The organism is Nocardia sp. NPDC050435 (assembly GCF_040655395.1).
In the GTDB taxonomy this organism is placed as follows: domain Bacteria; phylum Actinomycetota; class Actinomycetes; order Mycobacteriales; family Mycobacteriaceae; genus Nocardia.
Genome location: NZ_JBFAJW010000004.1, coordinates 1 through 55,714, shown reverse-complemented (window position 1 = coordinate 55,714; position 55,714 = coordinate 1). Strand labels below are relative to the sequence as shown.

Annotated in this window: 53 protein-coding genes and 1 riboswitch (1 of these 54 cut by a window edge); of the genes, 23 read left to right on the top strand and 30 right to left on the bottom strand. The window is 70.3% G+C overall.

Annotation, left to right across the window (positions count from 1 at the left end):
- From AB0I43_RS12770 to AB0I43_RS12750, 5 genes are all read right to left on the bottom strand, one after another.
- Positions 1 to 1,291 carry the 5' portion of a DUF5933 domain-containing protein gene (locus tag AB0I43_RS12770; protein WP_356979942.1) on the bottom strand. The gene continues 56 nt to the left of window position 1, outside the view, so 1,291 of the gene's 1,347 nt are visible here — the first part of the coding sequence; its start codon is at positions 1,289 to 1,291; its stop codon lies beyond the left edge, outside the window.
- 53 nt (positions 1,292 to 1,344) lie between these two features.
- Positions 1,345 to 2,490, bottom strand: a complete 1,146-nt coding sequence (locus tag AB0I43_RS12765; protein WP_356979940.1) for a glutamate--cysteine ligase — start codon at positions 2,488 to 2,490, stop codon at positions 1,345 to 1,347.
- Between the two features lie 13 nt (positions 2,491 to 2,503).
- Entirely contained in the window at positions 2,504 to 3,190 is a 687-nt protein-coding gene (locus AB0I43_RS12760; protein ID WP_356979939.1) for a superoxide dismutase family protein, read from the bottom strand.
- A 144-nt stretch (positions 3,191 to 3,334) separates the two neighbouring features.
- The gene (locus AB0I43_RS12755) at positions 3,335 to 3,937 is read right to left on the bottom strand and encodes a LytR C-terminal domain-containing protein (protein ID WP_356979937.1); all 603 of its coding nucleotides are present in this window, start codon (positions 3,935 to 3,937) and stop codon (positions 3,335 to 3,337) included.
- 49 nt (positions 3,938 to 3,986) lie between these two features.
- Positions 3,987 to 4,289 (bottom strand): DUF3263 domain-containing protein, encoded by a 303-nt coding sequence (locus tag AB0I43_RS12750; protein ID WP_356979935.1) that lies wholly within the window; start codon positions 4,287 to 4,289, stop codon positions 3,987 to 3,989.
- Positions 4,290 to 4,486: 197 nt separating this feature from the next.
- On the opposite strand from AB0I43_RS12750, the gene AB0I43_RS12745 reads away from it, so the two are divergent.
- The 7 genes from AB0I43_RS12745 (at position 4,487) to thiC (ending at position 11,838) form a co-directional block, all read left to right on the top strand.
- The gene (locus tag AB0I43_RS12745) at positions 4,487 to 5,077 is read left to right on the top strand and encodes a peptide deformylase (RefSeq protein ID WP_356979933.1); all 591 of its coding nucleotides are present in this window, start codon (positions 4,487 to 4,489) and stop codon (positions 5,075 to 5,077) included.
- Between the two features lie 9 nt (positions 5,078 to 5,086).
- Positions 5,087 to 6,049, top strand: coding sequence for a GNAT family N-acetyltransferase (locus AB0I43_RS12740; RefSeq protein WP_356979931.1), 963 nt, complete (start codon positions 5,087 to 5,089; stop codon positions 6,047 to 6,049).
- A gap of 33 nt (positions 6,050 to 6,082) precedes the next feature.
- Positions 6,083 to 6,898 carry an exodeoxyribonuclease III gene (locus AB0I43_RS12735; protein WP_356979929.1) on the top strand — a complete coding sequence of 272 codons (816 nt, stop codon included), beginning with the start codon at positions 6,083 to 6,085 and terminating at the stop codon, positions 6,896 to 6,898.
- A gap of 137 nt (positions 6,899 to 7,035) precedes the next feature.
- Positions 7,036 to 8,232: a homogentisate 1,2-dioxygenase domain-containing protein gene (locus AB0I43_RS12730; protein ID WP_356979927.1), complete on the top strand. Its 1,197-nt coding sequence runs from the start codon at positions 7,036 to 7,038 to the stop codon at positions 8,230 to 8,232.
- Entirely contained in the window at positions 8,229 to 9,413 is a 1,185-nt protein-coding gene (gene fahA / locus AB0I43_RS12725) for a fumarylacetoacetase (protein WP_356979925.1), read from the top strand. The genes AB0I43_RS12730 and fahA overlap by 4 nt, the downstream gene beginning before the upstream one ends.
- Before the next feature lie 59 nt (positions 9,414 to 9,472).
- Positions 9,473 to 9,952: a VOC family protein gene (locus AB0I43_RS12720; protein ID WP_356979924.1), complete on the top strand. Its 480-nt coding sequence runs from the start codon at positions 9,473 to 9,475 to the stop codon at positions 9,950 to 9,952.
- Positions 9,953 to 10,093: 141 nt separating this feature from the next.
- Positions 10,094 to 10,194: riboswitch (TPP riboswitch) on the top strand.
- 6 nt (positions 10,195 to 10,200) lie between these two features.
- The gene (thiC, locus tag AB0I43_RS12715) at positions 10,201 to 11,838 is read left to right on the top strand and encodes a phosphomethylpyrimidine synthase ThiC (protein ID WP_356979923.1); all 1,638 of its coding nucleotides are present in this window, start codon (positions 10,201 to 10,203) and stop codon (positions 11,836 to 11,838) included.
- On the opposite strand, the gene AB0I43_RS12710 is transcribed toward thiC, so the two are convergent.
- The 3 genes from AB0I43_RS12710 to AB0I43_RS12700 are packed head-to-tail and all read right to left on the bottom strand — an operon-like array spanning position 11,817 to position 15,144.
- Positions 11,817 to 13,013 (bottom strand): IMCp domain-containing protein, encoded by a 1,197-nt coding sequence (locus tag AB0I43_RS12710; RefSeq protein ID WP_356979921.1) that lies wholly within the window; start codon positions 13,011 to 13,013, stop codon positions 11,817 to 11,819. The genes thiC and AB0I43_RS12710 overlap by 22 nt on opposite strands.
- Entirely contained in the window at positions 12,985 to 14,547 is a 1,563-nt protein-coding gene (locus AB0I43_RS12705) for an MFS transporter (protein ID WP_356979919.1), read from the bottom strand. The genes AB0I43_RS12710 and AB0I43_RS12705 overlap by 29 nt, the downstream gene beginning before the upstream one ends.
- 39 nt (positions 14,548 to 14,586) lie before the next feature.
- Positions 14,587 to 15,144, bottom strand: a complete 558-nt coding sequence (locus AB0I43_RS12700) for a TetR/AcrR family transcriptional regulator (RefSeq protein ID WP_356979918.1) — start codon at positions 15,142 to 15,144, stop codon at positions 14,587 to 14,589.
- Positions 15,145 to 15,183: 39 nt separating this feature from the next.
- On the opposite strand from AB0I43_RS12700, the gene AB0I43_RS12695 reads away from it, so the two are divergent.
- Positions 15,184 to 16,425 carry a KasA/KasB family beta-ketoacyl-ACP synthase gene (locus AB0I43_RS12695; RefSeq protein WP_356979916.1) on the top strand — a complete coding sequence of 414 codons (1,242 nt, stop codon included), beginning with the start codon at positions 15,184 to 15,186 and terminating at the stop codon, positions 16,423 to 16,425.
- Between the two features lie 2 nt (positions 16,426 to 16,427).
- On the opposite strand, the gene thiD is transcribed toward AB0I43_RS12695, so the two are convergent.
- On the bottom strand, positions 16,428 to 17,273 hold the full coding sequence (gene thiD / locus AB0I43_RS12690; RefSeq protein WP_356979914.1) for a bifunctional hydroxymethylpyrimidine kinase/phosphomethylpyrimidine kinase: 846 nt from the start codon (positions 17,271 to 17,273) through the stop codon (positions 16,428 to 16,430).
- Positions 17,274 to 17,382: 109 nt separating this feature from the next.
- Here thiD and AB0I43_RS12685 point away from each other — a divergent pair, with 109 nt between their 5' ends.
- Positions 17,383 to 18,528: a GTP-binding protein gene (locus tag AB0I43_RS12685; RefSeq protein WP_356979913.1), complete on the top strand. Its 1,146-nt coding sequence runs from the start codon at positions 17,383 to 17,385 to the stop codon at positions 18,526 to 18,528.
- 159 nt (positions 18,529 to 18,687) lie between these two features.
- Here the strand turns inward: AB0I43_RS12685 and AB0I43_RS12680 are convergent, their stop codons facing one another.
- Together AB0I43_RS12680 and AB0I43_RS12675 are read right to left on the bottom strand one after the other, a co-directional pair.
- A complete protein-coding gene (locus AB0I43_RS12680; RefSeq protein WP_356979911.1) occupies positions 18,688 to 19,311 on the bottom strand; it encodes an SDR family oxidoreductase in 624 nt (207 codons plus the stop codon).
- A gap of 107 nt (positions 19,312 to 19,418) precedes the next feature.
- Complete coding sequence (locus tag AB0I43_RS12675; RefSeq protein WP_356979909.1) at positions 19,419 to 20,507, bottom strand: epoxide hydrolase family protein; 1,089 nt, start codon at positions 20,505 to 20,507, stop codon at positions 19,419 to 19,421.
- An 87-nt stretch (positions 20,508 to 20,594) separates the two neighbouring features.
- On the opposite strand from AB0I43_RS12675, the gene AB0I43_RS12670 reads away from it, so the two are divergent.
- Positions 20,595 to 21,275, top strand: a complete 681-nt coding sequence (locus AB0I43_RS12670) for a TetR/AcrR family transcriptional regulator (protein WP_356979907.1) — start codon at positions 20,595 to 20,597, stop codon at positions 21,273 to 21,275.
- Between the two features lie 3 nt (positions 21,276 to 21,278).
- On the opposite strand, the gene AB0I43_RS12665 is transcribed toward AB0I43_RS12670, so the two are convergent.
- The gene (locus AB0I43_RS12665) at positions 21,279 to 22,016 is read right to left on the bottom strand and encodes a TetR/AcrR family transcriptional regulator (protein ID WP_356979905.1); all 738 of its coding nucleotides are present in this window, start codon (positions 22,014 to 22,016) and stop codon (positions 21,279 to 21,281) included.
- 191 nt (positions 22,017 to 22,207) lie between these two features.
- Here AB0I43_RS12665 and AB0I43_RS12660 point away from each other — a divergent pair, with 191 nt between their 5' ends.
- The 4 genes from AB0I43_RS12660 to AB0I43_RS12645 all read left to right on the top strand — a co-directional run bounded on the left by AB0I43_RS12660 (position 22,208) and on the right by AB0I43_RS12645 (position 26,732).
- A complete protein-coding gene (locus AB0I43_RS12660; protein WP_356979903.1) occupies positions 22,208 to 22,858 on the top strand; it encodes a class I SAM-dependent methyltransferase in 651 nt (216 codons plus the stop codon).
- Between the two features lie 69 nt (positions 22,859 to 22,927).
- The gene (locus AB0I43_RS12655; protein ID WP_356979901.1) at positions 22,928 to 24,259 is read left to right on the top strand and encodes a bifunctional glycosyltransferase family 2/GtrA family protein; all 1,332 of its coding nucleotides are present in this window, start codon (positions 22,928 to 22,930) and stop codon (positions 24,257 to 24,259) included.
- Positions 24,256 to 26,256 carry a glycosyltransferase family 39 protein gene (locus tag AB0I43_RS12650; RefSeq protein ID WP_356979899.1) on the top strand — a complete coding sequence of 667 codons (2,001 nt, stop codon included), beginning with the start codon at positions 24,256 to 24,258 and terminating at the stop codon, positions 26,254 to 26,256. The genes AB0I43_RS12655 and AB0I43_RS12650 overlap by 4 nt, the downstream gene beginning before the upstream one ends.
- A 122-nt stretch (positions 26,257 to 26,378) precedes the next feature.
- On the top strand, positions 26,379 to 26,732 hold the full coding sequence (locus AB0I43_RS12645) for a hypothetical protein (RefSeq protein ID WP_356979897.1): 354 nt from the start codon (positions 26,379 to 26,381) through the stop codon (positions 26,730 to 26,732).
- A 3-nt stretch (positions 26,733 to 26,735) separates the two neighbouring features.
- Here the strand turns inward: AB0I43_RS12645 and AB0I43_RS12640 are convergent, their stop codons facing one another.
- From AB0I43_RS12640 to AB0I43_RS12605, 8 genes are all read right to left on the bottom strand, one after another.
- Positions 26,736 to 27,503: an NAD(P)H-binding protein gene (locus tag AB0I43_RS12640; RefSeq protein WP_356979895.1), complete on the bottom strand. Its 768-nt coding sequence runs from the start codon at positions 27,501 to 27,503 to the stop codon at positions 26,736 to 26,738.
- A gap of 88 nt (positions 27,504 to 27,591) precedes the next feature.
- A complete protein-coding gene (locus AB0I43_RS12635) occupies positions 27,592 to 28,206 on the bottom strand; it encodes a TetR/AcrR family transcriptional regulator (protein ID WP_356979894.1) in 615 nt (204 codons plus the stop codon).
- A gap of 4 nt (positions 28,207 to 28,210) precedes the next feature.
- Positions 28,211 to 28,993: an enoyl-CoA hydratase family protein gene (locus AB0I43_RS12630; protein ID WP_356979892.1), complete on the bottom strand. Its 783-nt coding sequence runs from the start codon at positions 28,991 to 28,993 to the stop codon at positions 28,211 to 28,213.
- A 24-nt stretch (positions 28,994 to 29,017) separates the two neighbouring features.
- Entirely contained in the window at positions 29,018 to 30,178 is a 1,161-nt protein-coding gene (locus AB0I43_RS12625) for an acyl-CoA dehydrogenase family protein (protein WP_356979891.1), read from the bottom strand.
- Between the two features lie 2 nt (positions 30,179 to 30,180).
- On the bottom strand, positions 30,181 to 32,172 hold the full coding sequence (locus tag AB0I43_RS12620) for a biotin carboxylase N-terminal domain-containing protein (protein WP_356979888.1): 1,992 nt from the start codon (positions 32,170 to 32,172) through the stop codon (positions 30,181 to 30,183).
- Positions 32,173 to 32,180: 8 nt separating this feature from the next.
- On the bottom strand, positions 32,181 to 33,779 hold the full coding sequence (locus AB0I43_RS12615) for a carboxyl transferase domain-containing protein (RefSeq protein ID WP_356979886.1): 1,599 nt from the start codon (positions 33,777 to 33,779) through the stop codon (positions 32,181 to 32,183).
- Positions 33,776 to 34,924, bottom strand: coding sequence for an acyl-CoA dehydrogenase family protein (locus AB0I43_RS12610; protein WP_356979885.1), 1,149 nt, complete (start codon positions 34,922 to 34,924; stop codon positions 33,776 to 33,778). The genes AB0I43_RS12615 and AB0I43_RS12610 overlap by 4 nt, the downstream gene beginning before the upstream one ends.
- A complete protein-coding gene (locus AB0I43_RS12605; RefSeq protein WP_356979882.1) occupies positions 34,921 to 36,633 on the bottom strand; it encodes an acyclic terpene utilization AtuA family protein in 1,713 nt (570 codons plus the stop codon). Before AB0I43_RS12605 ends, AB0I43_RS12610 begins: the two co-directional genes overlap by 4 nt.
- Before the next feature lie 180 nt (positions 36,634 to 36,813).
- Here AB0I43_RS12605 and AB0I43_RS12600 point away from each other — a divergent pair, with 180 nt between their 5' ends.
- Positions 36,814 to 36,972, top strand: coding sequence for a hypothetical protein (locus tag AB0I43_RS12600; protein ID WP_356979881.1), 159 nt, complete (start codon positions 36,814 to 36,816; stop codon positions 36,970 to 36,972).
- Here AB0I43_RS12600 and AB0I43_RS12595 read toward each other — a convergent pair.
- The 6 genes from AB0I43_RS12595 to thiO form a co-directional block, all read right to left on the bottom strand.
- Positions 36,969 to 37,733: an adenylate/guanylate cyclase domain-containing protein gene (locus AB0I43_RS12595; RefSeq protein WP_356980042.1), complete on the bottom strand. Its 765-nt coding sequence runs from the start codon at positions 37,731 to 37,733 to the stop codon at positions 36,969 to 36,971. The two genes, AB0I43_RS12600 and AB0I43_RS12595, sit on opposite strands and share 4 nt — an antisense overlap.
- Before the next feature lie 494 nt (positions 37,734 to 38,227).
- Complete coding sequence (locus AB0I43_RS12590) at positions 38,228 to 39,004, bottom strand: ABC transporter permease (protein WP_356979880.1); 777 nt, start codon at positions 39,002 to 39,004, stop codon at positions 38,228 to 38,230.
- Complete coding sequence (locus tag AB0I43_RS12585) at positions 39,004 to 39,936, bottom strand: ATP-binding cassette domain-containing protein (protein ID WP_356979879.1); 933 nt, start codon at positions 39,934 to 39,936, stop codon at positions 39,004 to 39,006. The genes AB0I43_RS12590 and AB0I43_RS12585 overlap by 1 nt, the downstream gene beginning before the upstream one ends.
- 94 nt (positions 39,937 to 40,030) lie before the next feature.
- Positions 40,031 to 40,792 carry a thiazole synthase gene (locus tag AB0I43_RS12580; RefSeq protein ID WP_356979877.1) on the bottom strand — a complete coding sequence of 254 codons (762 nt, stop codon included), beginning with the start codon at positions 40,790 to 40,792 and terminating at the stop codon, positions 40,031 to 40,033.
- Positions 40,785 to 41,003 (bottom strand): sulfur carrier protein ThiS, encoded by a 219-nt coding sequence (thiS, locus tag AB0I43_RS12575; RefSeq protein WP_356979875.1) that lies wholly within the window; start codon positions 41,001 to 41,003, stop codon positions 40,785 to 40,787. Before thiS ends, AB0I43_RS12580 begins: the two co-directional genes overlap by 8 nt.
- Positions 41,000 to 42,097 (bottom strand): glycine oxidase ThiO, encoded by a 1,098-nt coding sequence (thiO, locus tag AB0I43_RS12570; protein ID WP_356979873.1) that lies wholly within the window; start codon positions 42,095 to 42,097, stop codon positions 41,000 to 41,002. Before thiO ends, thiS begins: the two co-directional genes overlap by 4 nt.
- A 157-nt stretch (positions 42,098 to 42,254) precedes the next feature.
- On the opposite strand from thiO, the gene thiE reads away from it, so the two are divergent.
- Entirely contained in the window at positions 42,255 to 42,953 is a 699-nt protein-coding gene (thiE, locus tag AB0I43_RS12565; RefSeq protein WP_356979871.1) for a thiamine phosphate synthase, read from the top strand.
- 53 nt (positions 42,954 to 43,006) lie between these two features.
- Here the strand turns inward: thiE and AB0I43_RS12560 are convergent, their stop codons facing one another.
- Positions 43,007 to 43,699 (bottom strand): NUDIX hydrolase, encoded by a 693-nt coding sequence (locus AB0I43_RS12560; protein WP_356979869.1) that lies wholly within the window; start codon positions 43,697 to 43,699, stop codon positions 43,007 to 43,009.
- 138 nt (positions 43,700 to 43,837) lie between these two features.
- Between AB0I43_RS12560 and AB0I43_RS12555 the strand changes: the two genes are divergently transcribed.
- From AB0I43_RS12555 to AB0I43_RS12545, 3 genes are read left to right on the top strand one after another with little or no spacing between them, the layout of a single operon-like run.
- Positions 43,838 to 45,175, top strand: coding sequence for a hypothetical protein (locus AB0I43_RS12555; RefSeq protein ID WP_356979868.1), 1,338 nt, complete (start codon positions 43,838 to 43,840; stop codon positions 45,173 to 45,175).
- Entirely contained in the window at positions 45,172 to 46,140 is a 969-nt protein-coding gene (locus tag AB0I43_RS12550; protein ID WP_356979866.1) for a glutamate ABC transporter substrate-binding protein, read from the top strand. The genes AB0I43_RS12555 and AB0I43_RS12550 overlap by 4 nt, the downstream gene beginning before the upstream one ends.
- Positions 46,141 to 46,144: 4 nt before the next feature.
- A complete protein-coding gene (locus AB0I43_RS12545) occupies positions 46,145 to 48,445 on the top strand; it encodes a tetratricopeptide repeat protein (RefSeq protein WP_356979864.1) in 2,301 nt (766 codons plus the stop codon).
- 219 nt (positions 48,446 to 48,664) lie between these two features.
- On the opposite strand, the gene AB0I43_RS12540 is transcribed toward AB0I43_RS12545, so the two are convergent.
- On the bottom strand, positions 48,665 to 49,879 hold the full coding sequence (locus AB0I43_RS12540; RefSeq protein WP_356979862.1) for an acetate kinase: 1,215 nt from the start codon (positions 49,877 to 49,879) through the stop codon (positions 48,665 to 48,667).
- A 20-nt stretch (positions 49,880 to 49,899) separates the two neighbouring features.
- Positions 49,900 to 51,972, bottom strand: a complete 2,073-nt coding sequence (gene pta, locus AB0I43_RS12535; protein ID WP_356979860.1) for a phosphate acetyltransferase — start codon at positions 51,970 to 51,972, stop codon at positions 49,900 to 49,902.
- A 93-nt stretch (positions 51,973 to 52,065) separates the two neighbouring features.
- On the opposite strand from pta, the gene AB0I43_RS12530 reads away from it, so the two are divergent.
- The 3 genes from AB0I43_RS12530 to AB0I43_RS12520 all read left to right on the top strand — a co-directional run bounded on the left by AB0I43_RS12530 (position 52,066) and on the right by AB0I43_RS12520 (position 53,727).
- Positions 52,066 to 52,572 (top strand): nitroreductase/quinone reductase family protein, encoded by a 507-nt coding sequence (locus AB0I43_RS12530; RefSeq protein ID WP_356979858.1) that lies wholly within the window; start codon positions 52,066 to 52,068, stop codon positions 52,570 to 52,572.
- A 76-nt stretch (positions 52,573 to 52,648) separates the two neighbouring features.
- The gene (locus AB0I43_RS12525; protein ID WP_356979856.1) at positions 52,649 to 53,281 is read left to right on the top strand and encodes a type 1 glutamine amidotransferase family protein; all 633 of its coding nucleotides are present in this window, start codon (positions 52,649 to 52,651) and stop codon (positions 53,279 to 53,281) included.
- On the top strand, positions 53,281 to 53,727 hold the full coding sequence (locus tag AB0I43_RS12520) for a MarR family winged helix-turn-helix transcriptional regulator (RefSeq protein WP_356979854.1): 447 nt from the start codon (positions 53,281 to 53,283) through the stop codon (positions 53,725 to 53,727). The genes AB0I43_RS12525 and AB0I43_RS12520 overlap by 1 nt, the downstream gene beginning before the upstream one ends.
- Here the strand turns inward: AB0I43_RS12520 and AB0I43_RS12515 are convergent.
- The gene (locus tag AB0I43_RS12515; protein WP_356979852.1) at positions 53,724 to 54,521 is read right to left on the bottom strand and encodes an HAD-IIA family hydrolase; all 798 of its coding nucleotides are present in this window, start codon (positions 54,519 to 54,521) and stop codon (positions 53,724 to 53,726) included. The two genes, AB0I43_RS12520 and AB0I43_RS12515, sit on opposite strands and share 4 nt — an antisense overlap.
- An 86-nt stretch (positions 54,522 to 54,607) precedes the next feature.
- On the opposite strand from AB0I43_RS12515, the gene fgd reads away from it, so the two are divergent.
- Positions 54,608 to 55,618: a glucose-6-phosphate dehydrogenase (coenzyme-F420) gene (fgd, locus tag AB0I43_RS12510; protein WP_356979850.1), complete on the top strand. Its 1,011-nt coding sequence runs from the start codon at positions 54,608 to 54,610 to the stop codon at positions 55,616 to 55,618.
- The last annotated feature ends 96 nt before the right edge of the window (positions 55,619 to 55,714 follow it).

Here is a 55,714-nt window from a genome sequence, read left to right as displayed (position 1 = left end):
CGGCGGCTATGCCGGCCAGGGCGGCGAGGACGATGGTGCCGGCGAGGACGGGGTATTGGGCCATGGGGACGGCCAGGAAGCGGTAGGACAGGAGCAGGGTCGCGAAGACGGTGGCGCCGGCGGCGACCAGGCGGACGCGGAACCAGCCCCAGCCGCGTTCGGGCTCGCGCAGGGCGGATTCGACGGTCAGGCAGAGGACGGCGCCGGCGACCAGGTCGACTCCGTAGTGGTAGCCGAAGCCGAGGGTGGCGGCGAGGGTGCCGAAGAGCCAGAACGAACCCATGAAACGGAGCCAGCCGGGTGCGCGGGCGCCGGTGAGATCGCGGCGGGTGTGCAGGAAGACCGACAGCGCCCACGCGGTGTGCATAGAGGGCATGCAGTTGCGCGGGGTGTAATCGTCGAAGGCCAGCTCCGCGGGATTGCGGTCGAGCGGCGGCAGCACGCCGGGCCAGTAGTTGCCCAGCTGCAGACCGTGCCCGTCGGCGCCGAAGGCGAACATCGGGCCGACCACCGGGAACAGCACATAGAACACGGGCCCGATCAAGCCGAGCACCAGGAAGGTGCGCACCAGATAGTGCGAGGGCCAGCGCCCGGAGTCGGTGACCCGGCGCAACTGCCACACCGCGACCACGATCGCCGCGACCGGCAACTCGATGTAGACCCAGTGCAGCACGGCCGAAACGGCCGGGCCGAGCGCGTCCAGCACCCGCCCCATCACCCAGGACGGATCGCCCAGCGCGTGATCGGCCAGGATGACGTACTCGTCGAGCACCCCGGGCCGCGCCATGGTGGTGACGTGCAGCCAGACATCGCCCACCTTGGTGGCGAGGATCAGCAGCGCGCCCAGCGCCGCGGCGTGCAGCGCGTTCCTGCGCTCCGCACCGTCCCACCGCCACCAGGCCAGCACCGCGATCGCGGTGAGCACGATGACCGGGCCGTTGCCCACGCTGAACGGCCCACCGGCCAGCAGCCGCAGCACGGCGCACACCGCGTCGATGGCGACGGCGGCCCCGACCGCGATGATCCGCCGGCGCATGGGCAAGCCCACCAGCGCGAGCACCAGCCCGGCCCACGGCACCGTCATCGACTTGGGGGTGCCCGCGTAGTCCTGCCAGATGCTCTGCAGCGGCCCCTGGAAGCCCTGCCACGACGCGATCACCTGTAAAACGATCAGCAGTACGGGAACGGCGGAAACGCCTGCGGTGACCCAGATCCGGGAGCGCGGCACGGTAGGCCGCTGCGCCACACTTCCGGCACCGGAACCTGGATCCTCGACTAGCACGTCGACCATAGTAAACGGCCGATGAACGTCAGCCCCCTGCGCGACTGAACGGGAGGAGCGCTCTAGGTGTCGAGCTCCTTGACCAGCGAGTCCACCACGGCCACCAGATCGCCCTGCGCCGCGGCCGCGACCTTGCGCTGACGCTGGTAGGAGGCGCCCCGCGCCGGAATCTCGGCGACCGAGGCCAGCTCGTCCGCGCAGCCGAGCTGCTTGGCGGTCGGCTCCAGCCGGTTCAGCAGTTCCGCCAGATCATCGGTGACCAGCCGCTCGTTGCTGTCGGCGTCGACGATGACGATGGCGTCCAGCCCGTAGCGCGCCGCCCGCCACTTGTTCTCCTGCACATGCCACGGCGGCAGCGAGGGTAGCTGTTCGCCGGCCTCGAGCCGCCGGTCCAGATCGACGACGAGGCAGTGGATGAGCGCGGCCATCGCGGCCAGCTCGGTCTTGGTGGAGATGCCGTCGCAGACGCGCACCTCGATGGTGCCCCACTTGGGCGCGGGCCGGATGTCCCAGTGCATGCCGCCGAGCTGCTCGAACACGCCCGTCTTGAGCTGGTCGTGCACGAAGCCCTCGAACTGCGGCCAGTCCTCGAACTGGAACGGCAGGCCCGCGGTGGGCAGCTGCTGGAACATCAGCGTCCGGTTGCTGGCGTAGCCGGTGTCCGAGCCCGCCCACATCGGCGAGGACGCCGACAGCGCGAGCAGATGCGGGTAGGACAGCAGCAGCGAGTTCAGGATCGGGAAGACCTTGTCCCGGTGCGAGACTCCGACGTGCACGTGCACGCCCCAGATCATCATCTGGCGGCCCCACCACTGGGTGCGCTCGATCAGCTCGTCGTAGTGCTCGGAGCGGGTCAGCTGCTGGGCCGACCACTGGGCGAAGGGATGGGTGCCCGCGCAGAACAGGTCGACGCCGAGCGGGTCGGCGGCGCGGCGCACCGTGTCCATGGTGCCGCGCAGATCGTCCACGGCGCCCGCGACGGTGTCGTGCACCCCGGTGACGAGTTCGACGGTGTTGCGCAGCAACTCCTTGGTGATCTGCGGGGTGCCGTCGTGGGCCCGCAGATCACCGACCGCGTCGAAGACCGCCGAGGCGGTGTTGGAGAGATCGCGCGTCACCTTGTCGACGAGGGCGATCTCCCATTCGATCCCGATCGTGGGCCGGGGTGAACCTTTGAACGGTACGTTCGCGCTCTGTGCCCCGGCCATGTCGCCACCTTCGTTACTGGATCACGCCGCAGGCGACGCGGTCGCCCGCATCACCCGTCGCGAGCGTGTTCTGGTCCGGTCCAGCGGCGCCGTTGGCCTGGAGATAACGGTTGGGAATGTTCCCGAAGTTGTCCGCGTCGGCGTGGATCATCAGGGCCTTGCCCTTGATGTCTTCCAGCGTGATCGCGTCGGTGGTGGTGACCAGCTTGGCGGCGCCGTCCGAGCGCACCTCGAGCGAGGTCAGGTCGCCGCTGGCCGGGTGCGAGTTGGCGTTGCCGACCTGCAGGTGGCCGCCTGCGGACAGGAACGCGCCCGCCGGGCCGCCGGTCGGGGCGACCGAGTTCGGCTCGCACTTGCCGACCGAGTGGATGTGCAGACCGTGGAAGCCGGGCTTGAGACCGCGGGCTTCGATGGTGAGCTGCAGGTGGTTCCCGTCCTTGACGATGTTCGCCGTGCCGACCGCGCTGCCGGCGGGATCCTTGAGCTCGACCTTGTAGCCCGAGCTGGCGTGCGCGCTGCCTGTCTCCGCGCCCGGATCACTCGTGGCCGGGGCGTCGGCGCCGGTCCACACCGGCGGGGTGGTTCCCTTCACGTCGCTCGATTCCTGGCTGTTCGTACAGGCAGCGAGGCCGAAGACCGCGACCGCAAGCACCGGGGTCACAGTCCGCCAGGACGGGCGACGAGTTGTGGACGGGGCCATTGGGGGAACTCCTTCGCGAGTACCGAAATTTTACGAGTAAAGCTGGGTGGACACGTTCGTTACCGGTCAAGATGATGCCACGCCCGTCGTGTCTCACCGTGCAGGGGCCGTGTCACCCGCGCTTCGTTTCGTGGTGCCTGGTGTTCAGTTACCCGTCAAAATGACGACCACACCCGCGCCGGAGTCGATTCCCGCCGTTTTCGGCTCGGCGCCGACTCCGAGCTCGTTCGCGATCTGCAGCGCGGCTTCCTTCTCCCCGGCCGTATTCCCGTAGTACACGGTGGTTTTCGCGATCGTGCCGCCGGCGTAATTGCCCGGCGAGACGTTCGTCCAGCCGTTGGCGGTGAGCTCCGCGGCGGTGGTGGCGGCCAGGCCCGCGACCAGGCTGTTGTTCAGAACGCGCACGGGCACAGCACGATTCACCGTGGGAGCCGGAGGCGGCGGCGGTGGCGCCGTCGTGGTGGGCGCCGGCGGTGTGGTCGTGGGCGGCACTGTGGTGGACGTCACCGCAGAGGTCTCCGCGCCGGTGCCGGCCGCGACGGTGGAGGGCGCGGTCGAGCGCGGCGCCGTGGTGGTCGCCGGGGGCACCGCTTTCGGTGTGCTGGACGGCGTTTCGGCCACCGTGCCGGAGTCGGAATTGGACAGCGACATGGCGCCGAGCCCGGCGAACACGATGGCCAGCGCGATCAACACCATCGCCAGCGCGCGCAACGGGGGCCCGCCGGAGGTGGGATTGGGGGAACTCACGTCCACGACCCTAGCCGCAGTTCAGCTTTGACGAACGCAACCCGGGTTGTCATACCTGAAATCCGAGGCGGCGGGCGGCTCTGGCCTTCTGCCGGCTGGCGCGCAATCGGCGCAGCCGCTTCACCAGCATCGGGTCGGCGGCGAGCGCCTCGGGCCGGTCGACGACCGCGTTCAGCACCTGGTAGTAGCGGGTGGGCGAGAGCGAGAACAGCTCGCGGATGGCCTCTTCCTTGGCGCCCGCGTATTTCCACCACTGTCGCTCGAAGGCCAGGATGTCGAGCTCGCGACGACTGAGGCCGCTGCTCTCCCCCTCGGTTACCGTCTCGAGATTCCGAGCCGCTGCGCCGTCCATCCTGCTCCCTCGCCGAGTTACCACCAGACGAAAATGGTGCCGTTACGTCGCGGATCATTCAACCACGCGCGCCCGGGGTACTAGGGCCTCGAACCCGGCGTGTTGGTTACCCCACGGTCAGCGGCGTGTCCGGGACCCCGCGAGCGCCCGGCCTCCGCCCCGGAGGCGCGCCGGCGCACCGGTTAGGCTTGTTTCCCATGGCAGTCCTCCCCATCGTGATCGTCGGTGACCCCGTTCTGCACAACCCGACCGAACCGGTTACCCAGACACCGGAGGAACTGGCGGAGTTGATCGCGGACATGTACGAGACGCTCGACGTCTCCAACGGCGTCGGCCTCGCCGCCAACCAGGTCGGGGTGCCGCTGCGGCTGTTCGTCTACGACTGCCCCGACATCGCCGACGACGGCACCGCCACCCGCCGCAAGGGCGCGGTGATCAACCCGGTGCTGGAGACCTCCGCGATCCCCGAGACCATGCCGGACCCGGAGGACGACGACGAGGGCTGCCTGTCGGTCCCCGGCTTCCAGTTCCCCACCGGCCGCGCCGACTGGGCCCGGGTCACCGGCACCGACGAGCAGGGCAATCCGGTCGACATCGAGGGCAAGGGCTTCTTCGCCCGCATGCTGCAGCACGAGGTCGGGCACCTGGACGGCTTCCTGTACGTGGACGTGCTGGTCGGCCGCAACGCGCGGGCGGCGAAGAAGGCCATCAAGCGGGAAGGCTGGGGCACACCGGGTCTCAGCTGGATCCCGGGGACCGTGCCGGACCCCTTCGGCCACGACGACTGAATTGGATAGATGACAACTGAACCCGCGATCCCGCTCGGCGCCCGGGTGGTCCTGCGCTACCGGCTGCCCGCCGGGTCGACGCCGCCGCTGACCGACGTGATCGGCGAACTGGTGGCGCTGGATCCGGTGACGATCAGAGTCGGCGACGATCAGCACGTGTCGGTGCCGGCCGAGCAGGTCGTCGCCCTCAAGGCCCTGGGGCCCAGACCGATCAGAACCCGGGAGATCCGCGCGCTGGAAACGGCGGCGGCCGACGGCTGGCCCGGCGAGCGGCAGCAGTGGATCGACGGCTGGCTGCTGCGGGCCGGGCGGGGCTACACCCACCGCGCCAATTCGGCCGCGCCGCTGGGCCGTTCCGGGGAGCCCGCGGTGCTGGCGGCGGAGACGCTGCACCGCATCGCCGAGTGGTACGCCGATCAGGGCCTGCCGTTCCAGCTGCTGCTGCCCGATCGCCTGGCGCCGGTCCCGCAGGGCTGGCGCACCTGGAACGAGACCGTCGTGCTGGGCATCGACATCGACAATTTCGTGCTCCCGCAGGGCCCGCCGATGGTGCGCACGGTCTCCGAGCCGGACACCGCCTGGCTGGATCTGCACCGCTACCGGGGCGAGAATCCGGCGCTGCTGGCGGTGCCGCGCCAGCCGGTGCCCGAGGTACTGACCGCGGTGCGTGACGGCAAGGTCGGCTTCGCCGCGCTGGGCGTGCCCGACCCGATCGCCATCGGGCGGGCCGCGGTCACCACCGCGCCGGACCTGCGCCGCTGGGTCGGCGTGAGCTGCCTCGCGGTGCAGTCGGCGCATCGTAGGCACGGGCTGGGCGCGCTGGTGTGCGCCGAACTGATCCGCTGGGGTCATGCCCGGGGCGCCACCCACGCCTACGTGCAGGTGGCGGCCGACAATCCCGCGGCGCTGGCGCTGTATCGCGATCTGGGTTTCCTCGAGCACCACTCCTACCGGTACGCGGCGCCCCGGTAACTCCCCGAATACGATTCCGAAAGAAGGCTTTTCGTGCGCTTGGCGACCTGGAACGTCAATTCCGTCCGCTCCCGGATCGACCGGGTGGCGCAGTTCCTGGATCGCCAGGACATCGACGTGCTGGCGTTGCAGGAGACCAAGTGCCGCGACGACCAGTTCCCGTTCGAGCGCTTCGACGAACTCGGCTACGAGGTGGCCCACCTGGGCGTCAACCAGTGGAACGGCGTGGCGATCGTCTCCCGGGTGGGCCTGGCCGACGTCGAGCCGGCGTTCCCGGGACAGCCGGGTTTCGACAAGGACGCCGGGGAGTCGCTGATCAGCGCGCCGGTGGTGGAGTCGCGGGCGCTCGGGGCCACCTGCGGCGGCGTGCGGGTGTGGAGCCTCTACGTGCCCAACGGCCGCACGCTCACCGATCCGCACTATGCCTACAAGCTGGAATGGCTTGCCGCCCTGCGTAAGTCGGCGACCGACTGGGTGACGGCGGATCCGGCGGCCAAGGTGGCGCTGGTCGGCGACTGGAACATCGCGCCGCGCGACGAGGACGTCTGGTCGATGGACTTCTTCGCGGGCAGAACCCATGTCTCGCAACCGGAACGCGAGGCGTTCCAGGCCTTCCTGGACAGCGGCTACGCCGATGTCATGCGTCCGTTCGCGCCCGGGCCGGGCGTCTACACCTATTGGGATTACACCCAATTGCGCTTCCCGCGCCGTGAGGGAATGCGCATCGATTTCATCCTCGCCTCGGCGGCGCTGGCCGCCACGGCGAAGGAGGCCGGGGTCGACCGCGAGGAGCGCAAGGGCAAGGGCGCCAGCGATCACGCGCCGGTGATCGCGGAGTTCACCGACTGACACAGCGGCTGGAACCGGCCGACAATACGTGGCAGTTGATAGGCAAATATTCGAGTTATAGGCCGGAAATCTGACGGATTGCCAGCCTGGCCGTCGATATGCTGACAGATTTCGGAGCCGCTCACTACCATGCGGGCATGGCGTTCTATCGGCAGGTCGGTTCGGTGCCGCCGAAGCGGCACACCCAGCATCGCGACGAGCAGGGCAACCTCTACTACGAAGAGTTGATGGGCGAGGAGGGCTTCTCCGGGGATTCCTCACTGCTCTATCACCGCGGCCTGCCACCCGCCATCGTCGACGCGACGGTCTGGGAGCTGCCCGATCAGCGCACCACGCCGAATCATCCACTGCGGCACCGTCATCTGCGCCTGCACGAGCTGTTCCCGGGCGACGTCCCGGCGGTGACCGACGTGGTGACCGGGCGCCGGCTGCTCCTCGGCAACGCCGACGTGCGCATCTCCTACGTGGTCGCGAAGCAGCCGTCGCCGCTGTACCGCAACGCCATCGGCGACGAACTCGTCTATGTCGAATCGGGCGCGGCGGTGCTGGAGACGGTCTTCGGCCCGCTGCCCGTCCGCCAGGGCGACCAGGTGCTGATCCCGCGCGCCACCACGCACCGCTGGCTGCCGTCCGGTCCGGAACCGTTGCGCGCGTACACGATCGAGGCGAGCAGCCACATCACCCCGCCGAAACGCTACCTCTCGAAATTCGGCCAGCTGCTCGAGCACGCGCCGTACTGCGAGCGCGACCTGCACGGGCCCGCCGAGCCGTTGCTGGAGACCGGCGGCGAGGTCGAGGTGCTGGTCAAGCATCGCCCCGGCGGTCAGGTCGCGGGCACCCGCATGGTGTACGCGACGCATCCCTTCGACGTGGTCGGCTGGGACGGCTGCCTGTATCCGCTCACCTTCAACATCGCCGATTTCGAGCCGATCACCGGCCGCATCCACCAGCCGCCGCCGGTGCACCAGGCCTTCGAGGCGATCAACTTCGTGGTGTGCAATTTCGTGCCGCGCAAGGTGGATTACCACCCGCTGTCCATTCCGGTGCCGTACTACCACTCCAACGTCGACTCCGACGAGATCATGTTCTACTGCGGCGGAAACTACGAGGCGCGCAAGGGTTCCGGCATCGGCCAGGGCTCGGTCTCGGTGCATCCCGGCGGCTACGCGCACGGCCCGCAGCCCGGGTCCTACGAGCGCAGCATCGGGCTGGAGGCGTTCGACGAGCTGGCCGTCATGGTCGACACCTTCCGGCCGCTGGAACTCGGGGAGGGCGCCCTGGCCTGTGAAGATCCGGACTATGCGTGGACCTGGTCGGGGCGGGGGCCGCGATGACGCGGATCGAGGTGGCGCCGGATTCGCTGTTCGGCCCGGACAATCTGCCCTACGGCGTGTTCGCGCCGGCGCGCGGACCCTATCGGGTCGGCGTCCGGCTGGGTGCGTCGGTCATCGATCTGGCTGCGGCACTGGACGATCCGATCTTCGCCGCACCGAGCCTGAATCCCTTTCTGGCGCAGGGGCCACAGCGCTGGCAGGAGGTGCGCGAGCGGGTGTGCGGCCTGGCCGCCGCCGAGATACCGGACGCGGCAGTGCATGCGCTGGCCGAGGTCACCCTGAAGCTGCCGATCGAGGTGGCCGACTACGTCGACTTCTACGCCAGCCTGGACCACGCGACCAACCTCGGCCGCCTCTTCCGGCCGGATTCCGAACCGCTGCTGCCGAATTGGCGGCACCTGCCGGTCGGATACCACGGTCGCGCGGGCACCGTGGTGGTGTCCGGCACCGATATCGTGCGGCCCTGTGGCCAGCGCCGGAGCGATTCGGGCACACCGGATTTCGGCCCGTCCGCGCGGCTGGACATCGAGGCGGAGCTGGGGTTCGTCGTCGGTGTGGGTTCCGAGCTGGGCCGCCCGATCGACATCGCCGACTTCGACGCACACGTCTTCGGCGTCGCCCTGGTCAACGACTGGTCGGCCCGCGACATCCAGGCCTGGGAGTATCAGCCGCTGGGCCCGTTCCTCGGCAAGTCCTTCGCCACCTCGCTGTCGGCCTGGATCACCCCGATGGCCGCCCTGGCCCCGGCCCGGATCCCGCTGCCCGCCCAGACCCCGGACCCGCTCCCCTACCTGCGCGCCGCCGACCCGTGGGGCCTGGACATCGCGCTGACCGTGCACTGGGACGGCGCGGCGGTCGCCTACCCGCCGTACTCCCGGATGTACTGGTCCCCCGCGCAGATGCTCGCGCACCTCACCGCCAACGGCGCGGCCACCCGCACCGGCGATCTCTACGCCTCGGGCACCATCTCCGGCCCGGCACCGGATGAGCGCGGCTCGTTCATCGAACTGTCCTGGGGCGGCACCGAACCCGTGCGGGTCAACGGCCAGAAACGCACCTTCCTGGAGGACGGGGACGAGATCGTCCTCACCGCCTCGGCACCCGGCCCGGACCGGCGCCGCCTCGGACTGGGCGAAGTCCGCGGCCGGATCCGGCCCGCCCACGGCGCGCCCGGGCGATGAATTCGGGGCGCCCGGGTAGTCAAGACAGAGATCCGTGCACCCGATCAGGAGGATTCGTCATGCAGAAGATCGTCACCAACCTCTGGTACGACACGCAGGCCGAGGAAGCGGCCGAGTTCTACTGTTCGCTGATTCCCGACTCCAAGATCACCGACGTGCAGCGCTACGGCGAGGCCGGGCCGCGCGAGGCGGGACTGGTCATGACCGTCGACTTCGAACTGGCCGGCCAGCGCTTCACCGCCATCAACGGCGGCGGCGACTACAGCTACACCCACGCCATGTCGCTGCTGATCAACTGCGACAGCCAGGCCGAGGTGGACCGGCTCTGGGAGGCGCTGCTGGCCGACGGCGGCCAGGAGATCGAATGCGGCTGGCTCAACGACAAGTACGGCGTGCCGTGGCAGGTCTGGCCCGCCGAGGCCAACGCGCTGCTGGTCGGCGACCAGGCCGCCGTCGACCGCGCCACCAAGGCCATGCTCGGCATGCGCAAGATCGACGTGCAGGCCATGCGCGACGCCTACGAGAACACGGGAAGCTGACGCCGCGCGCGGGGTGGCGGATCCTCCGAGCACCCCTCGGAGATCCGCTGGCGCGGTTGTGCGGATCGCACGGAATCCGGCATTCGGTGCGTGCCGGACGGTAGCGGACGGGTATGGTCGGGCCGGAAAACTGCACACCGAACGGGGGCTCGCACCAGCGGGCTGAGAGGACGGCTAGCCCTATTCCGGGCGCTCAGGGCCGTCGACCGTATGAACCTGACCGGGTAATGCCGGCGTAGGGAGACATCATGGGCACCACCACGTCCGAAACCATCGACACCGTCACCACGGGGCCGATCGAAGGCAGCGTCAAGCACTACCTCGAGGTGGACGAGCTGCGAATTCCGGTGCGGCGCATCAACCTCACCAACGGCGAGCACTTCGACGTGTACGACACCTCGGGCCCGTACACCGACGACACCGCCGCCATCGATCTGGAGGCGGGCCTGGCGAAGCTGCGCGACACCTGGACCAAGCCCGAGGTCGAGGGACCCCCCACCCAGCTGGCCTGGGCGCGCCAGGGCATCGTCACCCCGGAGATGCGCTTCATCGCGGCGCGCGAGGGCGTCCCGGCCGAACTGGTGCGGGAGGAGGTCGCCGCCGGCCGCGCGGTGATCCCGGCCAACCACCGCCACCCGGAACTGGAGCCGACGATTATCGGCAAGAAGTTCCTGGTCAAGATCAACGCCAATATCGGCAACTCCGCCGTCTCCTCCTCGATCGCCGAGGAGGTGGAGAAGATGGTGTGGGCGACCCGCTGGGGCGCGGACACCATCATGGACCTGTCCACCGGCAAGAACATCCACGAGACCCGCGAGTGGATTCTGCGCAACTCCCCCGTCCCGGTCGGCACCGTGCCGATCTATCAGGCGCTGGAGAAGGTGAACGGCGATCCGACCAAGCTGACCTGGGAGATCTACCGCGACACCGTGATCGAGCAGGCAGAGCAGGGCGTGGACTACATGACCGTGCACGCCGGCGTGCTGCTGCGCTACGTCCCGCTGACCGCCAAGCGCGTCACCGGCATCGTCTCGCGCGGCGGTTCCATCATGGCGGCGTGGTGCCTGGCCCATCACCAGGAATCGTTCCTGTACACGCACTTCGAGGAACTCTGCGAGATCCTGGCCCGCTACGACATCACCTTCTCCCTCGGCGACGGGCTGCGCCCCGGCTCCATCGCCGACGCCAACGACGAGGCGCAGTTCGCCGAGCTGCGCACCCTCGGCGAGCTCACGAAGATCGCGAAATCGCATGGCGTGCAGGTGATGATCGAGGGCCCGGGCCATGTGCCGATGCACAAGATCGTGGAGAACGTACGGCTGGAGGAGGAACTCTGCGAGGAGGCCCCCTTCTACACGCTGGGCCCGCTCGCCACCGATATCGCCCCGGCCTACGACCACATCACCTCCGCCATCGGCGCGGCCATCATCGCCCAGGCGGGCACCGCGATGCTCTGCTACGTCACCCCGAAAGAGCATCTGGGACTGCCGAATCGCGACGACGTGAAGGTCGGCGTGATCACCTACAAGATCGCCGCGCACGCGGCCGACCTGGCCAAGGCGCACCCGCACGCGCAGGACCGGGACAACGAATTGTCCAAGGCCCGTTTCGAATTCCGCTGGCGTGACCAGTTCGCGCTGTCGCTGGATCCGGACACCGCGCGCGAGTACCACGACGAGACCATGCCCGCGGAGCCGGCCAAGACCGCGCACTTCTGCTCGATGTGCGGCCCCAAGTTCTGTTCCATGCGCATCTCCGCCGACGTGCGGGAGTACGCGGAGCGGCAGGGTCTCACCGATGTGGAGGCGATCGAGGCGGGCATGGCGGAGAAGTCCGCGGAGTTCGCCGGGCAGGGCGGCAAGGTCTACCTGCCGGTCGTGTCCTGAGGGTAGGGCGGCCACTTACCGATCATCGGCTCCACCGCCTGTTTGACGACCGGCGTGGCCGTGCGCGGCACCGTTTGCTCGATCGCGGTGCCGCGCGCGGCCGTCCGCCGCCCGGACCGGCGGACCGGCGTGGAGCGCTCCACGACCTCGTCGACAACCCATTCCACATTTCTGGTGGTGGTCCGCACTTTCACGCGCGGGCGCTCCACTATTTTCTCGACCGAGTGCTCGACCGGGCGCGTGATCACTTTCTCCTTGATCCGCGGCTTTTCCACGATCCGATCGACTTCCCATTTCACGGTCTTGTGGACGGTCTTCTGCACCACCTTCGGCTGTTCGACCACCTTGCGCACGGTCTTGGTGACCACCTTGGTCACCGGCTCGACCACCACCTTCTGGTGCACCACCTTGCGCGGCACCTTCACGATCTTGATGACCGGCTTGTCCTCGTAGATCCGGACGACCTTCTCCACCGGCCGCCGCACGACCTTGTAGACGATCTTCTCGACGGGCACCTCGACGATCTTCTCGACGATCTTGATGACCGGCTTCTGCACGATCCGCTGGATCACCTTCTCCACGGGCTGCTCGACCACCCGCTCCCGGATCTGCTGCACGGGCACCTCGACGACCTTGTCGACGATCCGCACCACCGGTTTGTGCGTCCGGCGCTCGACGGTGACGTGCTTTTCCAGCACCTTGTCCTGAATTTCCACCACGGGCCGCTCGACCATGCGCTGCACCCGGACCGGCTTCTTCTCGACCTTGTCGACGATCCGGACGACCGGCTGCTCCACCCGGCGCGGAATCCGCACGCGCCGGCGCACCACCTTGTCGACGATCCGCACGTCCGGCTGCGTGCGCACGCGCTCGACGGTGACGGGCGCCCGGACCTCGTCGCCGACCACGCGCATCGTGGTCCGCGCTCTACCGGTCCGGCGGGTGGGTTTTCCGTTCGCGCTGCTGGCCATCATGCCTCCAATGGAATTCGATCGTCCGTGTCTCCCCTTCGAATTACTCGGCTGGAACCCCTGGTCATTCAACCAGGGATCAAATGGCGTCCGGAAACGAATCGGCAAATTGTCGATAACCGTTGGAGAACTGCAAATCAATTCATTTCGGCACTGCCCGAGAAATGCGAATTTGTCAATGGCTGCCGGTGATGCGAAATCCACGCGGCACCAGCCACACCGCCACCACGGCTACCACGGCCACCAGCGCCGACGAAATATAGGCGGTGGTGGTGAGCGCGACGTCGAAGGCGTGCCCGGTCTCGGCCACCAGTTGGTCGCGGGTGGCCGGATCCACCTCCGAGGCCACCTCGGCCGCGCCGCCGACCGACCCGCGCGCTTGCTCGAGCGCGGCGCCCTGGAGCCCGGCCCCGGGCATGTTCTCGGTGAAGACGCGGGCATGGATACTGCCGAGCAGCGCGACGCCGAGGCCGATACCCAGCTCGTAGTTCGTTTCCGAGACCGCGCCCGCCTGACCCGCGCGTTCCGGCGGCACCGCCGAGACCAGCACCGCCGCGGCCGCGGTGACGGCGAGGCCGTCACCGAGCCCGAAGGTGGCCAACACCAGGGCGATCACCGGATACGTGGTCGGCTCCGGGCTCAGCGCCAGGGCGAGGAAGCCCAGGGCCAGTGCGCCCAGCCCGATCGCTAGCACCGCGCGCACGCCCAGGCGCTGCATCAGCCAGGGCGTGGACAGCGAGGCCGCCAGCAGGGTGACCGCCGAGGGCATGGTGCGCAGCCCGGCCTGCGACGGCGAATAGCCGTGAATGTATTGCAGCCACAACGAGATCAGGAACAGCGCCGCCCCGATGGCGAGCATGGCCAGCAGGGTCGCCAGCGCGGCGGCCAGGAACGGACCGTTGCGGAACAGCCGCACGTCGAGCAGCGGGTCGGCCGAGCGCAACTGCCGCCGGGCGAACCAGGCCAGCAGGAGCAGCGCGAGCACGAACAGACCCCAATCCAGCGCGCCCGCCTCGCCTTTCGCGATGTGCTTGATGCCCCAGGCCAGGCTGACGATGCCCGCGATGGACAGCGCCGCCGCGAGCCAGTCCAGCCGCCCGGACTGCGGCGAGCGGTACTCCGGCAGCAACCAGGCGCCCGCGATCACCGTGAGCACCACCACGGGCACGTTCAGCCAGAACGCCGACGCCCAGCCGAACATCTCCACGACCACGCCGCCGACGATCGGGCCGATGGTGGCGCCCGCGCCCGCGACGGCCGCCCAGATGCCGATGGCGAGGGTGCGCTCCTTGGGATCGGTGAAGATGTTGCGGATCAGCGACAGCGTCGAGGGCATCACCATGGCGCCGCCCAGCGCGAGCAGGACCCGGCCCGTGATCAGCTGGCCCGCGCTCTGCGCGGTGGCCGCGACCACGGAGGCGACGCCGAAGAGGACGAACCCGCTGAGGAACAACAGTTTCCGGCCGACCCGGTCGCCCACCGCGCCGGTGGTGATGAGCAGGCCGCCCAGCACCAGACCGTAGACGTCGATGATCCAGAGTTGCGCGAGCTGGCCGACGTGCAGGTCGTCGATGAGCGAGGGCAGGGCGACATTGAGGATGGTGGCGTCCATGGCGACCAGCAGCAGGCTCGCGCACAGCACCGCCAGCATCAGCCAGCGCGTGGCCCCGAATTTCCGCTCCGGCGCATTCGCCGTCACATCGACCCCTTCCTGGAACGGACGCGTCGATGCCAGCATTTACCCAGATTCAGCAAACATCAAGTTACCCACGCTCGGCTAGCGGATGTTCTGCGCGATCAGGCGCTGCGCGGCCCGGGTGGTGCGTTCGACGTCGCCGGTGATCAGGCGGTCCTGGATGATGCCCCGCAGCCCGGAGATCAGCAGGGTGGCAACGGCTTCCGGATCCTCGACGGAGTCGAGACGGGCCAGCGCGGCGGCCAGCGCGCCGACGAACACGGCGATCGCCTCGTGGGCGTAGCGCGCGTAGGGACCGGCCGGCGCGCAGGCCGCGCCGAGCACCTGGAGCAGCACCCGGACGCTGGTCGAGCCGCCCCCGGACACGTTGGCCTCGAAGAAGGCGGTCAGCCGGGCGCGCAGCGCGGGCGCGCCGGAGACATCGGCGAACACGGCGGCGATGTCGGGGCGCTGCGTGGCCAGCGCCTGCACCAGCAGTTCCTCCTTGGTGCCGAAGTAGTGGATGAGCATGCGTGAGCTGGTGCCGAGCTCGGCGGCGAGCGGCCGCAGCGAGAGTTCGGCGAGACCGTGCGCGGCGATGTAGGCGATGACACCGGCGAGCAGTTCGGCGCGTTTGGCGTGGTCGAGTGGGCGGGCCATGGGTTGACTGTAGCGAGTGCTACAGGTATCCATGTCCTCGTGACTGTAACAATCGCTTCAGAAACTAGGGACGTCGTCGTCACCGGCTACGCCGCGACCACCGCCCTGGCCGGCGACGCCGAGGCCACCTGGTCCGCGCTGCTCGCCGGGCACAGCGGAATCGGCCCGCTGCACGGCGATTTCGTCGACGAGTACGACCTGCCGGTGCGCATCGGCGGCACGCTCACCGCACACCCCGGCGCGGAGCTGACCCGGCTCGAACAGCGCCGGATGTCCTACGTCGAACAGCTGGCGCTCCTGCTCGGCCGCCAGGTCTGGCAGCACGCGGGCGCGCCCGAACCGGACGGCGAGCGGCTCGCGGTGGCCATCGGCACCGGGCTGGGCGGAGCCGACGCGCTCATCACCGCGGTCGACGCGATGCGCGCGGGCGGCTACCGGAAGGTGTCCCCGATGGCGGTGCCGATGGTGATGCCGAACGGTCCCGCCGCCACCGTCGGCCTCGAAATCGGCGCGCGGGGCGGCGTTTTCGCGCCGGTGTCGGCCTGCTCGTCCGGCTCGGAGGCCATCGCACACGCGTGGCGGCTGATCCGCACCGGCGAGGCCGACGTGGTGGTCGCCGGCGGCGTCGAGGGCCACATCGACGCGGTGCCGATCGCGAGTTTCGCCATGATGCGGGCCATGAGCACCCGCAACGACGAACCGCAGCGCGCGTCGCGGCCGTTCGACCGGGACCGCGACGGCTTCGTCTTCGGGGAGGCGGGGGCGCTGCTGGTGCTGGAATCGGAGGCGCACGCCCGCGCCCGCGGCGCCGCGATCCACGGCCGGGTGCTGGGCGCGGGCATCACCTCCGATGCCTACCACATCGTGGCCTCCGAGCCCGGTGGCAGCGGCGCGGCCCGCGCCATGCGCAAGGCGATTCAGTCCGCGGGACTGGAGGTTTCGGATATCGGGCACGTCAACGCGCACGCCACCTCGACGCCGATCGGCGACGCCTCCGAGGCCGCGGCGATCAGCGCGGTCACCCCGCACGCGTCGGTCTACGCGCCGAAATCCGCGCTCGGGCATTCCATCGGCGCGGTCGGCGCGCTGGAATCCATCCTCACCCTGCTCACGCTGCGCGACCGGATCGTCCCGCCCACACTGAATCTCGACCACCGCGACCCGGCGATCGACCTGGACATCGTGGCGGGCACGGCCCGCGCGCAGCGTGTCGACTACGCGGTGAACAATTCCTTCGGCTTCGGCGGGCACAATGTCGCGCTCGCCTTCGGGACGGCGTGAGCTCAGTCCGCGGACAGGCGCCAGAGCGGGGAGACCGGCCCGTGGCCCGCGCCGAGATCGTAGGCGGCGGCCAGGCAGCGGCGGGTCCACTCCTTGGCGAATTCCACCGCGTCGGGCACCTCGTAGCCGTTGGCCAGGGCGCAGGCGATGGCCGCGGCCATGGTGTCGCCGCCGCCGTGGTCGTTGCCGGTCTCGATGCGCGGCGCGCTGAACTCCAGGAACCGATCGCCGTCGAAGAGCAGATCGGTGCTGGTCGGCGCGGAGCGCAGGTGCCCGCCCTTGACGATGGCCCAGCGCGGGCCGAGCGCGTGCAGCGCTTCGGCGGCCCGGCGGGCGCTGGCGTCGTCGACCACCTCGACGCCGGTCAGCAACCGCACCTCGTCCAGGTTCGGGGTGACGACGGTGGCGAGCGGAAACAGCGTGTGCCGCACCGCGTCCAGCGCCGATTCGTGCAGCAGCGGATCACCGTGCATGGAGGCGGCGACCGGATCGACGACCAGCGGAACGGCGGCGTCGCGACCGATGCCCACCTCCCGGCAGACCGCGGCGACCGCCTCGATGATGGCGGTGGAGGCGAGCATGCCCGTCTTGACCGCGCCGACGCCGATGTCGCCGACCACCGAACGCACCTGATCGGCCACGATTTCCGGCGGGATCTCGTGGAAGCCGCTCACACCGACCGAGTTCTGTACGGTCACCGCCGCCACCGCGACGAGCGCGTGCACACCGCACAGCGCCATGGTGCGCGAATCGGCCTGGATTCCGGCGCCACCGCCGGAGTCGGTGCCCGCGATGGTCAGGACTCGAACAGGGGTCTGCCCCGGGTCGGGAAGCGGCAGCAATTTCACATCCCCGACCCTACGACCAGTCGCCGTGCCCGACACCCCCGCGTCCCCGGATTTCCGCCGGTTCCTGCCCGCACGGCGCCGCTTAAATGAAAACCATTATCATTATGGAATGACTGCTGCTTCCGACACCCGCCTGCCGGTCACCGTGCTGTCCGGTTTCCTCGGCGCGGGCAAGACCACGCTGCTCAACCACATCCTCGCCAATCGCGCGGGCCGCCGGGTCGCGGTCATCGTGAACGACATGAGCGAGGTGAACATCGACGCCGCGCTGATCGCCGGGCAGGGCCACCTCGACCGCACGCAGGAGAAGCTGGTCGAACTCACCAATGGCTGCATCTGCTGCACGCTGCGCGAGGACCTGGTGGAAGCCGTGGGCCGGCTGGCCCGGACGGGCCGATTCGATCACCTGGTGATCGAGTCCACCGGCATCTCCGAGCCGATGCCCGTGGCCGCGAGCTTCGACTGGGAATTCGAGGACGGGTTCTCCCTGGGTTCGCTCGCCCGGCTCGACACCATGGTGACCGTCGTCGACGCCAGCACCTTCCTGACCGAGGTGGTGCGCGGCCAGGCGCTGGCCGACCGGGAATTGCAGGCCGGCCCGGGCGACGAGCGCGGCATCGCGGACCTGCTGGTGGACCAGGTGGAATTCGCGGATGTGCTGCTGATCAGCAAGACCGATCTGGTGAGCGCGACCGCGGCGGGCACGGTGGAGGCGACGGTGCGGCGATTGAACCCGCGGGCCCGGGTGCTGCGGACCGTTCGGGGTGCGGTCGATCTGGCCGAGGTATTGGGGACCGGCCGCTACAACCCGGTCGTCGCGGCCGCGGCCGAGGGCTGGGCCGAAGAGCTCGCGGGCGGGCACGTTCCGGAAACCGAGGAATACGGCATCAGCAGTCTCACCTATACCGCCGACCGGCCCTTCCATCCCGAACGCCTGGCCGCGGCGCTCGATCAGCTGCGCGGGATGCTGCGCAGCAAAGGTTTCTGCTGGCTCGCCAGCCGCCCGGAGCTCGCCGCGGTGTGGTCGCAGGCCGGTCCGAATCTGACCTTCGAACCGGCGGCGTGGTGGTCGGGACTGGAGATTCCGGCGGGGCAGGAACTCGTCTTCATCGGGGTGCGGCTGGCGGCCGAGGAGGTGCGGGAACTGCTCGACTCGGCGCTGCTGTCCGACGCCGAATACGCGGGCGGCCAGGCACTCTGGCGCAGTCTGCCGGATCCCTTCCCGGCGTGGGGTGCGTTACACGAGCACGCCTGAGGGTGTAGCTCCGCGCTCGCGGGGTACTCCCCGGTCTGCTGCGCCGATCGTGAGGGGCGGCACAGCCCAGGCCGGAAAACGTCTGCGACCCGCGCCCTTTCGGGTCGCGGGTCGCAGGCGGTCCGTGCGCGCGGGCCGGCCGGATCATGGCCGCCGCACTCAGTTCGAAATGCTCACGGCGCGGCGCACATAGGTGGGGTCGGTCAGCTGCTCCAGGTAGAACGCCGCGATGTCGGCGCGGGCGATCTTCAGCTGCAAGCCCTTCTCGCCCGGGCCGAAGTCGCGGCGGTAGGTACCGGTGGCGGGGCCGTCGGCGAAGGCGGCGGGCCGCACGATGGTCCAGTCGACCGCGCTGGCGCGCACCAGCTCCTCCTGGTGACCGTGGTCGATGTAGGCCTTGCGCAGCACGATGCCGAACAGGATGTACTTCCACAGGAAGTTCAGGTTCGGGCGGCTGTCGCCGACTCCCAGGCTGGACTGCACGATCAGGCGCTTCACCCCGGTCCGGTTCATCGCCTCGATGACCGCCTTGGTGCCGCCGAAGCGGACCTGGCCCTTGCGGTCGTCACCGAGAGCGACGATCACCGCGTCCTGCCCGATGACCGCCCGCTCGACCGAGGCCGCGTCGTACACATCGCCTTCCACGACGCGCAGCAGATCGTGCCGCTGGGTGACGTTGGCCGCGTTGCGGGTGAACGCGGTGACCTCGTGGCCCTGCTGCAGCGCCTGCTCGACGACGACCCGGCCGACGGTTCCGGTGGCTCCGAAGACTGCGATTCGCATGATGTTTCTCCTTGTTTCTCAAAGCTGTTGTGCTGTTGATGAATCCAGTACATCAGCGGAGAACGAGACGAACCATGGTCCGGAGTCTCGCCTACATAAGCGACGGTCTACCGATACTGCGCGAAGAACTCGGTGATCTCCTTCGCCATCAGATCCGGGGCGACATGGTGCAGGTAGTGGGTGAAAACGTCGTGCGTCCGCCACGCGACGATGTTGCGGTGATCCCGGTCGGCGAAGCGCCGGATGCCGTGGAAATCGCCGTTCGACCCGGACAGCCCCAGCGGCACCGTGGTCGGCTCCGCAGGCTGCTCGGCCTGCGCCTTCTCGAAGTAGTGCCGGATCGCCGAGCCCGCGGTGCCGGTGAGCCAGTGGATGGCGATATTGGTGAGCGCGAAATCGTCGTCCACGTCCGGGCCGAGCAGCTGGCCGTTCCAGCCGACCAAGCCCGCCGGAGAATCCAGCAGCGCGTGCGCCAGAGTCTGCGGCTGCTGGGACTGCAGGATATTGAAGCCCATCTTGTTCTTGACGAACCAGTCCAGCGTGGCCAGGGACTGCTGCTCGTCGGCGGTCAGGTCGGCCAGCTCGCTCGGATCACCCGTGGGGAAGGCGTAGACCTGCGAAACCTGAATGGCCACCACGTGATCCGGGGCGACCCGCCCGAGCTCCGGCGAGATCTGCGCGCCGCCGTCGTTGCCGACCGCGCCGTATTTCGAATACCCGAGCCGCGCCATCAGCTCCGCCCAGGCACGGGCGATGCGCTGGTCGTTCCAGCCCGATTCGGTGGTGACACCGGAGAAGCCGTACCCCGGCACCGAGGGGATGACCAGGTCGAAACCCGCGGCCGTCAGCGGCTCGACGACACCGAGGAATTCGACGAAGGTGCCGGGCCAGCCGTGCGTCAGGATCAGTGGAAAGCCGTTGTCCTGCTGCGACTTCACGTGCAGGAAGTGAATGTTCTGGCCGTCGATCTCGGTGGTGAACTGCGGGTAGGCGTTGAGCCGGCGCTCCACCGCGCGCCAGTCGAAGCCGTCGCGCCAGTAGTTCACGAGGTGACGCACCCGATCCACACTCACGCCGTAGGCGTCGCCGGAGCCGGGGATCTGGTCGGCCCAGCGGGTGCGCGCCAGGCGGGCCTGCAGGTCGTCCAGATCGGCCTGGTCGATGGCGATGCGGAAGGGGGTGATGGTGGCGTTCATCCGATTGCTCCTTTTGAAACGGAATGCTTCGTTCTGTTCTCAGCGTAGCAGAACGGATCGTTCCGTTTCAAGTGGTACGCTGAAGTCATGCCGAAAACATCCGACACCCCACCCGCCAAGGGCCTGCCCGGCCGCAAAGCGCAGGCCGCGCGCAACGACGGCCTGATCCTGGAGGCCGCCCGCACCGTCTTCCTCGCCGACGCGACCGCGCCGATCGCCGCCGTCGCCACCGAGGCGGGCGTCGGCATCAGCGCGCTCTACCGCCGCTACCCCAGCAAGGACGCGCTGCTGCGCAAGCTGTGTCACGACGGGCTGCGCCGCTACAACGCCGAAGCCGATGCCGCACTGGAGGATCCGGACGGCTGGCAGGGGCTGGTCGGTTTCCTGGAGCGCGTCGTGGCGGCCGACGTGCACTCGCTGACGGTGCACCTGGCCGGCACCTTCACCCCCGACGAGTCGATGCTGCCCGACGTCACCCACTCCGGCACGGTCACCGAGGAACTCGTGCGGCGCGCGCACGCCTCCGGGCGGCTGCGCCCCGAGGTCAACGCCCTGGATCTCGGCCTGGTGCTGGAAGCTTGCTCGGCCCTGAACATGCCGGACAAAGCCCGCACCGCCGAACTGCGCAAACGCACCCTGGCCATGCTCGTCGCCGGCATCGCCGTCCCGCGCACCGACAACGAATTACCCGGCCCCGCACCGCAACCCGGCGAATTCGCCTGGCGCTGGCAGCCGCGCAACCCGCGCGGGCGCGCGGCCGAGGCGTGACGCCTACTCGGCCGAGAAAGCCTGGTGCAGTGGCAGATCCGCGTTGATGGTGATGCCGTTCAGGCGCGCGTTCGCCTCGGCCAAGGCGTAGATGCTCTCGGCGAGGTAGCCGACGAAGTGCTCGGCGGGCAGCGCCGGTTCCTGCGCCCGGCTCGCGCCGATCCACCAGTCGGTGGCCGAGGCGACGGCGCCGAAGATGGAATAGGTGACCAGTTCGATGCCGGCCACCTCGATCCGGTCCTCGAGCAGGCCCGCGAACAACTCGGCCGCGCGCCGCGCCGACTGCCGGGCGGATTGCAGCGCCCGCTCGGATTCGTCGGCCTGCTGGGTGAAGTGGCTGTGCAGCATGAAGCGGAAGACGTTCGGGTGCTCGGTGACCACCAGCACGTACTCGGCCGCGCCGCGGCGCACCAGCTCCCGGGCCGAATCGTGGGTGAGATCGATGCCCGCGACGATGCGATCCCAGAGCATGTCGCGCACCCGGTCGACGATGGCGTTGTAGAGGTCGGTCTTGTCCTCGAAATGCCGGTACAGCTTGGGTTTCGCCGCGCCGGCCTCCTTGGCGATATCGCCCATGCTGACCTCGGGCCCGAACTTGTTCAACGCCCGGAAGGCCGCGTCGACGAACTCGGCGCGCACCTTCAGCCGATGGGCGCGCCACCGTTCGGTCCGCGCGTCGACGCGCTTGGGCGGGGCCACACCGTTGGTCCGGTCGCTCCGCTGCTGCCCGCCGTGTCTCACGAGACCGACCGTACCAAGCAGCGCCCCGGATCCGGCCGGTGTGGGCGGTTTCTCCGGATCGGCAGCCGGGGCCGAACGAGCAGGTCCGAGGCCGGGATCGTTGCTGAAACGGCAAGAAAAGTGGCGCATTGGTGCCATCTCGGCGCACCATGGCCGAGCACGCCGAAAACGCCGGTAATAGGAGACACCGCATGACCGAGACCACCCCGCCGCAGTCCGCGCAGGACTTCTGGGAAAGCTTCTACCAGGAGCGCGACCAGATCTGGACCGGCAACCCCAACCCCCTGCTGGTGCGCGAGGCCGCCGCCCTCACCCCGGGCACCGCCCTGGATCTCGGATCCGGCGAGGGCGGGGACGCCATCTGGCTGGCACAGCAGGGCTGGACCGTCACCGCCGCCGACATCTCGGCCACCGCGCTGGGCCGGGCCGCGGCGCACGCCGAGAAGGCGGGCGTGGGCGCGCGCATCACCTGGACCGAACACGATCTGATGCGGACCTTCCCCGAGGGCGTCTTCGATCTGGTCTCGGCGCAGTTCCTGCACTCCCCGGTCGAGCAGGACGGGGAACGCGACCAGATCCTGCGCCGGGCCGCCGCGGCCGTCGCGCCGGGCGGCGCGCTGCTGATCGGCAGTCACGCCGGCTGGGCCTCGAACCAGGCCGAGGCGCACAGCCACCACGACGTCCACTTCCCGACCCTGGACGAGATGCTCGCGGCGATCGCGCCCGCGCCTGAGGAGTGGCAGATCGAGACCAAGGACCTGGTCGAACGGGAATGGACCGCCCCCGACGGCAGCACCGGCACCCGCAGCGACAGCGTGCTGCGACTGCGCCGGATCCGGTAGCGCCCGGTCCCAGCAAGCTCACAGCTGAGCCCCAGCCTGCCCGGAGCGGGGTTCGCGACCGTGGTCGGCATGACCACAGTGCCCACCCGCGAACCCGCAGTCGCGGAACCCGCCGCGCTCAGGCCGGTTCTGGACGTCGTGATTCCCGTCTACAACGAAGAGCGCGATCTGGCGGTGTGCGTGCGACGACTGCACGCGCACCTGCGCAACGGATTTCCGTTCCCGGCGCGCATCACCGTCGCCGACAACGCCAGCACCGACGACACACTCCAGGTGGCGCGGCTACTCGAACGAGAACTGGACGATGTGCGCGTCCTGCACCTGGACGCCAAGGGCCGGGGCCGGGCGCTGCGCGCCGCGTGGGCCGGCTCCGACGCGGCGGTGGTCGCCTACATGGACGTGGACCTGTCCACCGATCTGAACGCACTGCTGCCGCTGGTGGCCCCGCTGGTGTCCGGGCACTCCGATCTCGCGATCGGGACCCGCCTCGGTGCGGGCGCGCGGGTGGTGCGCGGGCCCAAGCGCGAAGTCATCTCCCGCTGCTACAACCTGCTGCTGAAAACCACGCTGCGCGCGGGCTTCTCGGACGCCCAGTGCGGCTTCAAGGCGATCCGGGCCGACGTGGCGCGCGAGTTGCTGCCGCTGGTCCGCGACGGCGAATGGTTCTTCGACACCGAACTGCTGGTGCTGGCCGAACGGGCCGGGCTGCGCATCCACGAGGTGCCGGTCGACTGGATCGACGACCCGGACAGCCGGGTCGACCTCCTCGACACCGCGCGCAAGGACCTGCGCGGCATCGGCCGCCTGGTGCGGGCGCTGACCACCGGAGCGCTGCCGCTCGAGGAACTGCGGCACTCGCTCGGGCGCGAGCCGCTGGTACCCGGCGTGCCGCTGGGCATGGTCGGGCAGCTGGTGCGGTTCGCCCTGGTCGGCGTGCTCAGCACCCTGGCCTACCTGCTGCTCTACCTGGCGTTGCAGCCGCTCGTCGGTCCGCAGGCGGCCAATCTGCTCGCGCTGGGCAGCACCGCGATCGGCAACACCGCCGCCAACCGCGCCTTCACCTTCGGCGTGCACGGCTCAGCCGGGGCGCTCACCCACCAGTTCCAGGGGCTGGTGATCTTCGGCATCGGCTTGGTGCTGACCAGCGGATCGCTGTTCGCGCTGCATCATTGGGCCGCGGGCGCGCCGATCGCGCTGGAGCTGACGGTGCTGGTGCTGGCCAATCTGCTGGCCACTGCGGTCCGGTTCGTCGGACTGCGCTGGGTCTTCCGCGATCCCACCGGGGCCCTGCGCAACGAGGCCGCGGAGCGACCGGCCGGGGCCGACCGGCCGTTCCCGACGCCGGGATCGCCGTGGCGCCCGCCCCACGCCGCCGCGACGAACGAGGAGGCGGATCGATGACCGCGACCATTACCCAGTCGGCGAGTCCACCCGCCCAGCGCCGCTATCGCTGGGAATTGCCCGCCCTGGCCGCACTGCTGCTGGGCACGCTGGTCGCCTACCTGTGCAACCTCAGCGCCAACGGCTGGGCCAACTCGTTCTATTCCGCTGCGGTACAAGCAGGTTCGCAATCCTGGACGGCCTTCTTCTTCGGCTCCTCGGACGCCGCGAACTCCATCACCGTCGACAAGCCACCGGCCTCGCTGTGGCTGATGGAGCTGTCGGTCCGGCTGTTCGGGCTCAGCAGCTGGAGCATCCTGGTGCCCCAGGTGCTGCTCGGCGTCGCCTCGGTGGCGCTGCTGTGGGCCACCGTGCGGCGGCCCTTCGGTCCGGTCGCCGGCCTGCTGGCCGGGCTGATCCTCGCGGTGACGCCGGTCGCGGCGCTGATGTTCCGGTTCAACAATCCGGAGGCGCTGCTGGTGTTCCTGATGATCGCGGCGGCCTGGGCACTCACCCGCGCGGTCTCCGACGGGCGCACCCGCTGGCTGGTCCTGACCGGCGTCTGCGTCGGATTCGGCTTCCTGACAAAGCAATTGCAGGTCCTGCTCATCGTGCCGCCGCTGGCGCTGACCTATCTGATCGCCGGGCCGCCGAAACTCGGCCGGCGGATCGGGCAGCTCTGCGCCGCCGGCGCCGCCATGCTCGTGGCCGCCGGCTGGTGGCTGCTGGCGGTCGAGCTGTGGCCCGCCGGCTCCCGGCCGTGGATCGGTGGCTCGCAGCACAATTCGATCCTGGAACTGACGCTCGGCTACAACGGCCTCGGCCGCCTCAACGGCGAGGAGACCGGCAGCGTCGGGGGCGGCGGCGCGGAGTTGCCGCCCGGCGGCAACGGCATGTGGGGCAGCACCGGGATCACCCGGATGTTCGAGGCCGCGCAGGGCGGGCAGATCGCCTGGCTGATCCCCGCCGCGCTGGTCGGCCTGGTCGCCGGGATCCTGTTGCGCGGCAAGGCAGCCCGCACCGACGAGCGGCGCGCGGCGCTGATCCTGTGGGGCGGCTGGCTGGTGCTGACCGGCCTGGTGTTCAGCTATATGGCGGGCATCTTCCACCAGTACTACACGGTGGCGCTGGCGCCCGCGGTGGCGGCGCTGACCGCCGCCGGCGCGGTGCAGCTGTGGCGGGAACGGCAGCGGGCGTGGGTGCGCCTCGCGCTCGCCGCGGGCCTCGGCCTGAGCACCGCCACGGCGTGGATATTGCTTTCCCGCAGTGCGAGTTTCGTGCCGTGGCTGCGCTGGGCTGTGCTGGCCGCCGGCGTTCTGGCCACCGTGGCCCTGCTCTTCCCCGCGCCGCGCAAGCTCGCGGTCGCGGCCGCGCTGACCGCCGCCTTCGTCGGATTGTCCGGACCCGTCGCCTACAGCGCCGACACCCTCGCCACCGCGCACCAGGGCTCGATTCCCACGGCGGGCCCGGAGGTCGGCGGCCGCGGCATGCACCCGCCGGGCGGCGCGATCCTGCGGGGGCCCGGTGCGGCTGCTCCCGACGACGGCGCACCGCTACCCCCGGACGGCCAGGCGCCCGGTAGCGACGGACAGCTCATCGCCCGCGACGGTCAGCCCGACGGCAGGGCCGGACAACCCGGCGGACGCGACGGCGGCCCCGGCGGACTGCTCGGCGGCGCCGCGCCCAGCACCGCGGTGACCACGCTGCTGCAACGTGACGGGGCCGATTACACCTGGGCCGCGGCCACCGTCGGCTCGCAGAGCGCCGCCGGATATCAGCTGGCCACCGAACTCCCGGTGATGCCGATCGGCGGCTTCAACGGCAGCGACCCCTCCCCCACCCTGCGGGAGTTCCAGGATTATGTGGCCCAGCACCGCATCCACTACTTCCTCGGTGGCGACTCCCACGGCCGGGGCAGCGGCACCGCCGCGCAGATCACCGAGTGGGTACGGGAACACTTCACCGCCACGGTGGTCGACGGCGTCACGCTCTACGACCTGACCGAGCCGCTCTCCTAGCACCGCGACGCCCGCAACTTGAAATATTCGAATTCGAAGACCGCACCGCGGTTTTCGGCGAGGATGATGCGCGCGCCCGAATTCCCCGGGCCGCGTATCACTCTCGACTGAGCGGGAACCGCGTGAACACGATCAAGAGATTGGCCTGCACCGCGCTCGGCGTCTTCGTCGCCGTGCTGTTTCTCGCCGGATTCGGCGGTGTCGCGGCGGCCGAGCCGAATTCGGCGCCCGCACCGGTCGCGGCGGCGCCCGCGCCGGCGGCGACACCGGTCGCCGCCTGCATGGCGCCGGGCGACAGCATCGGGCTGCGCACCGGCTTGGGCGCGGTGCTCGGCACCACGCTGGGCGCCATCGCCGGACTGCCGATCTTCTTGTTCGGCGCGATCCCCGGCGCGGTGCTCGGCGGGCTGATCGGGGCGATGGCCGGGTCGACCTGGTACGCCCTGGACGCCGGTCAGGCGCCGCAGGGCTGCTGAATCTCAGCCGGCGGCAAGCCATTCCGCGAACGTCGGGCCGGCGAGCACGGCGTGCGGCCCGGCCAGCAGGGTGCCGTCCTCGTATTGCGCGCGATCGGGGTTGGCCGGGTCGCTGACCTCCTCGACCCGCACCGACCCGCCGCGCTTCGCCGCCACCAGCGCCGCGGCGGCGGCCATCGTCTCCGGGCGCGGACCGGCGATCTCGGGAATCGGGCCGCCCACCGCCTCCGGGATCGGTGCGAGCGCGGTCGCGACCAGCGCCTCCGCGACGGTGCGCGCCGCGACCAGCTGGGTCCGCATCCGCGAGACGTAGGCCACCTCGCCCTGCGTGCCCCAGCCGAGCATCACCTCGACCAGCTCGTGGAACTGCGCGGCGCGCAGGATCTGCACCGGCAGCGGGCCTTCGCGCAGCACCCGCTCGTGCACCAGCTTGGCGGCGTTGTAGCCGCCGGTGGCGTCGTCGATACCGATGATGGAGACCGCCACCAGCCGCTCCACCCCGGTCTTGCGCCCCGCCTCGTGCAGATTGCGCGCGGAAGCGGTGAAGAACTCCGTGGCGACGTCCTTGTCGGCCGACGGGGTGCTGGAGGCGTCGATCACGACCCGCACACCGTCCAGCGCCTCGACCAGGCCCGCCCCGGTCTCCAGGTCAACACCGTCGGCGCGGGAGAACGCGACCACCTCGTGGCCCTGCTCGGTCAGCACGTCGACCACGTGCCGGCCGAGCCGTCCGGTCGCCCCGGCCACCGCGATCTTCGTCGAGTTCGTCATCGTCCCGCTCCTTCAGCTCTGGTTTCGCGGTGTTGTTCCGCGTTCACAGAGAGGACGACGCCGGGACGGCGAGTGTGACATCGCGCGGTCAGCGGGGCGCGTTCAACGCGGTGTGCAGGGTGGCCGACCACTGCTCGACGATCCGCTTGCGGCGGGCCGAGTCGTCGGTCAGCACGTCGGCCAGGCCGAGGCCGCGGGCCAGATCCAGAGTGGCCTGCACCAGGTGGTGGGTGACCGGGTCGGAATCGTCGACGCCGAGCGCCTCCACCGCGCGCCGGTGCGCGATCCGGCCGAACTTGGCTTCCAGCGGCACGATTCGCTCGCGCAGCACCGGATCGGCGGCGGCGTGCGTCCACACCTGCAGCGCCGCCTTGAACAGCGTCGTGGTGTAGGACTCCACCAGTCCGGCCACCACGGCCTCGGTGCGCGCCGGGCCCGCCGCGACCGCGGCCACCGCGATCGCCTCGGACTTCGACTGCGCCATCCGGGTGTCGAACATGTACTCCAGCGCCGCGGTGATCAACTCCTCCCGGGTCGGGAAGTGATGCTGGGCCGCGCCGCGCGACACCCCCGCCCGCTCGGCCACCACCGACACCGTGGCGGCGGCCCAGCCGCGCTCGGCCAGACAGTCGATGGTCGCCTCGAGCAGCCGCTGCCGGGTGGCCCGGCTGCGGTCCTGCTTGGGTTCGTGCGGTGTCGCCATCCGCTTATTGTGCCCAGCTCGGCGGCCGCCGCTGCAGGAAGGCCAGCATGCCCTCCTGCACCTCCGGGGTGCCGAAGAAGCTCGCCGACCGCTTGGCCAGATCCTCGGCCGAGTCGTCGAAGGCGGCCAGGATGCCGCCGTTGACCAGACTCTTGGCCTCGGCCAGACCCTGCGGTGAGCCCTTGCGGAGTTCACCGCAGAGCCGGGCCACCTCGGCCGCCGGGTCCTCGGCGGTCACGGTGACCAAGCCGATCTCCCGCGCCGTCGCGGCGTCGAACTTCTCGCCGGTCAGATAGAACCGGCTGGCCGCGCGCGGATCCAGGCGCGGCAGCAGGGTCAGCGAGATCATGAAGGGCGCCAACCCGATACGCACCTCGGTGAGGGCGAACGAACTGCCCTGCCCGGCGACCACCAGATCGCAGGCGGCGATGATGCCCATGCCGCCCGCCCGGACATTGCCGTCGATCTGGGCGATCACCGGCTTGGGGATCTCCACCAGGCGGCGCAGCACGCCGATCATCACGCGGGTGCGTTCGTCGGCCGCCACCGCCGGGTCCGCGTTGCCGGCCTCGCTCAGATCGGCGCCCGCGCAGAAGGTGTTGCCGGTGTGCGCCAGCACGATCCCGCGCACCGCCGGATCCTCCCAGGCCCGGTCCAGGCCCTGGAGCAGCTCGGCCACCAGGCGCGCGGACAGGGCATTGCGGTTGTGCGGCGAGTCCAGGGTGAGGACCGCGAAACCGTCGCGCAGTTCGTAGCGCACGTAGGGTGCGGACGAGGACTCGCTCATCACGTCTCCTTCGAAATCGGCTGATCAGTAGGACTTCGGCAGGCCCAGCGAGAACTGGGCGACGAAGTTGAGCACCATCTCCCGGCTCACCGGCGCGATCCGGCCGATGCGGGCGGCGGCCAGCATGGCGGCCAGGCCCACGTCCCGGGTCAGGCCCGCGCCGCCGTGGGTCTGGATGGCCTGGTCCAGCGCCTTGATATTCGCCTCGGCGGCCGCGTATTTCGCCATGTTCGCGGCCTCGGCCGCGCCCATCTCGTCGCCCGCGTCGTAGAGCGTGGCGGCCTTCTGCATCATCAGCTTGGCCAGTTCGGTCTCGATCTTGACCTGCGCCAGCGGATGCGAGATGCCCTGGTGCGCACCGATCGGCGTCTTCCAGACCGTGCGCTCCTTGGCGTAGGCGGTCGCCCGGTCGATGGCGTAGCGCGCGCCGCCGACAGCCATCGCCGCGCCCATGATCCGCTCGGGGTTCAGGCCCGCGAACAACTGCATCAGCGCCGCGTCCTCGGATCCGACCAGCGCGGTGGCGGGCAGGCGCACATCGTCGAGGAACAGCGTGAACTGATGGTCCGGCTCGATGATGTCCATCTCCTGGGCCGTCTTCTCGAAGCCCTCGGCATCGGTCGGCACGATGAACAGCGCCGGCTTGAGCTTGCCGGTCTTGTGATCCTCGGTGCGGCCCACGATGAGCACGGCCTCGGCCTGGTCCACGCCGGAGATGTAGATCTTGCGGCCGTTGAGGATCCAGTCGTCGCCGTCGCGGCGCGCGGTGGTGGTGATCTGGTGCGAGTTGGAGCCGGCGTCGGGCTCGGTGATGCCGAAGACCATCTTGCCGGTGCCGTCGGCGAGCTTGGTCAGCCACTCCGACTTCTGCGCGTCGGTGCCGTACTTGGTGATGATGGTGCCGCAGATGGCCGGGGAGACCACCATCAGCAGCAGGCCCGCGCCCTGCGCGGAGAGCTCCTCCTGCACCAGCGCCAGCTCGTACATGCCCGCGCCGCCACCGCCGTACTCCTCCGGCAGATTCACCCCGAGGAAGCCGAGTTTGCCCGCCTCGTCCCACAACTCGTCGAGCGGCTCGCCCTTGCGCGCCTTGGGCAGCACGTAGTCGCGGTAGTTGAACTTGGCGGCCAGGGCGGCCACCGCGGCGCGCAGCGCCTGCTGCTCTTCGGTCTCGATGAAACTCATGGCTACTCCTCGTTTTCCGCGGGATCGACGACCGCGAGCACGGTTCCGACGTCGACCTGCTGGCCGACGCTGACATTGAGGGCGCTCAGCACGCCGTCGGCGGGCGCGGCGATGGTGTGCTCCATCTTCATCGCCTCCAGCCACAGGATCGGCTGACCCTGCACGACCCGGCTGCCCACCTCCGCGCCGAGCCGGATCACGCTGCCCGGCATGGGCGCCAGCAGCGACCCGGTGGCGACCTGGTCGGCCGGATCACTGAACCGCGGCAGCTTGCGCACGGCGACCGGGCCCAGCGGCGAATCGACGCAGATCAGATCGTCGTAGCGGGCGACGGTGAACTGCCGCCGCACCGGCCCGCGGGCACCCGGGACCGCCAGCACCACGCGCTCCGGCGCGGCCTCGAGCACGTCGAGCCCGTCGTGGCCCTCGACCGTGACCGCGTCGCGGCCGAATCGGTAGGCCACCTCGTGGATTCCGCTGGTCCGGCTCTCGTAGGACTTGCGCTGCGACTGCGCGGGCAGGTTGCGCCAGCCGCTGGGCAGGCCGCCCACCACCCGGGCCGCCCTGCGGTTCGCGGCGGCGTCGGCCAGCGCGGCCGCCACGATGGACAGCGCCTCGTCCGCCGCCGACGCCAAAGGTGCCGCGAGCGTGTCCAATCCGTGCGTGGCGAAGAACGCGGTGTCGGTGTCGCCGGCCAGGAACGCCGGATGCCGCAGCACGCGCACCAGCAGATCGCGGTTGGTGACCAGGCCGTGGATCTCGGCGCGCTGGAGAGCGGCGGCCAGCACCCTGGCCGCCTCGTCGCGGGTCTCGCCGTAGGAGATGACCTTGGCCAGCATCGGGTCGTAGTGCACGCCGACCACCGAGCCGTCGACCACGCCGGTGTCCAGGCGCACACCCGGCCGCTCCAGCAGGTCGAATTCGGTGGCCACCAGCGGAATGTGGATGCGGTGCACCGGGCCGCTCTGCGGCTGCCAGTCCTGCGCCGGATCCTCGGCGTAGAGCCGGACCTCGATCGAATGCCCGCGCATGTGCGGCGGTTCGGCCGCCAGGTGCGCGCCCGCGGCGACGTCGAGTTGCAGGCGAACCAGATCCAGGCCGGTAGTCAGCTCGGTGACCGGATGCTCCACCTGCAAGCGGGTGTTCATCTCCAGGAAGAAGAACTCACCGGCCTCGTCGGCGAGGAACTCCACGGTGCCCGCCCCGGCGTAGCCGATCGCGCCCGCCGCCAGTCGCGCCGCTTCGAAGAGCCGCTTGCGCATGCCCGGAATCCGTTGCACCAGCGGCGAAGGAGCCTCCTCGACCACCTTCTGGTGCCGGCGCTGGATCGAGCACTCGCGCTCCCCGACCGCCCAGATGACGCCGTGCTCGTCGGCCATGACCTGCACCTCGATGTGCCGGCCGGTCTCCAGGTAGCGCTCGCAGAAGACGGTCGGATCGCCGAAGGCGGACTCGGCCTCGCGGCGGGCCGCCTCGAGCTGCGGAGTCAGGTCGGCCAGCTCGCGCACCACCCGCATGCCGCGGCCGCCGCCACCGGCGGAGGCCTTGATCAGCACCGGCAGGTGCGCCTCGGTGACCTCGGCCGGATCCAGTTCGGCCAGCACCGGGACACCGGCGGCGTCCATCAGCTTCTTGGCGGCGACCTTGGAGCCCATCTGCTCGATCGCCTCGACCGGCGGCCCGATCCAGACCAGGCCCGCGGCCTGCACGGCCTTCGCGAAATCGGCGTTCTCGGAGAGGAATCCGTAGCCGGGGTGCACGGCGTCCGCGCCCGCGGCCAGCGCCGCCTCGATGATCGACTCGCCGCGCAGGTAGGTCTCCGCGGGGGTATTGCCCGGAAGGCGCACTGCCGCATCGGCTTCGGTGACGTGCGGCGCGGCGGCGTCGGCATCCGAGTACACCGCGACGGTCTCCAGACCCAGGCGGCGGCAGGTGGCGAACACGCGCCGGGCGATCTCGCCGCGGTTGGCGACCAGAACACTGGTGATGGTCATGTGCGGCCTCACATCCGGAAGACGCCGAAGCCCTCGGCGCCCTTGATCGGGGCATTGTGGATGGCGGACAACGCCATTCCCAACACCGTGCGGGTATCGCGCGGATCGATGACGCCGTCGTCGTAGAGCCGCCCGGACATGAACATCGGCAGCGACTCGGCCTCGATCTGCGCCTCCACCATGGCGCGCATCCCGGCGTCGGCTTCCTCGTTGAACGGCATGCCCTTGGCCTCGGCCGCGGCCCGGCCGACGATGGAGATGACGCCGGCCAGCTGCGCGCCGCCCATCACGGCGGATTTCGCACTGGGCCAGGCGAAGACGAAGCGCGGGTCGTAGGCGCGCCCGCACATGCCGTAGTGGCCCGCGCCGTAAGAGGCGCCCATCAGCAGCGAGATGTGCGGCACCTTCGAATTGGAGACCGCGTTGATCATCATCGCGCCGTGCTTGATGATGCCCTTCTGCTCGAACTCCTTGCCGACCATGTAGCCGGTGGTGTTGTGCAGGAACAGCAGCGGCGTGTTCTTCTGATTCGCCAGCTGGATGAACTGGGTCGCCTTCTGCGACTCCTCGGAGAACAGCACGCCGCGCGCGTTTGCCAGGATGCCGACCGGGTAGCCGTGCAGCTCGGCCCAGCCGGTGACCAGGCTGGAGCCGTAGAGCGGCTTGAACTCGTCGAAATCGGAGCCGTCGACCACGCGGGCGATGACCTCGCGCGGATCGAACGGGATCTTCAGATCCGAGGGCACGATGCCGAGCAGCTCCGCGCTGTCGAACAGCGGCTCGATCACCTCCGCGCGCGGCAGCGGGCCCTTCTTTTCCCAGTTCAGGCGCTTGATGATGGAGCGGCCGAGGCGGATCGCGTCCTGCTCGTCGGCGGCCAGGTAGTCGGCCAGGCCGGAGACCCGGGCGTGCATGTCGGCGCCGCCGAGGGATTCGTCGTCGGATTCCTCACCGGTGGCCATCTTCACCAGCGGCGGGCCGCCCAGGAACACCTTGGAGCGCTCCTTGATCATCACGGTGTAGTCCGACATGCCGGGAATGTAGGCGCCGCCGGCGGTGGAATTGCCGAAAACCAGGGCGATGGTGGGGATTCCGGCGGCCGAGAGCCGGGTCAGATCCCGGAACATGCGCCCGCCGGGCACGAAGACTTCCTTCTGCGTGGGCAGATCGGCGCCGCCGGATTCGACCAGGCCGATCACCGGCAGCCGGTTCTCCATGGCGATGTCGTTGATGCGCAGGTTCTTGCGCAGCGTCCACGGGTTCGAGGTGCCGCCGCGCACGGTGGGATCCGGCGCCACGATGATGCATTCGACGCCTTCGACCACGCCGATTCCGGCGATGACGCTCGCGCCGACGTGGAAGTCGCTGCCCCACGCGGCGAGCGGGCACAACTCGAGGAAGGGCGAGTCCTCGTCGATGAGCAACTCGATGCGCTCGCGCGCGGTCAGCTTGCCGCGCTTGCGATGCCGGGCCAGCTTGTCCGGGCCGCCGCCGGCGATCGCCTTCGCGAACTCGGCCTCGATCTCGGTCAGCTTGCCGCTCATGGCTTCCGCGGCCGCCGTGTACTCCGGCGAACCGCTGTCGAGGGTGCTGCGCAATGTGGTCAAGACTGGTACCCCAATCGTTTCGCCGCCAATCCGGTCAGAATCTCGGTGGTGCCGCCGCCGATGCCGATGATCCGGATGTCGCGGTAGTGCCGCTCCACCTCGGATTCGCGCATGTAGCCCAGGCCGCCGAAGAGCTGCACCGCCTGGTGCACCACCCACTCGCCCGCCTCGACCGCGGTGTTCTTCGCGAAGCAGACCTCGGCGATCAGATCGGTGTCGCCGGCGGCCGCGCGCTCCACCACGTTGCGGGTGTAGACGCGCGCCACATCGGTGCGGCGGTGCATCTCGGTGACGGTGTTCTGCACGGCCTGCCGGCTGATCAGCGGACGGCCGAAGGTCTCGCGGTTGCGCACCCACTCCAGGGTCAGGTCCAGGCAGCGCTGCGCCTGGGCGTAGGCCTGCACCGCCAGGCCGACGCGCTCGCTGACGAACGCGCCCGCGATCTGGAAGAAGCCCGAATTCTCCGGGCCCACCAGGTTTTCCACCGGCACCCGCACGTCCACATAGGACAGCTCGGCGGTGTCGGAGGCCAGCCAGCCCATCTTGTCCAGCTTGCGGCTGACCGTGAACCCGGGCGTGCCCTTCTCCACCACCAGCAGCGAGATGCCGCCGGAGCCGGGGCCGCCGGTGCGCACCGCGGTCACCACGAAGTCGGCGCGCACGCCGGAGGTGATGAAGGTCTTGGCGCCGTTGACGATGTAGTGATCGCCGTCGCGGCGGGCGGTGGTGGTCAGGTGCCCCACGTCCGAGCCGCCGCCGGGTTCGGTGATGGCCAGCGAGCCGATCTTCTCACCCGCCAGGGTCGGCCGGGCGAAGCGCTCGATCAGGTCCTCGTTGCCCGAGGCGATGATGTGCGGCACCGCGATACCGCAGGTGAACAGCGAGGCGAACAGGCCGCCGGAGGCGCCGGCCTGGTGGATCTCCTCGCAGACGATCATCGCGTCGATGCCGTCGCCGCCGGAACCGCCCACGGCTTCGGGGAATTGGATGCCGAGCAGGCCGAGCTCGCCCGCCTTCTTGTGCAGCTCGCGCGGGATCTCACCGTCGCGCTCCCAGTCGTCGAGGTGCGGCAGGATCTCGCGCTCGACGAAACCGCGCACGGTGGCGCGCAATTCGCGCCGCTCGGGTGAATTCCAAGGACTCACAACAACTCCACGGGGATCTCGACGTGACGGGAGCGCAGCCATTCGCCGAGCCCCTTGGCCTGCGGGTCGAAGCGGGCCTGATAGGCCACGCCCTTGCCGAGCAGACCGGAAATGATGAAGTTCACGGCGCGCAGATTGGGCAGCACGTGCCGGGTGACCGGCAGCGCGGCCGTCTCCGGGAGCAACTCCCGCAGCCGCTCGACGGTCAGCTCGTGCACCAGCCAGCGCCACTGCTCGTCGGTGCGTACCCAGACACCGATATTGGCGTCGCCGCCCTTGTCACCGCTGCGCGCGAGTGCGAGCGTGCCCAGCGGCGCCCGCCGAGTTCCCCCGGCGGGCAACGGCTCCGGCAATTCCGGTTCCGGAACATCCTCCAGCGCACGGATTTCCACGGCGGGGTCGATCGCGATGCGCGCGCCCGCGGGCAGCACCGCCAGGTGCGGCACCGCGACGGCGTCGACGTAGCCGGGCGTGTAGACGCCGTAGGGCGCACCGTTGCCCGGCAAGGTCGTGAAACTGCAGCCCGGGTAGCTCGCCAGGGCCAGCTCGACGGCCACGCTGGAGAACGCGCGCCCGACCTTGTTCGGATCCGGGTCCCGCACCACACAGCGCAGCAGCGCGCTGGCCTGCTCCTCGGTCTCGGCGTCGGGCCGGTCCAGCCGGGCCAGCGTCCACTCCAGCTCGGCGGGCCGCTGCGGCAGCCAGGCCTCCAGCTGCCGTTGCGCCAGCGCGGCTTTCGCCTCGATGTCCAGTCCGGTCAGGATGAATTCCATCTCGTTGCGGAACCCGCCCAGGGTGTTCAGCGACACCTTCAGCTGCGGCGGTGGGGCCTCGCCGGTGACGCCGCTGATCAGCACGCGGTCCGCGGCCTCCTGGCGCAGCCGGATGCTGTCCAGCCGGGTGGTGACGTCGGGACCGGCGTAGCGCGGCCCCTGGATCTCGTACATGAGCTGCGCCTGCACCGTGTCCACGGTGACCGCGCCGCCGGTGCCGGCGTGCTTGGTGATGACGCTGCTGCCGTCGGCGCGGATCTCGGCGATCGGGAAGCCGGGGCGGCCGAGGTCGGCCAGTTCGGTGAAGAACGCGAAATTGCCGCCGGTGGCCTGGGTGCTGCACTCGATGACGTGACCGGCCGCCACGGCTCCGGCCAGCTGGTCGTAATCGGTACGGCCCCAGCCGAAGTGCGCGGCCGCCGGACCCACCACCACCGACGCGTCGGTGACGCGGCCGGTGACCACGATGTCGGCGCCCGCGTTCAGGCACTCCACGATCCCCCAGGCGCCGAGGTAGGCGTTGGCGGTGAGCGGGGTGCCGAGGCCGAGTTCGCCTACTCGGGCGAGCAGGTCGTCGCCCTCGACGTGCGCGATCTTCGCGTCCAGGCCGAGATCGGCGGCGACCTTGCGCAGCTCGGCCGCGAGGCCGGCCGGGTTCAGGCCGCCCGCGTTGGCGACGATCTGCACGTTGGATTCCAGCGCTAGCGCCAGGCAGTCCCGGATCTGGCGGACAAAGGTTTTGGCGTAGCCGAGGTCCGGATCCTTCATCCGGTCCCGGCCCAGGATCAGCATGGTCAGCTCGGCGAGGTAGTCGCCGGTCAGCACGTCGAGTTGCCCGCCCTCGAGCATCTCGCGCATGGCGCCGAGCCGATCACCGTAGAACCCGGAACAGTTGCCGATCCGGAGGACCTCCGGATCGGCGGCCAGCATTCCCATCTTCGCTGGAGCCTCCTCGCTCGGCGAACCGGCGCGGTTCGCTGTCGAGACCAGCATCACATTCGAGCAAGAAAAAAGCAAGCATGCGTGCTTGTTAACGATCTCCGCAGGTCGGGGCCGGGTTTACCGAGGGCCACCCCTCACGAGGACAGACCGGGCGAACCCGGCAGAATCAGCACAATGTCCACCGACGTCACCGTGATCCTGCTGCTCGCCCTCTCCGGATTCCTGGCCGGCGGGGCCTACTCGTTCTGGAAGACCACCCGGCCCCTGGCCATCGCGCTGGGTGTGTGCGCCGTACTGGCCGCGGGCGGGGCCCTCGCCTGGGGCCTGGGCTAGAGCGCCGACAGGCGATAGATGCGCAGGTCCTCCGGAACGCCGCTGAGCGGAGCCGCGAAGAAACTGCGCCGATACGGCTTGACCACGTAGCCCAGCTCTGTCAGCGTCTCCTCCGACAGCGATTTCAAGGTCGCCTCGGAGATCATGGTGTTGCCGTTGCCGCCCGCCTCCATCACCCGGGCCGCGATCGTCACGTCCACGCCGAGCCAATCGCCGCCGATCTCCCGCGGCGAGCCGGTGTGCAAGCCGATCCGCATCTGCGGGCGATAGCCCTGCACGTCGACCGCCGCCAGATTGCGCTTGGCCTGCGCCGCCGCACGCACCGCGCGATCGGCCGAGGTGAACACCGCCATCACGCCGTCGCCCATGCGCTTGACCACGTGCCCGCCGCGATCGGCGATCGGCGGCTCGATCGCCTTGGCGACCCCGCGCAGCAGTTGCAGCGTGGCCTCGTCACCCACCGACAGCGACCAGCGCGAGAATGCCACCAGGTCGGTGAACATGACGGTTACCTCAGCGCTACCTTTTCCCCGGCCGACCCGCTCCAGCATCGCCTGCCAGACCTGCAACGCGCCGAAACCGATCTCGCGCGCCGCGCTCGGCGTATCGCCGACCAGCTTGTCCGCGGCCCGCGCCACCGCGCGGGCGCCGCCCGGGCCCGAAACCGACAGCGGGTCACCGAAAGACGGATCACCCGGCAGCTGCTCGCGCGCCCGGCGCAGCGCGCCGATGAAATCCGGGCGCTGGTTCGCGGCGTTCATCAGCGCCGACAGCTGGCCACGACGGAAGACCCGCTCTCCGCGGCGCGGGGGGCGCGGCAGGTCGGCCGGTTCGAGCGGAATGACTACTTCAGGCGAAACGCCCCCATCGGCCTCCGGCTCCGGCACGGGTTCGGTACCGCCGGAAGGTGTATCCCTCACGCCCCGAGCGTAGCTCAGGCGATCCGAGGTCGGCGGGTTACTCATCGTCGCCATCGTGCTACCCCACTATCGGTCGGTGCGGCCACACCATTGGGCCCGCCGATGGATAACTCGAGGATTGCTGTGATCGAGGCTACCGTCGCCGGCGGACGGCAGGGAAGAGACCTGCTTCACACAGCACCGCGGCCCGGTGCGGGACATATCCCACACCGGACCGCGGTAGGCACATCGACCACCGGGCAGTGGCAGGCGATGCGTCGGAGCACGCGGACCTCCCGACAAGGTCGCGGGCTCCTACCCGAGTGGCGAGGGAGGCCTCCTCGGGTGGATTCTGGTCAGGCGTCGCGCTTGTTCACCAGGTACAGCGCGGCACCGAAGATCACCGCGACGAACGCCGCGAAGTAGAGCATGCTGCCCCAGACGCCCCAGTGGAACTGGGTGCTGGTGGCCTCACCGGCCGAGCCCAGGTACCGCTGGCCGTTGGCGAAGGGCAGGAACGGCCCGATGTTCTTCGAGACCCACGGGATGCTGCCGATCAGGCCCTCGATCAGCAGCGGCCACAGCACCAGCAGCGAGATGGCCGCGGCCGACTGCCGCACCAGCACGCCGACCGCCACGGCCAGCAGCACGCACAGGAAAGCATAGATCGGCACGCCGTAGAGCTGGCGCCAGGTGTCTCCGTTGGTCAGGTCGAGCAGGGGGCGCAACTCCGGCTTGGCGAGCACCTTGACCAGGAAATAGGCCAGCGCGACGATGATGCCGGTGAGCACGGCGCCGTAGACGCCGAGCAGGCCCGCCTTGGTGCTGATCACCCGGCCGCGATGCGGGGTGGCCTGGAAGGTGGTGCGGATGATGCCGAACCGGTACTCGTTGGTCACCGCCAGCGCCGCCATGATGGTCAGCACCATCACGCCCAGCCCGGCGACGCCGCTGGCCGCCAGCCCCGGCGACAGCGACGGCGCGTTCTCGCCGTCCTCGGTGCCGTAGGTGGCATTGGTGATCAGCGTGAACAGCAGGGGCAGGCCCAGGCCGATCGCGACGATGATCACCGTGCACCACCAGGGCGACCTGGTCGAGGTGAGCTTGATGCGTTCCGCTGTCAACACGCCCATCAGAGCGCACCTCCCATCACTTCTTCGAAGCCGGCGCCGTGGTACTGCACCGCACCACCGGTCATCCGCATGAACGCCTCCTCCAGCGAGGCCCGCTGCGGCGACAACTCGTACAGGGTGATCTCGTTCGCGGCGGCCAGTTTGCCGACCGCGTCACTGGTGACGTCCACCGCGATCAGCGCGTCCGAACCTTCCTCGCGCACGGTCATCCCGTTCGAGGTCAGCAGGCTGCGCAGCTGATCCAGCTGCGGACTGCGCACGCGCACCGTCGATTCCGAGGCCTTCTCGATGAATTCCTTTGTGCTGGAATCGGAGATGAGCTGGCCGCGGCCGATGACCACCAGGTGCTCGGCGGTCTGCGCCATCTCCGAGAGCAGGTGACTGGAGACCAGCACCGTGCGGCCCTCGGAGGCCAGCCGCTGCATGAAGCGGCGGATCCACAGGATGCCCTCCGGATCGAGGCCGTTCACCGGCTCGTCGAACAGCAGCACCTGCGGATCGCCGAGCAGCGCGCCGGCCAGGCCGAGCCGCTGCGACATACCCAGGGAGAAGCCGCCCGCGGGCTTGCCCGCCACCTCGGACAGGCCGACGAGCTTGAGCACCTCGTCCACCCGGGACACCGGAATGTTGTTGGTCGCCGCCATCCAGCGCAGATGCGAGCGCGCCGAGCGATTCGGGTGCACCCACTTCGCGTCCAGCAGCGCGCCGACCTCGCGCAGCGGCTGGCTCAGCTCGTGGTACGGCTTGCCGTTGATCAGCGCCGTGCCCGCGGTGGGTTGATCCAAGCCCAGGATCATCCGCATCGTGGTGGATTTGCCAGCGCCGTTGGGTCCGAGGAAGCCGGTCACCTGTCCGGGATGGACGGTGAACGAGAGATCCTGAACCGCGACGGTCTGGCCATAGTGTTTGGTCAGGCCCCTCAGTTCGATCATGCCGCCAAGCATTCCGTAAAAACGGCGCGGATGCGTCAGCAGAAGGTGCCGAGTCGCCTCATCCTTCAGGATGAGAAAACCCCGGACGTGGTGGTCAGCGCGCTGGGGAGGAAGCCTGAGCCCAGAAGCGCTTCGGAATCCGCCCGGCGTGCCGGGCCGAGTACCCCGCGCGCACCGCGTCGGCCATCGCGGCCGCCATCAGCGCGGGCTGCCGCGCCCTGGTCACCGCCGTCGCCAGCAGCACCGCCGAGCAGCCGAGCTCCATCGCCAGCGCCGCGTCGCTGGCGGTGCCGATGCCGGCGTCGAGCACCACCGGGACGCCCGCGGCCGCCACGATCATCTCGATATTGTGCGGATTGCCGATGCCCAGGCCGGTGCCGATCGGCGAGCCCAGCGGCATGACCGCGACGCAGCCCGCGTCCTCCAGCCGGCGGGCCAGCACCGGATCGTCGTTGGTGTAGGGCAGCACGTGGAAACCGTCGTCGACCAATTGCTCGGCGGCGCTGAGCAATTCGACCGGATCCGGCAGCAGCGTGCGCTCGTCGAACACCACCTCGAGCTTCACCCAGTTCGTGTCCAGCGCCTCGCGCGCCAGGCGCGCGGTCAGCACCGCCTCGGCGGCGGTGCGGCAACCCGCGGTGTTCGGCAGCGGCATGATGTCGAGCCGCTTCAGCAGATCGAGCACGCCGGTGCCGCCCGCCGCGTCCACCCGGCGCATGGCGACCGTGGTCAGCTCCGTGCCCGAGGCCAGCAGCGCCTCCTCCAGCACGGTCAGGCTCTCCGCGCCGCCGGTACCCATGATCAGCCGCGAGCCGAACTCCCGGTCGGCGATCCGCAGCGGTTCCAGGTCAGCCACCCTGCACCGCCGTCAGCACCTCGATGTTCCAGCCGCGACCGACCGGCTCGTCCCAGCGCGACTTCGGGAAGACGGCGCCGTCGACGGCCAGGGCCACGCCCTGGCACGGCAACTCCAGCCGGCCCAAGAGCTCGCGCACGGTGAGCGGCTCGGCGAACTCGTGGTCCTGCCCGTTGACGGTGACCCCGATCGGAATCGAAGTAGTGGTCATCGAATACCTCCTGAAGACGATGCGAGCGGCGACGCGGGTGGCGTCGAGAAGCGCCGCGGGTCGGCGGATCGCGCCTCCGGCAGCGGGGATCCGGCGAGCTCGCCCAGCACCGCGGCCACGGTGAGCGGGGTGGTGAGCATGCCGTTGCGGCCGTGACCGGTGGCGATCACGATCCGGTCGGTGTGCCTGCCGATCAGCGGCAGGTTGTCCGGGGTGCCGGGCCGGGAACCGGCACTCGCCTCGGACAGTTCGTATTCGGCGATGCCGGGCAGGACCGCCTCGGCGTCGGCGATCAGGTCGCGGACGCCGCCGACGGTCACGGTGGTGTCGAACCCGGCCTCGTACTGCGTCGCGCCGACCACGATGCCGTCCCCGCGCGGCACCAGGTAGACCGGGCGGCCGTGCACCCGGGCGCGGATCACCCGGCGCGGCACCGGCGTCGCGCCCGGCCGGTGCCGCAACCGCAGGATCTCACCCTTGACCGGGCGGACCGGCAACTCGGGGCACAGCCGGGCCGAGGCGGCGCCGGCCGCCAGCACGATCTGATCGAACGCGAGCCGGGCCGGTTCGGCGACGGACTCGGCCCGGAATTCGACCCCGGCCGCCGCGGCGGCCCGGCGGAGCGCCTCGACCAGGCGGCGATTGTCGAGGGCGGGCTCGGCGGCGGCGAGCAGTCCGGCGCGCACCGTGCGGGCCAGGCCGGGTTCCGCCGCACGCACGCCGGACCGATCCAGCACCCGCAGGTCGTGGCCGTGACCGCCGACCCAGTCGGCGACGGTGCGCAGGTCGGCGGCGTCGGCGGCGTCCAGGGCGACGGTCAGCGTTTCCGCGGCGACGAAGACGTCCACGCCGGTCCGCTCGCGCAGCCGCTCGGCGAACTCCGGCCAGCGGGCCAGCGCGGCCGCGCCGAACTCCAGCACGGCCTCCTCGCCCGGCCAGCCCTCCGACAGCGGTGCGAGCATGCCGCCCGCCACCCAGGAGGCGCCGGAACCGGGCGCGGGATCGAACAGGGTGACCGACCAGCCCGCCTCGGCGGCCCGCCAGGCCACACCCAGCCCGACGACGCCGCCACCGACGACGGCCAACGTCCGCATCCTGTACCGCCTCCTACCGCTCGGCCTCGAAGCACTGGGGATCCCGTGGGGCACGGACCCCGCCCAGAGCTCGAGCCGGGCGCAGCTTCCGAATCGGCGCCCCCGAGAGGCGGCGCCTGTATCGCATATCAACGGTAGCGCGGCTACCGTCGGAGTCGTGCAACCCTCCCACCAGAAAAGATCACTTTCCCCCCGGGAACGACTAGCCGGCGCCCGGCTGTATCTGTGCACCGACGCACGCCGGGAGAAAGGGGACCTGGCCAAGTTCGCCGACGCGGCGCTGGCGGGCGGAGTGGACATCATCCAGCTCCGGGACAAGGGGTCGGCGGGCGAGGCGAAGTTCGGCCCGCTCGAGGCCAAGGCCGAGCTGGGCGCGCTCGCCGAACTCAAGGCCGCCGCCCGGCGGCACGGTGCCCTGTTCGCGGTGAACGACCGCGCCGATCTGGCCCTCGCCGCCGGCGCCGACGTCCTGCATCTGGGCCAGGGCGACCTGCCGCCCTGGTACGCGCGCCGCATCCTCGGGAACGACGTGGTGATCGGGCGCTCCACCCACAATCGCGCGCAGGCCGGGCTGGCCGCGATCGACGAGCACATCGACTACTTCTGCACCGGCCCGGTGTGGGCCACGCCGACCAAGCCGGGCCGCACCCCCTCCAGCATCGACCTGATCCGCTCCACCGCCGACGCGCACCCGACCCGGCCGTGGTTCGCCATCGGCGGCATCGACGCGAGCCGGGTCCCCGAGGTGCTCGACGCGGGGGCCGATCGGATCGTCGTGGTCCGGGCCATCACCGACGCGCGGGATCCGGAGGCGGCCGCGCGCGAACTCAAGGCCGCGCTACTGGCCAACGCCTGACGGCCGCGGCAGCCGATGCGCGTCCGCAGCGCGCGCCGACTCGCACCGGACGCTCAGTTCAGCAGCTGACCGCGGGTCAGCGCCAGCACGGCGCCGTTGTGCTCCGCCGCGACAGGCTCGTCGGCCGCGGCGGCGCCGTCGACGATGCGGGCGTGGGCGCCCGGTCCGTCCGGTTCGGCGTGCAGCCAATAGAAGCCCTGGCCGGCGAGATCCACCGTGCGGGGCAGCGCGGCCGCGACCTGGCGGGCGTCGTCGTGGTCGGTGAGCTCGTCCAGGCGGACGCGGGCCGGGGCCGCCCGCAGTTCCGGCCAGGCCAGGGCGAAGGCGGGATGCAGCGGGCGCGCGTCGACCTCGGCCTCCGGCACCCAGGACAGCTCGGCGCTCTCGCGGTTGCGGCTGGTCGGCAAGGTCATCACCGCGTCGGCGACCACGGTCGTGTAGGTCCAGCCGCTGGCAGCCGTCGCCGTCACGCGCTCGCTGCGTACTCGCACGTCGGCGGGGTTGATGCCCGCCTCCTCCCAGGCCTCGCGCACGGCCGCGTGCACCGAGGTCTCGTGGCTGTCGCGGGCTCCACCGGGCAGCGCCCAGGTGCCGCCCTGATGACTCCACAGCGCGCGATGCTGCAGCAGCACCGCGGAGCCGCCGTCGGGCAGCGGGGCCCGCAGCAGCAACCCGGCGGCGCCGAAGCGACCCCAGTGCCGAACGCCGTTGGGGTCCTTGGCCCACCCGTCACCGTCACCACGCATCGCCAACCATCCTCATCCCACCGTGGGTGACCTGGGCCGCCCACTGGTTTTCCAGGGGTGTCTCGCATCCCCGGCACCGGTAAGCCCACAATAAACTGCGACCCAGGCGCACAGGGAGGCGCGGACCCGGAGGTGGAGATGGCTCGGACCGAGCAGTTGTCCGCGCGCAGACAGCTCCGCGATGTCCAGGTCGCCAAGGTCCGGGCCCAGCTGGACCCGGCCAATATCCGGTCCTTCGCCGAGTCCTCCCCCGGCCGGCTGCTCGCCTTCGGCCTGCTGCTGATCGCGCTGTGCCTGGCCGCCGGGTGGGTCACCGCGAGCGCGGTCAGCGATCGCCAGCAGGCCCTGGACGTACTGCTCGACGACACCGAACCGGACGCGCACTCCGCGCACCGCCTCTACACCTCGCTGTCGATCGCCGACGCGGCCGCCGCCACCGCGTTCATCTCCGGCGGGGTCGAGCCGGAAACCGTGCGGAACCGGTACACCCGGGCCGTCGGCGCGGCCGCCGCGGAACTGGTCACCCAGTCCGGGCACACCGGCCCCGACGGCTCGGCGGACCACCGGCTGCGCACCGGCATCGCGACCGGGCTGCCGGTCTACACCGGGGTGATCGAGACGGCGCGCACCAACAACCGCATCGGCTATCCGGTGGGCGCCGCGTATCTCAGCGAAGCCTCGAATCAGATGCAGACCGTGCTGCTGCCGATGGCACAGGAATTGCAGGGCCATCGCTCCGACGCGGTCGACGCCGCGCAGAGCCACCACGTGCGCCCGCCCTGGCTCGCCATCGGCCTGCTGTTGCTCACCCTGGGCGCGCTCGGCTGGGCCCAGCGCGACCTGGCGCGCCGCTGGCGGCGCACCTTCAACGCCGGCCTGCTGCTGGCCACCGGCTCGATACTGATCCTGCTGGCCTGGACGGTGGCGGCCGGCTCCATCTCCGCCGCCGCGGTCATCCAGGGCCGGGACGAGGGCGCCGCCCCCGGATCCCGGCTCACCGAGACCCGCATCCTGGCCCAGCAGGCCCGCTCCGCGGAAACCCTGAAACTGGTGCTGCGCGACGCCACCGGCGACTACGACCGCACCTTCGACGCGGGCCTGACCCGGATGACCGAACTGCTGGCCGGCTACCCGGCGGACGCGCCTGCGGCCGACCACCTCGTCGAGGCGCGGTCGGCGCTGGACCGCTGGCGCGGCGCCCACCAGCGGATGAACGAGACCCTGGACCGCGGCGATTTCGCCGGCGCCGCGAAGGTCGCCACCGGCCCCGGTCCCGCCGACGCCGCCGCCCAGGTCGACGCCCTCGACCGCGCCCTGGAACTGGCTCAGGACCGCACCCGGAGCACGTTGCGCGGCAACATCTCCCAGGCCGCCCGGGTGCTCGACTTCCTGGCGCCGGGCGCGCTGGCGCTCGGCATCGCGGCCGCCGTCTATGTCGGCCTGGGCCTCTGGCCACGACTACGGGAGTACCGATGAGAACCCGACTAGGCCTGCTCGCGGCGCTGGCCTCGGCCACCGCGCTGCTGAGCGGCTGTGTCAGCGACGCCGGCGACATCCCGCCGTCGCGGTCGAACACCCTGGCCGAACCGCCGCTGCCCGCCAAAGCCGTTCCGGTGCACACCGATACGCCGGTCGCCCCGGAACCCGGCCAGCGCTGCGGCGACCCGACCGCCAGCCTGCGGCCGGACGGCGCCCGCGGCGCCACCCTGGACGCCATCCGTGCCCGCGGCCGCCTGATCGTCGGCCTGGACACCGGCAGCAACCTCTTCAGCTTCCGCGACCCGGTCAGCGGCAACATCGTCGGCTTCGACGCCGACATCGCCCGCGAGGTCGCCGCGGACCTGCTCGGCAGCCCCACGCTGATCGAATTCCGCAGTCTCAGTTCCGCCGAGCGCGAGCGCGCGCTGCAGGACCACACCGTGGACCTGGTCGTGAAGACCATGACGATCACCTGCGAACGCCGGCAGAAGGTCGATTTCTCCACCGTGTACCTGCGGGCAAACCAGCGGGTGCTGACCATGAAGACCTCGGGCATCACCGGCCTGTCCGATCTGGCGGGCAAGCGGGTGTGCGTGGTCACCGGCACCACCTCGCTGGACCGGATCCGGCGCGAGCAGCCCGCCGCCACCATCCTGTCCGTGCCCACCTGGGCCGACTGCCTGGTGGTGCTGCAGCAGCGCCAGGTCGACGCGGTCAGCACCGACGACTCCATCCTGGCCGGCCTGGCCGCCCAGGACCCCTACACCGCGGTGGTCGGCGAGAGCATCAGCGTCGAGCCCTACGGGATCGGCATCCCCAAGGGCGCGGAGGATCTGGTCCGCTTCGTCAACGGCACCCTGGAGCGGATCCGGGGCGACGGCACCTGGGAGCGGCTGTACGGGCAGTGGCTCACCGGACTCGGTCCCTCGCCCGGCCCGCCGGCCCCGACGTACCAGGACTGAGCCGATGCACGACGACCAGGAACGCACCCAGCCGATCTTCGCCCCGCACAGCTTCCAGCCCACCGTCGCGGTGCCGCAGCCGCCGCCGGAGCCCGAACTGCCGGGCACCCAGGCCGCCGCGCTCGCCGACACCGGCAGACCCGATTCCGGTGCGGCGCATCGCACCTCGGGGCGCAGCGTGCGCACCGCCCGGTCCCGCCCGACGGTGCGCCGGCTCGGCGCCGGACTTGTGCCGATCCCGGACGTGCCGCCCGCCGACCCGCTCGCCGCGGTCCTGACCGATCCCGTCGTCGGCGAGGCCAAGCGCTTCTGCTGGCGCTGCGGCAACCCGGTGGGCCGGGCCGAGGCCGGTCGCCGCGCGAGCACCACCGGCGTCTGCCGGACCTGCGACGCGCCGTTCGACTTCCGGCCCTCGCTGCATCCCGGCGACATGGTCTCCAACCAGTACGAGATCCAGGGCTGCCTGGCGCACGGCGGCCTCGGGTGGATCTACCTCGCCGTCGACCGCAATGTCAGCGACCGCTGGGTGGTGCTCAAGGGCCTGCTGCACGCCGGGGACGCCGAAGCCCAGGCGGTGGCCGTGGCCGAGCGGCAATTCCTGGCCGAGGTGGCCCATCCCAGCATCGTCAAGATCCACAACTTCGTCGAGCACCCGGGCCCGGACCGCGACGCCATCGGCTACATCGTGATGGAGTACGTGGGCGGGCGCTCGCTGCGCACCATCCTCGACTCCTACGAGCGGCCGCGGCGGATGCCGGTCGCCGAGGCCATCGCCTACGTGCTGGAGGTGCTGCCCGCGCTGGAGTACCTGCACTCCATCGGCCTGACCTACAACGACCTCAAACCGGACAACATCATGATCACCGAGGATCAGGTGAAACTGATCGATCTCGGCGCGGTGGCGACCATCGAGGCGTACGGGAACCTGTACGGCACCAGGGGTTTCCAGGCCCCAGAGATCGCCAAGACCGGCCCCACGGTGGCCTCCGACATCTACACCGTCGGCCGCACGCTGGCCGTGCTCACCCTGAACATGCCGATGGAGCAGGGCCGCTACGCCGAGGGCATCCCCGATCCGGCCACCCAGCCGGTGCTGGCGCGCTACGAGTTCCTGCACCGGCTGCTGCTGTGCGCCACCGATCCGGATCCGGCGCGGCGGTTCCCGTCCGCGCGGGCCATGTACGCGCAGCTGGCCGGGGTGCTGCGGGAGATCCTGGCGCTGGACACCGGCGTGGAACATCCCCAGTTGTCCACAGTGTTCAGTCCACAGCGGGCCAGCTTCGGCACCGAGGAACTGCTCAGCCAGACCGACGCCTACGCCGACGGCGTCGGCCGGAGCAAGCTGCTGCAACCCCGCGAGGTCGCCGCGGCGCTGCCGATTCCGGTGATCGACCCCGCCGACCCGTCCGCGCCGCTGCTGGCCGCGGCGATGCAGCCCGACCCGCGCCAGGCCCTGGAGTCGCTGCAGGAGGCGCGCGAGCGCGCCGCGACCGATCCCGGGAACGCCCCGGAGACACTGCCGTTGGAGCTCACGCTGGCCGAAGCCCGGGCCCGGCTCGACCTCGGCGAGGGCACCGCGGCCCGGCAGCTGCTGCGCGGGCTGGACGGGACGGACTGGCGCATCGACTGGTACCTCGGGCGCACCGAACTGATGGAGCAGAACTACGAGCAGGCTTTCGGGCACTTCGACGCGGTACTGCGGCAGCTGCCCGGCGAGATCGCGCCGAAGCTGGCGCTGGCCGGCACCGCCGAACTGGTGCTGCACCACTGGGATTCCCAGGATCCCGAGCAGTGGCGCGGCTACGCCGAGCGCATGTACGCCACCGTCTGGCGCACCGACCGCGCGGTGATCAGCGCCGCGTTCGGCCTGGCCCGGCAGCTGGCCGAGGCCGGTCGCGTCGAGGAGGCGGTGCGCGCCCTGGACGAGGTCCCGGCCACCTCCCGCGGCTACACCACCGCCCGCATGACGGCGGTCCTGCTGCTGCTCACGGCCGCGCCGGTGGATCAGCTGGACGAGGCCACCCTGCACATCGCCGCCGCCCGGGTGCAGGCCGTGCCGGCCGGCGAACGCCGCGCGGTCCAGCTGCGGGTGCTGGTGCTCGGCTCCGCGCTGGCCTGGCTGCAGGCGGGCAACCGCCCCCGGCTCGCGGACGCCACCCTGTTCGGCGCGCCCTTCACCGAGCCGGAGCTGCGCGACGGCACCGAAGCCGGGCTGCGCACGCTGGCCCGGTCCGCGCCCGGACGCGGCCACCGCTACGCGCTGGTCGATCTGGCCAACACCATGCGCGCCAAATCCTGGTTCTGAGCGCCGATCCGGGAAAAAGTCAAGCCCGGCCGGAAGGTCCGGCCGGGCTCGGATCGGTCACCTGGCACCGCTCCGGGGGCAGCCGGGCGGTGCGTCGGGTCGCGGCGAGGGAGGCGCTCTACCCGAGGGAGATGTGGTGCTCCGGATCCGCCACTGATACTGCCAAGCCAATCATGAGGAATCCGTGAGGTTTCCTTGGAGTCTGCTGGGAATCGGCGGCTAGGACGCGCCGCCGGCCACCACGCGCTGGGCCGCGCGGGCGATCGCGAGCTCCTCGTTCGTCGGCACCACCAGCACGGCGACCGGGGCGTCGTCCGGCGAAATACGCCGGGCGGCACGGTCTTTCGCGCTGTTGCGGGCGGGATCGACGTGAATGCCGAAGCCCGCCAGACCGGCCAGGGCGTCGGCGCGCACCTGCGGGCTGTTCTCCCCCACTCCCGCGGTGAAGGTGATCGCGTCGACCCGGCCCAGCTCGACGAGATAGGCGCCGAGGTAGCGGCGCAGCCGGTGGATGTAGACGTCGTAGGCCAGGCGGGCCGCCTGGTCGTCGTTGTCGATCAGGCGCTGGAGTTCGCGGAAATCGTTGACTCCGGACAGGCCCTTGATACCGGAATTGCGGTTCAGCAGCTGGTCTACGCCGTCCACGTCGAGCCCCGCCGAGCGCATCAGGTGCAGCAGGATGCCCGGATCGAGATCGCCGCCCCGGGTGCCCATCACCAGGCCCTCCAGCGGCGTCAGACCCATGGTGGTGTCGATCGGGCGGCCGCCGCGCACCGCCGAGGCGGACGCGCCGTTGCCGAGATGGAAGACGATCTGGTTCACCTCCTCCGGCGCCCGGCCGAGCACCTCGGCCACCCGCCCGGAGACGTACTCGTGCGAGGTGCCGTGGAAGCCGTAGCGCCGGATACCGTGCGCCGCCGCCACTTTCGCGTCGATCGCGTAGGTCCTGGCGGCCTCGGGCAGGCCGTGGAAGAAGGCGGTGTCGAAGACCGCGACCTGCGGCACCCCGGGCAGCAGTTCGCGGGTGCTCTCGATGCCGGTGACATTGGCCGGGTTGTGCAGCGGCGCCAGCTCGGACAGCTCCGCGATGGCGCGCACCACCTCGTCGGTGATCAGCGTCGGCCGGTAGAAGACCTCGCCGCCGTGCACGACCCGGTGCCCGACCGCCCGCAGCCCGGCGCCGGCCAGGTCGTACCCCGTCTCGGCGAACATCTCGAAAGCCAGCCGCAGCCCGGCCTTGTGGTCGGCGATCGGGCCCTCGTGCTCGATCACCCGGTCACCCGCCCGGTGCTCGATCGCGCCGTTCTCCTCGCCGATCCGCTCGACCAGGCCCGCGGCCGCCACCGCGCCCGACTCCGCGGCCACCAACTGGTACTTGATCGACGACGACCCCGAATTGAGCACCAGCACGAGGTCGTTGGTCTGGCCGGGCATCTGGTCCTCCTGGTGGGTTGTCACCGGCCCTGGGCCTGGATCGCGGTGATGGCGACGGTGTTCACGATGTCGGCGACCAGCGCGCCGCGGGACAGATCGTTGACCGGCTTGCGCAGGCCCTGCAGCACCGGGCCGATCGCGATGGCGCCCGCGCTGCGCTGGACGGCCTTGTAGGTGTTGTTGCCGGTGTTCAGATCGGGGAACACGAAAACCGTGGCGCGCCCGGCCACCTCGGAATCGGGCAGCTTGGTGTCGGCGACGGTGGGCTCGATCGCGGCGTCGTACTGGATCGGGCCCTCCACCGGCAGGCCGGGTTCGCGCTCGCGCACCAGCTTGGTCGCCACCCGCACCTTGTCCACGTCGGCGCCGCTGCCGGACTCGCCCGTCGAGTAGGACAGCATGGCGATGCGCGGCTCGATGCCGAACTGGGCCGCCGTGCGCGCCGAGGAGATCGCGATGTCGGCGAGCTGCTCGGAGCTCGGATCCGGCACCACCGCGCAGTCGCCGTAGGCGAGCACCCGGTCGGACAGGCACATCAGGAACACGCTGGACACCGTGGCGACGCCGGGCACCGTCTTGATGATCTCGAAGGACGGGCGGATGGTGTGCGCCGTGGTGTGCGCGGCGCCCGAGACCATGCCGTCGGCGATCTCCTTGTACACCATCATGGTGCCGAAATAGGAGATGTCGGCCATGGTCTCGCGGGCCCGCTCGATCGTCATGCCCTTGTGCTTGCGCAGCTCGGTGTACTCGGCCGCGAACTCCTCCAGGTAGCCGGAGGTGCGCGGATCCAGCACCTGCGCCTCGCCGATATCCACCCCGAGTTCGGTGGCGCGGGCCCGCACGCTCGTCTCCTCGCCGAGGATGACCAGATCGGCGATCTTGCGCTGCAGGACCCGGCCGGCGGCGCGCAGCACGCGGTCGTCGGTGCCCTCGGGCAGCACGATGCGCTTGCGATCGCCGCGGGCGCGTTCGATCAGCTGGTACTCGAACATCTGCGGGGTGACCACGGCCGTGCGCTCCACGTTGATGCGCCGCAACAACTCCGGGGCGTCGACGTGCTCCTCCATCAGCGCCAGCGCGGTGTCGACCTTGCGCGGGTTGCCCGCCGACATCCGGCCGCGGGTGTGGTGCACGGCGTTGGCGGTGTCGTAGGTGCCGAGCTCGGTGGCCAGGATCGGCAGCCGCGGCTTCAGGCCCGCCATCAGGCGCGCCACCGCCGGATGCGGGCGCATGCCGCCGTTCATGATGATGCCGGCCAGCGACGGGAAGCCCTCCGCCTCATGGGCGTTCACCAGGCTCAGCAGCACGTCGGACCGGTCGCCGGGTGCGATCACGACGACGCCGTCGGACAGGCGCTCCAGGATGTGCTCGGCCGTCATGCCGCCGACCATCACCGACAGCGCCTCGCGCTGCAGCAATTCCGGATCGCCGCTGTACATTTCGCCCTCGATCGCGCCGCACAGCTCCGCCATGGTCGGCGCGATCAGCAGCGGGACCTCGGGCAGCGTCCAGGAGGGGACGTCGAAACCGCCCAGGGCGGCGGCGATCTCGGTGAGCTCCGCCGGTGCGCAGCGGTTGGCGACGATCGCCGCCAGCTGCGCGTGCTCGGTGGCCAGCTCGCTGGCGCACAGCTCGGCCAGCTGGCGCACCTCGCCGGGGGTGCGCTCCGAGCCCCGGACCACCAGCAGCACCGGGGCGCCCAGATTCACCGCGATCCGGGCGTTGAAGCGTAGTTCGCTGGGGCTGGCGACATCGGTGTAATCGGTGCCGACCACGACCACCGCGTCGCACACCCGGGCCACCTCGTGGAAACGCATCACGATCTCGCTGATCGCGGCGTCCGGATCGGCGTGCACCTGCTCGTAGGTGACGCCGACGGCCTGCTCGTAATCGATGTCGGCGGTGCTGTGCTCGAGCAGCAGTTCGAGGATGTAGTCGGGCTCGGTGGTGGAGCGGGTGATCGGCCGGAACACCCCGACCCGGGCGGTGGTGGCGCACAGCATCTGCAGCACGCCCAGGGCCACCGTGGACTTGCCCGTGTCGCCTTCCGGCGAGGCAATATAGATGGCGGACGGCGCGGTTTCGACCATGCTCAGTAGCTTAGTGAATTCGGGGCAATTCCAGCCGGTGGCGAGACAGTCATCACCGAACGGGGTAACCGCCCAGGTCGATATAGTCACGGAATGGCTGAGCAGTTCCCGGACCGGCAGTGGGGTTCGCGCACGAATGTCCTTTCCCGAGCCGCGAATCGGTTCGCCGCCACCAAACCCGGCTCGTGGTTCATCCGCACGATCACGCCGCTGGACCGCGCGGTGCTGGAACGCACCGACGCCAAATACACCGTGCTGGGCCCGATCGGTGCGCCGGTCATCCTGCTGACCACCACCGGCCGCAAGTCCGGGCAGCCGCGCACCCAGCCGCTGCTCTACGTGCACGAGGGCGATGTCCTCTACGTCATCGGCAGCAACTTCGGGCAGGCCGCGCACCCCGCGTGGACGGGGAACCTGCTCGCCGATCCGGCCGCCACCGTCGCGATCGCCGGTGAACGCATCCCGGTCACCGCGACCCTGGTCCCCGACGCCGACAAGGAACGGGTCTTCGCCCGATTCGTCGAGGTCACCGGCGCGTACGCCGCCTACCGCGACCGCACCTCCCGGAATCTGCGCATCTTCGCCCTGCGTCGCCGCTGAACCACCGCGCACCGCGATCGACTTCTGGCCGTTCCAGGGATTGACAGCATGCTGTCAAATATGACAGGATACTGTCATGAACACGAAGACAGTGCACGCAGCCGTTTACGACACCCTCGCCGACTGGGAGATCGGCGCCGCCACCGCGCACATCAACAATCCGGAATGGCAGGTCACCCCCGGCGCCTTCGAGGTGCGCACGGTCGGGCTGACGAAGGAGCCGATCGTCACCAAGGGCGGCCTGCGGATCGTGCCGGATCTGAGCCTCGAGGAAATCGGCCCGGCCGCGAGCGCCATGCTGATCCTGCCGGGCGCCGACACCTGGATGGGCGAGGAACTCGTGCCGTTCGCGCGCAAGGCGCGGGAATTCGCCGAGGCCGGCGTGCCCGTCGCGGCGATCTGCGGCGCCACCTTCGGGCTGGCCAAGGAGGGCCTGCTCGATGACCGCGCGCACACCAGCAATGTCGCGGAATTCCTTGTATACAGCGGATACTCGGGCGCGGACAAGTACGTGGAGCAGCCCGCGGTGACCGATCGCGGCGTCGTCACGGCCTCGGGCACGGCGCCCTTCGAGTTCGCCCGCGAGGTGCTGGGCGTCCTCGGCGTCTACGAACCGCACGTCCTCGACGCCTGGTACCGGCTCTTCGCGCACAGCGACCCGGCGGCCTACGCCGAGCTCGACGCGTACGAGCAGGCAAAATCGCAATAATGACCCCGGAACAGGAACTCTTCAGCACGGCGGCGATCACGTCATTTCGACTGAACGGCCAATTCCTCGCCATCGCCGAGGAATTGGCCGCGCCCGCCGGGCTGACCGCGGCCTGGTGGCAAGTGCTCGGCGCAGTGCTGCGCGAGCCGCTGCCGGTCTCGGGGATCGCGCGCGCGATGGGCATCACCCGCCAGAGCGTGCAGCGCATCGCGGATCTGCTGGTGGACAAGGGACTGGCCGAGTACCGCCCGAATCCGGCGCACCGGCGGGCGAAACTCGTCGACGTCACCCCGGCCGGGCGCGCGGCCGTGGAGCGGATCGGGCCACGGCACGCGGTCATCTCCGACCGCCTGATCGAAGAGCTGGGCCGGGCGGAATTCGAGCGCACGGTCGAGGCGCTGACCCGGCTCTCGGCGGTGCTCGACCGCCTGGCCGAGGACGCCTAGTCGAACGGCTTGCCGGTGCGCCCGACCAGCTCGGCCACCGAATCCAGCACCGCGGTCGGCCGATACGGGTACTGCTCCACCGAATGGCGGGTGGAGATGCCGGTGGTCACCAGGATGGTGCGCATCCCCGCTTCCAGACCGGAGATCACGTCGGTGTCCATCCGGTCGCCGATCATCACCGTCGACTGCGAGTGCGCGCCGATCCGGCGCAGCGCCGAGCGCATCATCAGCGGGTTCGGCTTGCCGACGTAGTACGGCTCCTTGCCGGTGGCGCGGGTGATCAGCGCGGCCACCGAACCCGTCGCGGGCAGCAGGCCGTCCCGGGAGGGGCCGGTGGCGTCGGGGTTCGTCGCGATGAAGCGAGCGCCCTTCTCCACCAGGCGAATCGCGGTGGTGATCGCCTCGAAGGAGTAGGTGCGGGTCTCGCCCAGCACCACATAGTCGGGGGCGCTGTCGGTGAGCACGTACCCGATCTCGTGCAGGGCCGTGGTGAGACCGGACTCGCCGACCACATACGCCGTGCCGTGCGGGCGCTGATCGTTGAGGAAGGTGGCGGTGGCCAGCGCCGAAGTCCAGATCGCCTCCTCCGGGATGTCCAGCCCGGTGTGGCGCAGGCGGGCTTGGAGATCGCGCGGCGTACGGATCGAATTGTTGGTGAGCACCAGGAACGGCGTGTTGTTGGCGCGCAGTTCGGCGAGGAACTCGTCGGCGCCGGGAATCAGCTGATCCTCGTGCACCAAGACCCCGTCCATGTCGGTCAGGTAGGAGAGGATCGGCTCGTTGTCTGGGTTCACGGAGACAATTATCCGCTAACTCCCCGCGGCGCGCGTCGGTGAGACACTTCGCACACGCGATCGCCGCCGTGACTATGGTCAGAGGAATGGGTGATCTCAAGCTCGGATACAAAGCGTCGGCCGAACAGTTCGGCCCGCGCGAACTGGTGGAAATCGCGGTGCTCGCCGAGGAGCACGGCCTCGACAGCGCCACCGTCAGCGACCATTTCCAGCCGTGGCGGCACAAGGGCGGCCACGCGCCGTTCTCGCTGGCCTGGATGGCGGCGGTCGGTGAACGCACCAAGCGCATCCAGCTCGGCACCTCGGTGCTCACCCCGACCTTCCGCTACAACCCCGCGGTCATCGCGCAGGCCTTCGCCACCATGGGCTGCCTGTACCCGGATCGGATCATGCTCGGGGTCGGCACCGGCGAGGCGCTCAACGAGATCGCGACCGGGTACACCGGCGAGTGGCCGGAGTTCAAGGAGCGGTTCGGGCGGCTGCGCGAGGCGGTCGACCTGATGCGCGCGCTGTGGACCGGTGACCGCACCGATTTCGACGGCCAGTACTACAAGACCGTCGGCGCCTCCATCTACGACGTGCCCAAGGGCGGCATCCCGATCTACATCGCCGCGGGCGGCCCCCTGGTCGCGCGGTACGCGGGGCGCGCCGGCGACGGCTTCATCTGCACCTCCGGCAAGGGCATGGAGCTCTACACCGACAAGCTCATGCCGGCCGTGGCCGAGGGCGCCGGCAAGGCCGGGCGCACCGTCGAGGACATCGACCGGATGATCGAGATCAAGATCTCCTACGACACCGATCCCGAACTGGCGCTGGAGAACACGCGCTTCTGGGCCCCGCTTTCGCTGACCCCGGAGCAGAAGCACTCCATCACCGACCCGATCGAAATGGAGGCCGCCGCCGACGCCCTCCCGATCGAGCAGATCGCCAAGCGCTGGATCGTTGCCAGCGACCCGGACCAGGCCGTCGACCTGATCAAGCCCTACCTCGACGCCGGCCTGAACCACCTGGTCTTCCACGCCCCCGGCCACGACCAGCGCCGCTTCCTCGACCTCTTCCAGCGCGACCTGGCCCCCCGCCTCCGCGCCCTGGGCTAGGTGTACTGACCATGGACGTTGGTGACGGCGTGGCGAGCTGGACATGACGAAGACCTCCGAGTGAAGTGCGAGCTGTCTAGGAACGCATCCACTCTC

Excerpts from the sequence above, each read along its gene's own strand:
- AB0I43_RS12765 (WP_356979940.1), bottom strand. The coding sequence starts at position 2,490 with ATGGCCGGGGCACAGAGCGCGAACGTACCGTTCAAAGGTTCACCCCGG.
- AB0I43_RS12760 (WP_356979939.1), bottom strand. The coding sequence starts at position 3,190 with ATGGCCCCGTCCACAACTCGTCGCCCGTCCTGGCGGACTGTGACCCCG.
- AB0I43_RS12750 (WP_356979935.1), bottom strand. The coding sequence starts at position 4,289 with ATGGACGGCGCAGCGGCTCGGAATCTCGAGACGGTAACCGAGGGGGAG.
- AB0I43_RS12745 (WP_356979933.1), top strand. The coding sequence starts at position 4,487 with ATGGCAGTCCTCCCCATCGTGATCGTCGGTGACCCCGTTCTGCACAAC.
- AB0I43_RS12740 (WP_356979931.1), top strand. The coding sequence starts at position 5,087 with ATGACAACTGAACCCGCGATCCCGCTCGGCGCCCGGGTGGTCCTGCGC.
- AB0I43_RS12730 (WP_356979927.1), top strand. The coding sequence starts at position 7,036 with ATGGCGTTCTATCGGCAGGTCGGTTCGGTGCCGCCGAAGCGGCACACC.
- fahA (WP_356979925.1), top strand. The coding sequence starts at position 8,229 with ATGACGCGGATCGAGGTGGCGCCGGATTCGCTGTTCGGCCCGGACAAT.
- AB0I43_RS12720 (WP_356979924.1), top strand. The coding sequence starts at position 9,473 with ATGCAGAAGATCGTCACCAACCTCTGGTACGACACGCAGGCCGAGGAA.
- thiC (WP_356979923.1), top strand. The coding sequence starts at position 10,201 with ATGGGCACCACCACGTCCGAAACCATCGACACCGTCACCACGGGGCCG.
- AB0I43_RS12705 (WP_356979919.1), bottom strand. The coding sequence starts at position 14,547 with ATGCTGGCATCGACGCGTCCGTTCCAGGAAGGGGTCGATGTGACGGCG.
- AB0I43_RS12700 (WP_356979918.1), bottom strand. The coding sequence starts at position 15,144 with ATGGCCCGCCCACTCGACCACGCCAAACGCGCCGAACTGCTCGCCGGT.
- AB0I43_RS12685 (WP_356979913.1), top strand. The coding sequence starts at position 17,383 with ATGACTGCTGCTTCCGACACCCGCCTGCCGGTCACCGTGCTGTCCGGT.
- AB0I43_RS12680 (WP_356979911.1), bottom strand. The coding sequence starts at position 19,311 with ATGCGAATCGCAGTCTTCGGAGCCACCGGAACCGTCGGCCGGGTCGTC.
- AB0I43_RS12675 (WP_356979909.1), bottom strand. The coding sequence starts at position 20,507 with ATGAACGCCACCATCACCCCCTTCCGCATCGCCATCGACCAGGCCGAT.
- AB0I43_RS12670 (WP_356979907.1), top strand. The coding sequence starts at position 20,595 with ATGCCGAAAACATCCGACACCCCACCCGCCAAGGGCCTGCCCGGCCGC.
- AB0I43_RS12660 (WP_356979903.1), top strand. The coding sequence starts at position 22,208 with ATGACCGAGACCACCCCGCCGCAGTCCGCGCAGGACTTCTGGGAAAGC.
- AB0I43_RS12655 (WP_356979901.1), top strand. The coding sequence starts at position 22,928 with ATGACCACAGTGCCCACCCGCGAACCCGCAGTCGCGGAACCCGCCGCG.
- AB0I43_RS12650 (WP_356979899.1), top strand. The coding sequence starts at position 24,256 with ATGACCGCGACCATTACCCAGTCGGCGAGTCCACCCGCCCAGCGCCGC.
- AB0I43_RS12640 (WP_356979895.1), bottom strand. The coding sequence starts at position 27,503 with ATGACGAACTCGACGAAGATCGCGGTGGCCGGGGCGACCGGACGGCTC.
- AB0I43_RS12635 (WP_356979894.1), bottom strand. The coding sequence starts at position 28,206 with ATGGCGACACCGCACGAACCCAAGCAGGACCGCAGCCGGGCCACCCGG.
- AB0I43_RS12630 (WP_356979892.1), bottom strand. The coding sequence starts at position 28,993 with ATGAGCGAGTCCTCGTCCGCACCCTACGTGCGCTACGAACTGCGCGAC.
- AB0I43_RS12625 (WP_356979891.1), bottom strand. The coding sequence starts at position 30,178 with ATGAGTTTCATCGAGACCGAAGAGCAGCAGGCGCTGCGCGCCGCGGTG.
- AB0I43_RS12620 (WP_356979888.1), bottom strand. The coding sequence starts at position 32,172 with ATGACCATCACCAGTGTTCTGGTCGCCAACCGCGGCGAGATCGCCCGG.
- AB0I43_RS12605 (WP_356979882.1), bottom strand. The coding sequence starts at position 36,633 with ATGGGAATGCTGGCCGCCGATCCGGAGGTCCTCCGGATCGGCAACTGT.
- AB0I43_RS12600 (WP_356979881.1), top strand. The coding sequence starts at position 36,814 with ATGTCCACCGACGTCACCGTGATCCTGCTGCTCGCCCTCTCCGGATTC.
- AB0I43_RS12595 (WP_356980042.1), bottom strand. The coding sequence starts at position 37,733 with ATGAACGCCGCGAACCAGCGCCCGGATTTCATCGGCGCGCTGCGCCGG.
- AB0I43_RS12590 (WP_356979880.1), bottom strand. The coding sequence starts at position 39,004 with ATGGGCGTGTTGACAGCGGAACGCATCAAGCTCACCTCGACCAGGTCG.
- AB0I43_RS12585 (WP_356979879.1), bottom strand. The coding sequence starts at position 39,936 with ATGATCGAACTGAGGGGCCTGACCAAACACTATGGCCAGACCGTCGCG.
- thiS (WP_356979875.1), bottom strand. The coding sequence starts at position 41,003 with ATGACCACTACTTCGATTCCGATCGGGGTCACCGTCAACGGGCAGGAC.
- thiO (WP_356979873.1), bottom strand. The coding sequence starts at position 42,097 with ATGCGGACGTTGGCCGTCGTCGGTGGCGGCGTCGTCGGGCTGGGTGTG.
- AB0I43_RS12560 (WP_356979869.1), bottom strand. The coding sequence starts at position 43,699 with ATGCGTGGTGACGGTGACGGGTGGGCCAAGGACCCCAACGGCGTTCGG.
- AB0I43_RS12555 (WP_356979868.1), top strand. The coding sequence starts at position 43,838 with ATGGCTCGGACCGAGCAGTTGTCCGCGCGCAGACAGCTCCGCGATGTC.
- AB0I43_RS12550 (WP_356979866.1), top strand. The coding sequence starts at position 45,172 with ATGAGAACCCGACTAGGCCTGCTCGCGGCGCTGGCCTCGGCCACCGCG.
- AB0I43_RS12545 (WP_356979864.1), top strand. The coding sequence starts at position 46,145 with ATGCACGACGACCAGGAACGCACCCAGCCGATCTTCGCCCCGCACAGC.
- AB0I43_RS12540 (WP_356979862.1), bottom strand. The coding sequence starts at position 49,879 with ATGCCCGGCCAGACCAACGACCTCGTGCTGGTGCTCAATTCGGGGTCG.
- pta (WP_356979860.1), bottom strand. The coding sequence starts at position 51,972 with ATGGTCGAAACCGCGCCGTCCGCCATCTATATTGCCTCGCCGGAAGGC.
- AB0I43_RS12530 (WP_356979858.1), top strand. The coding sequence starts at position 52,066 with ATGGCTGAGCAGTTCCCGGACCGGCAGTGGGGTTCGCGCACGAATGTC.
- AB0I43_RS12525 (WP_356979856.1), top strand. The coding sequence starts at position 52,649 with ATGAACACGAAGACAGTGCACGCAGCCGTTTACGACACCCTCGCCGAC.
- AB0I43_RS12520 (WP_356979854.1), top strand. The coding sequence starts at position 53,281 with ATGACCCCGGAACAGGAACTCTTCAGCACGGCGGCGATCACGTCATTT.
- fgd (WP_356979850.1), top strand. The coding sequence starts at position 54,608 with ATGGGTGATCTCAAGCTCGGATACAAAGCGTCGGCCGAACAGTTCGGC.